The sequence below is a fragment of the Novosphingobium mangrovi genome (genome assembly GCF_022818885.1).
Classification (GTDB): Bacteria; Pseudomonadota; Alphaproteobacteria; order Sphingomonadales; family Sphingomonadaceae; genus Novosphingobium; species Novosphingobium mangrovi.
This window is the reverse complement of the sequence record NZ_JALHAT010000010.1, coordinates 1-56,406: the sequence shown is the minus strand read 5'-3', so window position 1 is coordinate 56,406 and position 56,406 is coordinate 1. Positions and strand designations below refer to the sequence as shown.

Genomic DNA, 56,406 nt, shown 5'->3' with positions numbered 1-56,406 from the left:
AGTGGTAGACCTGCTTGGCGCGCAGCTTGGCCGCCTTCTTGTCGAGACCGGCGGCCTCGAACAGTTCGGCGATGCGGGTCTTGGGCAGACCGATGAGATCGGTGCGGCCATCTTCACGCGGGGTCACGCCGTCAACCAGCGTCGGGCGCGGGACGGGCATCGGTTCGTTCGGGCCGGGGATCGTCATGATCCCCCCGGAGGGCTGGGAATTCGTGTCTGTCATGATTGGGCTCGCCTATACCCGATTTGGGCCTTGAGCGAAAGATGGCCGCGCGAACGCCGAAATCGGCCTGTTCGTTCCCGGAATCCATCGCGCGCCAGATGCGTCCTGTCGAGCTGGTGTTGCCAAAAAACATCAATAATTTCGTTGTCTTACGTTCATGAAACTCCGCGCCCATACGCCGCATTTGAGAGGTCCATGCGGGTCGCAAGCTCGCACATGACAACAAGACTGGAGTTTCAGAATGAAAAAGATCGTGATTGCTCTCGCCGCCGGAACCACCGCGCTCGCAACCCCCGCGATGGCGCAGAATGTCGGTCCGGTCGGTCCCTTCGAGGGTTTCCACGTCGAGGCGCTGGGCGGCTATGACCGTGTGGAAGCTGGCAGCAGCATCGATGACATGCCCCAGTACGACAACGACGAGGGCATGGATGGCTTCACCTACGGCGTGGGCGCGGGCTACGACCTCAAGATCGGCGAGCGCTTCGTGGTCGGCCCCGAGGCGGAAATCACCTGGTCGACCGGCGACACCGACTTCGAGGACGGCAACTTCGGTGGCTTCGGCATCGGCGATGTCAGCGCCAGCCGCGACATCTATGCGGGCCTGCGCGCCGGTTACATCGTCACCCCCTCGACCATGATCTATGCCAAGGGTGGTTACACCAACGCCAAGTTCGACGTGAACAACGCGTTCGAAGGCACCCGCTACGAGCGCGATGTTGACGCCGACGGTTGGCGCATCGGTGCCGGTGTCGAGCAGGCGGTGACCAACAACGTCTTCGCCAAGGTTGAGTACCGCTACTCCAACTATGGCCGCGCCGAGATCGACTATGGTGCCGACATTCCCGACAGCTCGCGCTTCGATGTCGACTTCGACCGCCACCAGGTCATGGCTGGCGTGGGCGTGCGCTTCTGATCTGAACTGGTTTCACGACCACCGAGCGGGAAGGGCGGAGGACCGAAAGGTCGTCCGCCCTTTTCCGTTGTGCGGGACTTGTCGGTTTCAACGCAGGCGCGCGCAGCCCAGCAGCGCGGAGTCGATGGCCGAGGCGGCGCCCTGAAGTTCCCAGGTGTTCGAGAAGCGTCCACCCTTGGCGCCGGTCGCGCTCAGCGTCATGCGCGGGGCGGCGCGCATGGCCGCGATGATCGCCGCGTTCTGGGCATCGTCGGCAGGCCAGGCATCGCCGCCGCCGCCGATCAGGCGAAAGCGCTCGGAACCTACGCGTAGAGAGATCGCGCTGCCCTTGGCCATCGCGCGCGAGACGCGGAAATGCAGCTGGTTGCGCCGTCCGCGCTTGGGCCATGTGCCGATGGCGGCAAACGGCTCATAGTCGCGCCAGAGCTGGCTGGGCGCGGCCTTGGCAATGGCATAGCAGCGCGGCACCACCGGATCGCGGAACACGCCCCAGTCGCCATAGAGCCCCAGGCTTTCGCGCGCGCTGACCGGTGTCGCGAGCGCTGCGCACAGGGCGCCAAGTCCGAAGAGCAAGACTCGTCTCATGGGAGGAGCGCGATCAGGGCATCAACGCCGGCACTCAGCCCTGCGGCGTAGTCGGATTTGCGAAAGCGCGGGACCATGACGTCGTCCATGATTTCGGCGCACAACGGATCGGTCAGTTGATCTTCAAGACCATAGCCGACTTCGATTCTTGCCGATTTCTCGTGGGGTGCGACGAGGATAAGCACACCGTCGTCATGATGTGCGCGTCCGATCCGCCAGGCGCGAGCGAGCGCCAGAGAATAGTGTGCGATGGCTTGCCCCTGAAGGTCGGGTGTCGTGGCGACGACCATCTGGTGACCTGTACGTGCCTCAAGCGCTGCGAGGCGGTCGGACAGGACATCCTCTTCCTGGGCCGAAAGGATGTTGGCCGCATCGACCACGCGCCCGGTCAACGCGAGTGCGGGCGCTGGCGCGGACACTGCCTGTCCGTGCTGCGTGTCTGCGGCAGGTGCGCTTCCACAGGCGGAGAGGCTAAGGGGCGCAAGCGCGATGAGTGCGCCTAGCCTCCACTTCAAGGGCAGAACGAGGGCCATGCCTCAGTCCTGCTCGGGGTAGGTGATGGTCATGACTTCCCATTCCTTCGCGCCCGATGGCAGGCGCACCGTACGCAGGTCGCCGATGGCCGCGCCGCGAAGCGCCTTGGTGAGCGGAGCGCTCCAGCCGATGCGGCCCTGGCTGGCGTCCTGCTCATCGTCCCCGACAAGGGTCACGACCATGCGTTCGTCGTCCTCGTCCGCCAGTTCGACAGTCGCGCCGAAGAAGACCTTGCCGCGCTCGACCTGGCGGGAAGGGTCGATCACGCGCACCTTCTTCATGCGCCGGGCCAGATAGCCCAGTTCGCGGTCGATCTCGCGCATGCGCTTGCGGCCGTAGAGGTAGTCCCCGTTTTCCGAGCGGTCGCCATTGCCCGCGGCCCACGAGACGATCTCGACGATCTCGGGGCGCTCCTTGCCCAGGAGGTGGTCGTAACGCGCGCGCAGGGCGGCAAATCCGGCAGGGGTGATGGGCGGGCCTTCGGGTTTCATGGGCTGTGTCATACGGCGCGGGAGAGGCGGGGCCAAGATGGCTTGCGATCTTCGTCCCCGGCTTGCGATCCGGTTATTAGTCGGACAAAAGGGGCGCGAGAGTTCACGGGAGAAAGGACCGGACATGACGAAGACGAGCATCGACCTTTCGCGCCGCAAGGCCCTCCAGGCCGCAGCGGGCCTTTCCGGCGTGGTCGCGGGCGCGGTGCCGCTTTCCGCCCTAGCGGCGACGGGGGCAAAGGTACAGGCGAGCGGCGGCACGGCTGCGCAGGCGGACGCGCTGCCTCCGGTCACCGATCTCGCGCCGAGGCCGCCGATGGGCTGGAACAGCTGGAACAGCTTTGCGGGCACGATCAACGAGGAGCAGTCGCTGGAAACGGCGGCCATCATGGCCGAGAAACTGCTGCCCTTCGGCTACGATGTCTTCACCGTGGACATCCAGTGGTATGAGCCCGATGCGACGAGCTACTCCTACAATCCCAACCCGGTGCCCGCGCTCGATGCCCATGCACGCCTCCAGCCCGCACCCAATCGCTTCCCGTCTGCCAAGGACGGGCAGGGCTTCGCGCCGCTGGCGGGTAGGGTCCATGCACTCGGCCTCAAGTTCGGCATCCACGTCATGCGCGGGATCGCGCGCCATGCCGTGAAGCTGGACCTGCCGATCGAGGGCACGCCCTACACCGCGCGCGACATCGCCGACACCTCCAGCGTGTGCCCGTGGAACCCGGACATGTATGGCGTCGACATGACCAAGCCCGGCGCGCAGGAATACTACGACGGGCTCTTTCGCATGTACGCGAGCTGGGGCGTCGACTTCATCAAGATGGACGACATGAGCCGCCCCTACGATGCCCACGCGCCCGAAATCGAGGCGGCGGCCAAGGCCATTGCACGTTGCGGCCGTCCGATGGTGCTCAGCCTTTCGCCGGGGGAAACGCCGGTGCCGCGCGGAGGCCACGTGCGCCAGCACGCGCAGATGTGGCGTATCTCGGACGACTTCTGGGACGATTGGGGCCTGCTTGCCGCGCAGTTTACCCGGCTGGAGAATTGGAACATGTGGATGGGCCCGGGCTCCTGGCCGGACGCGGACATGCTGCCGCTCGGGCGGCTCGCGCTGGGCGACCGGGACACCAAGTTCACGCCTGACGAACAGGTCACGCTGATGACGCTGTGGTCGATCGCCCGCTCGCCGCTCATCATGGGCGGGGACCTGCGCTATCTTGATGCGGCGACCCTGGCCCTGCTGACCAATCCCGAGGTGCTGGAAGTCAATCAGAACTCGACCGCGAACGCGCCGCACTTTCTGGAGGACGGCCTCAAGGTCTGGACCGCGCGAGGGCCGCGCGGTTTCGAGATCTATCTGGCGCTGTTCAACCTCGCGCCCGAGGCGCGCGAGGTTTCGGTCCAGCTCGACAGGGTGGGACTTGTCGGCAGTTTCCTGCTGCGTGACCTCTGGGAGCGCCGGGATAGGGGCGATGTTAAGGGCACTGTCACGGCGCAGGTGCCGGGGCATGGGGCGAAGCTCTACAAGCTGACGCCGCTGGTTTGAGGAAGAAATAAGGAGTGATTCCGAGGGCCACCGCCCTCGGGCTCCCCAAACTGTCGACCTCACCTCTCGCGCGCCGCGCTGGCTGTGAAAGGTGAGGTCGCCAATTTTGGGGTCAAGGGGCGATGGCCCCTTGGTTTGTCCTTCTTCTTCTAACCCGGGGTGCGCTTACCCATCAGCTTGGAGGTGAGGTTGGGGCCCTTATAGTCCCCCTTGTCGGGATACATCGCCTCGTAGACAGTTGCGTTCTCAAGTACGCGCATGACGTAGTTCTTGGTCTCGTAGAACGGGATCTGCTCGATCCAGTCGACCCATTCGATCTCGCCCTTGCGCGGGTCGCCGTTGGCGCGCACCCACTTGTTCACGTTGCCGGGACCTGCGTTGTAGGCGGCAATCGCCAGCGGACGGGCGCCTCCATAGTAATCCATCATCCGCGCGAAAAAGCCGGTGCCCAGCTGGATGTTGTAGACCGGATCGGCCGTCAGCTTGTCGACCGAATAGGAAAGGCCGAGCTTGCCTGCCGTTTCACGCGCGGTCGCGGGCATGAGCTGCATCAACCCGCGCGCACCTGCATGGCTGATCGCGTTCTGGGCGAACTGGCTTTCCTGCCGGGTGAGCGCGTGGGCCATGGTCCAGTCCGCACCGGAGGGCAGCGGCATGGTCGGGAAGGCGACGGCGCCGAAGGCATCGTGGCCTTCACCGTGCGCGCTCTGGCCCAGGATTACGGCAAGGTCGCGCCGCCCGATTTCGCGGGCAAGGTCGGCGACAAGCTTGTGCTCGATCTCGGTCTCGGCCTGGCCTGCGATTTCGCGGAAAAACTGGACGCCAGTGCGCCAGTCGGCACTGCGGGCCACGTCACGCACGGCCTTGGTGATGGGCCTTGCGTTGAACTCGGCACGCTGGGCCGGCGTGGGCTGCGCGTTGGAGCGGGTGTCGAGATCGGGTAGCGGACGGCCAAGGCGTTCGAGCGAAAGCTGGCCGTAGAAATAGTGCGGGTACTGCGCGGCCATCTCGAAGTAGCGGCGTGCGCCGCTTTCATCGCCTGCCTTGGAGAGCGCACGTCCTGCCCAGTAGAAGCCTTTGGAGCGCGTGCCGGGTGTCTGCGCAGCCGCGCCGTAGCGGTAGAACAGCGGCGCGGCGCGGCGCGCATCGCCCAGCGACCACAGCGCCTTGGTTCCGCCCAGCCACACGAGCGAGGTGTAATCGTCGCGCAGGCGGTAGGAGAGGCGGGAAATGTCGGTGCCGGGCGCGAAGGCGTCGTCGATCGACGCGGCGATGGCGACCGCGTTCGACGGACCGGTGCCGCGCGCGGCGGTCAGCAGTTCGCGCACCCACTTCTCGGGCTCGGGCACCGGCTCGCGCAGCTTGGGACGGTTGACCAGAAAGGCGATGGCGCCGGGAAGGTTGCCGTTGCGGCGTGCCTGCGAGACACGGTTGTACGCATAGCCGGGATCGGTCGCGACATCGCCGGGAAGATCGAGGCCGAGCGTGCCGGGTGCGGTCCCCTGAAGCAGGGCGAGGCGCTCCATGAAGACGGGGCGGCGCGCAGGGGAGACGAACGAGATCTGCCGTTCGGCCTGCGGCGTCTGGCCCTGCCACAGGAGCGCATCCATGCGCGCGTCGTGATCGGCCGGGGTGAACTGGTTGCGGTAGAGGGAGAGCAGGGTGGTTTCCGCGTTCTCGGTCAGGTCGCCGCCGCGCCAGGCTGCGCGGGCCTTGTCCAGCGCATCGTCGCGGCGCACGGCGGCAAGGGCCGTCGCATAGCGGCCAGCCGCTTCGTTGCCGAGCGGGGGGAAGCGGTCGAAGAAGGAGAGCACGGTGCGCGGCTCGGGCGATTCGCGCAGCATTGCCTTTTCGGCGTAGCCGCGAATCTTCTCTTCCTGCGGATAGCCCGGATAGGTGAGCAGGAAGCTGGCGTAGGTGCCGAAATCGAGTCGGTCGCTGGCCACCACGCGGCGCCAGTCGTCGATGGATTGGTGGACGCGAATGTCGATGTCCTGGGACTGACGGGCGCGCGCAAGGTCCCATTCCCGGGCCTCCTGGGCCGATTCCTGGGCCATGGAGGGCGAGGGGAGTGCGCCGAGCGCAACCGTCGCCAGGAGAGAAGAAACTCGCAACATACTGGACATCGTGGAGGGTGGCTCCTTATCAGGCCCTGAACGTAAGGCTTGGCGGCGGGACATGTTCCCGATGGCCAGCCCGAACAATTGCGCATCACTAGGGGTAAAGTCCATGTTCTCGGGGTCCATACCGGCACTTGTCACACCGTTTCGCGACGGTGCGTTCGATGAAGCGGCGTTTCGCCGCCTGGTCGACTGGCAGATCGAAAGCGGTTCCTCGGCGCTTGTGCCGTGCGGCACGACGGGTGAGAATTCCACGCTTTCCAACGCCGAGCACCACCGCGTCATCGAAGTCTGCATCGAGCAGGCCGCTGGCCGGGTCCCGGTCATTGCGGGCTGCGGCAGCAACGACACGATGAACGCACTTCTCCACATGAATTTCTCGAAGAAGTGCGGGGCCACCGCGGCCCTCGTCGTCGCGCCCTATTACAACAAGCCGAGCCAGGAAGGCCTCTTCGCGCACTTCGCCTATCTGGCCGAGCATGCCGAACTGCCGATCCTGCTCTACAACGTGCCGGGCCGCACGGTCTCGGACCTCAAGCCCGAGACCGTGTGCGAGCTGGCGCGCCGCTATCCCGGCAAGATCATCGGCATCAAGGATGCAAGCGGCGACCTCAGCCGCGTGACCGATCACCGCATGGGGATCGGCAAGGACTTCTGCATGCTCTCGGGCGACGACGAACTGGCGCTGCCCTTCAACGCGGCGGGCGGTGCGGGCTGCATCTCGGTGACGGCGAACGTGGCGCCGGCCCTGTGCGCCGAGTTCCAGGCGGCCTGTGCGGCCAATGACCTGGCCCGTGCGCGCGAGCTCAACGACAAGCTCTACCCGCTGCACTACGCCATGTTCGAGGACAGCTCGCCGGGGCCGTGCAAGTACGCGCTGGCGCAGGTCCACGACTGGATGGAGAACGAGCTGCGCCTGCCGCTCGTCCCCTGCAACGACACCGCGCGCAAGGCCGTGGACGAAGCGCTGGTTCACGCCGGTCTGCTCTGAGCCTTCCGGCCAGACAGCGATGAATAGAAGAAGGGGGCGGGCCGTAAGGCCGCCCCCCTTTTCGTGGTCAGTCCGCCGGGTTGTGCTTCGCGACGAAGCCGACCACGGCTTTCAGCATGGCCTTGCGGGTTTCGGCGCGTGAGAGCCAGTGATCCTCTTCGTCGAGCACCACGACCTCATAGGGTTTGCCCGCGTCCTTCAGCGCATCGGCCATCTTGCTGCTCTGCTCGAAGGGCACGACCGTATCGTCCTTGCCGTGCACGAGCAGGATCGGGGCGTCGGCATCCTCGGCATGGCGGCGCGGCGAGATTGCGTCGAAATCGTCCCTGTCGCCCAGGTTCTCCCGAAGCGAATTGCGCACCATGTGCGAGCCACCGCTCTCGTAGATGTCAGTGCGGTACATGAGCGCGACGTCCGAGACGCCCGCGACCGAGGCCGCGCAGCGGTAGAGGCCCTGCTGCAGCGTGACCCCCGCGAGCGCCGCATAGCCGCCGTAGCTTGCGCCCACGATGCAGGCCCTTGTGGGATCGACGATTCCCTTTTCGGCCAGCGCTTGCACGCCATCCGAGATGTCTGTCTGCATGGCCCGGCCCCACTCACCATGGCCGGCATTGCGCAGCTGGTTGCCGCGCCCCGTGGAACCTCGGAAGTTGGGCTGGAAGACCGCATAGCCGCGCGAGGCAAAGGCCTGGGCCCACCAGTCGAAGCCGACCTCGTCGCTCGCATGCGGGCCACCGTGAGGCAGGACGACGAGCGGCAAGTCACGTGCCTCGCGCCCCGGAGGCAGGCTGAGCACGCCATCGAGTTCGAGGCCGTCGCCAGCGGTGTATTCGAAGGCCGAAACCGGGCCGACCTGGGAGGTCTCGATAGCGGGGCGGTCGTCGCCGATGGCTTCGGCTCTGCGGCCGGGGACGTCGACCCAGTACCAGGTGCCGCTGTCCGCGTTCCCTTCGGTATGGACAATCACCTGATCGAAGTTCGCCGTCCAGTCCTGAAGGCGTGGATTGCGACCGGGAAAGGCCTTGAAGATCATCGCCAGCTTGGTGTCGAGCTGGGGATCGAACATGACCGTCTTCGGGCTCTCACCCGCTTCGCGGTACCCCATGATCTGTCCGTTGCGCGGATCGGTGTAGAGCCGTTCGAGGTCGATGCCGGGCAAGTATTCGACGGCTTCGCCGCCAGCAAGGGGCACTTCGAACCAGCGGTCGCGGCCTTGTTCGTCGCGTAGCTCATAGACGATGGTGCGCCCGTCCTTGCCAAAGGCAATGAGGTTTGCGCTGTGCGTGGGGTTGTTACCTCGGGCCAGTTCGTCTCCGTGGGCGTTGACGATGTCCCAGTCGCCGTTGCGGGTGTCGGTTTCGAGTGTCGCGGCGACCACGCCCTGACCGTCGACCAGCCAGTCGCGCCAGTGATCTTCGCCGGCGGCATGCGCGACCTGATTCGCCCGGTTGCTCGCCAGGTCCACGGCGTAAAGCGTCGGGCGGCCATGGACAAAATGCGAATCGCCCTTGCGGTTGACGTCCAGTTCAATGCCACCGTAGTAGCCGATGGTCTTGCCATCGACCCGGCGGATGCCATGTGCGCCGCGGGTGGTGTTGGCGATCTTGCGGGTCTTTTTGAAGATAAGGCCGCTGGCGTTCTCGGCATTGAGAGGGACGATGATTGTCCCGGTCATCTCGTACTTGGAGGCCGTGAAATTCATGCCCAGCGACACTGTCGCCGAATTGGTGATGAGGATCGTCTCGTCGTCGGCCCAGGTCAGGCCGCGGAACTTGTTCGTGCCCATTGGCAAGCGCGTGATTGGCTGGATCTGCGAATTGAGAATGAGTAGCCAGAACTGCCCCTCGAAGTAACGGATCGCGGCGGTTCGGGTGCCATCCGGCGATATCGCGAAATCGATAACCGAAGGAAGACTACCGTAGGCCTCGAGCGCAGGCGGTTCGGGCGCAGCGGCGAAGGCAGGAGCGGTGCTCAGGGCAGGTAGAGCCCCGCAAAGAAGGCTGGCGCCCAGCAGGCGTGCCAGATTGCGCCGTGTTCGGCGGCTACTTGCGAGCATACGAAAAAGATATCCCCCTTGGCCGGTCCCCCATGACCGGCAGGGTGAGAATAACCTGCGATTCTGTAAAATCCATAATTAGTTTCAAAGTGTTAATCGATTGCGCATGGGCAGAGAAGCCCTGAGCAGGGCTGCGCACGATGCCCGCCAGGCGAGAGCGCACACCTCCCACAGCCCGTAATTTTCGCAGGCACGTGAGGGGCATGTCCTCCCAAAGTCGGGCTAATCGTTTTCAGCCGTTTCTTTTTGCCGCGCGCATCACTACATGCGCCTTCACCATGGCACGTCCGCAACGCACTACATTCGACAAGACCAAGACCGTCGCCGAAAACCGCCGGGCCCGCTTCGATTACCATATCGAGGAAAAGTTCGAGGCCGGCATCGCGCTGACGGGCACCGAGGTGAAGTCCCTGCGCTTTGGCGAGGGCTCGATCGCCGAATCCTACGCCGAGATCAGCGGCGGGGAATGCTGGCTGATCAACGCCAACGTGCCCGAGTTCAGCCACGGCAACCGGTTCAACCACGAGCCCAAGCGTCCGCGCAAGCTCCTGCTGCACGAGCGCGAGATTGCGCGCCTGCAGGGCGCGGTGGAGCGCAAGGGCATGACCCTCGTGCCGCTCTCGGTCTACTTCAACAGCCGGGGGCGCGCGAAAGTCGAACTCGCGCTCGCCAAGGGCAAGAACGCCGCCGACAAGCGCAACACGGTCAAGGAACGGGACTGGAAGCGCGAACAGGGCCGCTTGCTGCGAGAACACGGATGATCACCGCCTTCGGGCGCCGGGCACGCCGGATTGACCGGGACGTGCCGGCCCAGGATCAGATCGCGGCCACGTGCCGCCCGGACCTGCGCCTCGGTCTTGCGAGTGGTTCGTTCTCGTGAGCCCTGGATCTCTCCTCCACCGGATCTCGGCCGCGCTGCAAAAGCGCATGCCGAGCCGTGAAGACGTGGCGGGGAACAAATGGCTTGCGCCGGTCGCCGGGCGCGCGCTCAGCCCCGAACTTTGGCGCTTTACCCGCCGTTCGGTGCCGCGCGGTGTGGCGCTCGGCCTGTTTGCAGCCTTCATCATCCCGATCGGGCAGATATTCCTGGCCTGCCTGCTGGCCTTTCCGGCCCGCGCGAACGTGGCGGTCGCCGCGCTCCTCACCTTCGTGACCAATCCGCTGACGCTGCCCTTCTGGTTCGTGGTCGCGAACCGGGTCGGGCACTTCTTCCTGAAGCCGGGAAGTGCTGACGAAGTGGTGCAGGCCGCCGCGCAGGGCAGCAGCGTGTGGAACGATGTCAACTGGTTTGCCCATTCCGCAGGCCAGGCCGCGCTCGGCTTCGTGATCCTGGCCATCGTCAGCTCGGCGCTGGGATATCTTGTCGCGGGTTGGGTATGGCGGTACTGGATCGGGCATAAGCAGCGCGAGCGCCGCCTGCGCAAGCCGGGCAAGCGTGGGCGCACGCCGCCGGACATGAGGACGGAACAGGACGAGTGATCTCAGCCGAGGATACGCCGCAGCCTGCAAGCCGCCGCTCCCTGATCGATGTCCTGGTCGTGGTCGGCGCCCTTGCCGCCAGCCTCGCCCTGGTCTGGGTCCTGACCCGCGATCCGGTGCTGAGCGCGGTCTTTGGCGGGGCCATGCTCGTTTTTGCAGGACTGGCCTTCGCGCTGTCCCGGCGCGGTGGCGAAGTCACCAGCCCCGATTTTGCCCAGCCCGACTGGTCGGTCACGGTCGCCGCGATCGAGCGTCCGGACGTGGCTGTCGCGATTACCGACAGGGCTGGGCGGCTGACCTGCGCCAACACCGTCTTCGAGACCCAGTTCGGGGTTGCGAGCGCGCCGCCGATGCTGGCGCTCGATGCGCCCTCGCAGGAGCGGCTCGCCCAGGCGACGCGCATGGCCCTGCGCGATGGACAGGCCACGTGCGATGTCGCGGCCGAGGCCACGGCTGGGCTCGGCGCTCCGCTTTGGACCGCGCAGCTGCGCCGGGCCGGGCGCGGTGACGATTTCCTGATCTGGACCTTTACGCCCCAGTCCGCACCCGATCTTGTCGGGGGCTTCGTGCAGCATCTCGAAGGCGGCCTTGGCCGGGGGCTGGCACGGGCGGGCATCGCCGCGGCGTTGGTCGAGCCAGATGGCACGATCCGCGCGGCCAGTGCGCTCTTTGCGGAACAGGCGGCGGGCGATCCCGAGGCAAGCCTTGTCGGAACCGACTTCATCGAACTTCTCGCCCGTGACGAGAACGATACGATCAGCTGGGCCCGCAGCGAAGGTCATGGCGAGCCTATGGTTCTTTACGCCGTGCCGGTCGCCGATCCCGATACGCCCGATCCGCTCGACGAGACGACGACGCCGTCGTTGATGCTGGCGGTTCCCGCCTCGCAGGGGATCGGCGCGCGCGCCGGGGGCAGCGGGGCTTCGCCGCATCTGGAAGCGCTTCTGGCGCAGCTTCCGCTGGGGCTTGCCATGGCGGATCGCGATGGCCGCCTGCTCTTTGCCAATTCCGCCTTCATGCGGGCTGCTGGCCGTGAGGGCGAGGACGCGCCGACCTATCCCACCGACCTTGTCGTGCGTGAGGACAAGCGGGCACTTTCCGAAGCGATCCGACGCTTTGCGCAAGGCCCCTCCAGCGCGGGCGACATCGCCGTGCGCCTGTCCGCACAGGCCGAGGATCCGGTCTCGCTCAGCCTGGCAGGCGTGCGCGGCCTGGGCGATGCGGCTGTTCTCCTGGGGCTCACCGATACCTCGGAGGAAACGCGCCTCAAGCGCCAGGTCGCACAGGCCACCAAGATGCAGGCCGTGGGCCAGCTGGCGGGCGGTGTCGCCCATGATTTCAATAACGTGCTGACCGCGATTCTGGGCACCTGCGATCTGATGCTGATGCGCCATACTCCGGGCGATTCCGACTACGACGACATCCAGCAGATCCGGGCCAATTCCAACCGCGCGGCCTCGCTGACGCGCCAGCTTCTTGCCTTCTCGCGCCAGCAGACGCTGCGCCCCGAAGTGCTCCAGCTGCCCGACGTGGTGGCCGATGTCGCGCAGATGCTGCGCCGCCTGATCGGTGAGAAGATCGAGCTGGTGGTCAAGCACGACCGCGATCTGGGCCCCGTGCGGGCCGACCCCACGCAGCTGGAGCAGGTGATCGTCAACCTGTGCGTCAATGCGCGCGATGCCATGCAGGGGCGCGGCGACGGCTCGGGCAAGCTCACGCTCTCCACTCGCAAGGTGCTGACAAGCGACGCGCGCACGTCGCGCAGCGAGATCATCCCGGCAGGTGACTACACCGCGCTCATTGTCGAGGACACGGGCGGGGGCATTCCGCCCGAGGTCATCGGCAAGATCTTCGAGCCGTTCTTTACCACCAAGGAGCAGGGCAAGGGCACCGGCCTTGGTCTTTCCACGGTCTATGGTATCGTCAAGCAGTCGGGCGGCTTCATTTTCGCCGAAAGCGAGCCGGGCAAGGGCACGCGCTTTGTGGTCTACCTGCCGGTCTACCATCCCGCGCCGGGCGCGCAGGTGGAAGCTGGCGCGCCCGATGCCCAGGCCCAGGCCGAGGTCGAGCCCAGCCAGTGGGCCGGGGGAGGGCGCATCCTGCTCGTCGAGGATGAGGTGACCGTGCGGATCATCGCCGAGCGCGCGCTGGTGCGCCAGGGCTACGAGGTGACCTGCGCCGAAGATGGCGAAGATGGTCTTGCCAAGGTCGAGGACGTGATCGCGGCAGGGGGCGGTTTCGACCTGGTCGTCTCCGACGTCGTCATGCCGAGCCTTGATGGACCGGGCATGGCGCGCGAGATCCGCGCCATCGTGCCGGGCATGCCGGTGCTGTTCATGTCGGGCTATGCCGAGGAGCAACTGCGCAAGGAAATCGGCCTCGCCAATGCCTGGTTCATGCCCAAGCCGTTTTCGGTGCAGCAACTCTCCGAAAAGGTCGGCGAGGTTCTTGCCCGTACCGCAAAGTAGCGCCGACTCCGCGCGCATCTGTTCGAAACTGTGGAAACGGGCGGTTCGTGCATTCGTGCCGCTGCGGCCATGATGTGCGGGTCTTCAGGACTGGTCTTGGCCTGAGGCACGTGGCGCAAGAAGGTAAAGGCGTGCGGGCGATGATCCGAGGGCGGTGGAGGTGTGTGCCGCCGAAAAGCCACCGTTTCGGAAGGCTTAGGAGCCGTCTTACGAGTGGCCAGAGCGTGCGCGCCGCCGGAATGGGAATGCTGCATGCACCCCGCCGTACGCCCACCGGCAGGCGGTTAAAATTTGTTCAAATGCAGATGTTCCCATCTTGTTCACGTAGAACAAATGGAATACATAGTCCCCGGTGACGTTGACCTTTCCGGTCAGCCCGGTAGCACAGGGGAAGTTTTATGGCTGCTCAGCTCAAGCTGATCCAGGAAGGCAAGGAAAAGGACGCGATGGACCGTCAGAAGGCGCTCGACGCGGCACTCGCACAGATCGACCGTGCGTTTGGCAAGGGCTCGGCTATGAAGCTGGGCTCGAAGGAAACGATGCAGGTCGAGGCGATCTCGACCGGCTCGCTGGGGCTCGACATTGCGCTCGGCATCGGCGGCCTGCCCAAGGGCCGCGTGATCGAGGTGTACGGCCCGGAAAGCTCGGGCAAGACCACGCTCGCGCTGCACGTCATTGCCGAGGCGCAGAAGAACGGCGGCACGGCCGCGTTCGTCGATGCCGAGCATGCGCTCGACCCGGTCTACGCCAAGAAGCTGGGCGTGGACATCGATGAACTGGTCGTCTCGCAGCCGGACACCGGTGAACAGGCGCTGGAGATTACCGACACACTGGTGCGCTCGAACGCGATCGACGTGCTGGTGGTCGACTCGGTCGCCGCGCTCGTTCCCCGTGCGGAAATTGAAGGCGAGATGGGCGATAGCCACGTCGGCCTCCAGGCCCGCCTGATGAGCCAGTCGCTGCGCAAGCTGACCGGCTCGATCAACCGCTCCAAGTGCATGGTGATCTTCATCAACCAGCTGCGCATGAAGATCGGTGTCATGTACGGCAACCCGGAGACGACAACGGGCGGCAACGCGCTCAAGTTCTACGCCTCGGTCCGCCTCGACATTCGTCGCACCGGCCAGATCAAGGATCGTGACGACATCATCGGCAACTCGACCCGCGTAAAGGTGGTGAAGAACAAGGTGGCCCCGCCCTTCAAGCAGGTCGAGTTCGACATCATGTACGGTGAGGGCATCTCCAAGATCGGCGAGATCCTCGATCTGGGCGTGAAGGCGGGTATCGTCGAGAAGTCGGGCTCGTGGTTCAGCTACGACTCGATCCGCATCGGCCAGGGTCGCGAGAACGCCAAGAACTTCCTTAAGGAAAATACGGAAGTCTGTGAGCGTCTCGAAAAGGCGATCCGCGGGCAGCGCGAGGGCCTCTCCGAAGAGATGATGGTCGGCCCTTCGGCAGAAGACGAGGAGTAAGTCTTTCCATGCCTTCGCCGCGAAGCGGTGGGAGGCACGATCGAAACACGAAAAGAGCCCCGACCGGAAGGTCGGGGCTCTTTTCGTTTCGCCGTGATAGGGCGAGACGAAATTCGGGAATGTAGGAGCACGAAAAACAAGAAGGTCTTGATTCAAGGGGCCATCGCCCCTTGACCCCGGAACGGGCGACCTCACCTTTCCCAGCCAGATTAGCGCGAGTGAGGTGAGGGTGGCCGTTCGGGGAACCTGAGGGCGATGGCCCTCGGAACTATTCCTTCAAACCTTGTGGACCTGTCTCAGGAACTTCGATCCAGCAGGTCGAGGAAATTGCGGGCCGCCTCGCGTTCGGCTTCGTCCTTGAAGGCGACGTCAAGGTCGGGGGCCTGTCCGAACATGTGCATGAGCGCCCAGAGCGCGAAGCGGCGCCCGGGGTCTTTTTCCATGCCCAGGTCCACCTTCATCTTTTCCAGTCCGCTCTCGAGCGCGCCGGGGCTGATGGTGGTGGGATCGTCGGTGCCGAAGTAGCGGCGCAATTGGTCGTTGAAATCCATGGCGTGGGCTCGCGTGTCAATCGGTGGAGGTCAAGACCTTTGCGTAGGCCTGCGCGTCGGTGTTGCCGCCCGAGAGGACCACGGCGGTTTGCGGGCCGACTTCGACCTTGCCCGCAAGGACGGCAGCCAGCGCGGCCGCGCCGCCCGGTTCGACGACCAGGCGCAGTTTCTCGAAGGCAAGGCGCTGGGCGCGGCGCACTTCGGCCGGGGTGACGGTCAGCCCGAAGGGGCAGTGCAGCGAAAGTACCGCGAAGTTGATGGGGTGCGTCGCGGGTGTCTGCAGCGCATCGCACGCCGTTGGCGGCGCGTCGGGCCCGACGGACAGGATCTTTCCTGCCGCCAAGCTGCGGCAGACATCGTCCCAGCCCTCGGGTTCAACCGGGACGATGGCCGCGTCCGTGCAGGCAAGCGCGAGGCCGGCGGCAAGGCCACCGCCGCCGCAAGGGGTGACGATCCGGTCGGGCCCGAGCCCGGTCATGTGCCCCATCTGCGCCGCGATCTCGATACCAACCGATCCCTGGCCCTCGATGACCCAGGAATCACCGAAGGGATGGACGAGTGTCGAGCCGCGCTCGGCGCAGAGCCTGCGCGCGACTTCGTCGCGGTCGACGCCGCCGGGGCGGTCGTAGAGCACTACTTCGGCGCCAAGAGCGCGCGTGTTGGCGAGCTTCACGGCGGGGGCATCGGTGGGCATGACGATGGTGGCCGCAATGCCCAGCCTGCGCGCGGCCCAGGCGATCCCCTGCGCGTGATTGCCGCTCGAGACCGCGAGGACCCCGTGTTCGCGCGCCTCGGCGTCAAGGTCGGTCAGCCGGTTCCAGGCGCCCCGGATCTTGAAAGCCCCGATAGGCTGCAGGCACTCGGCCTTGCACCAGATCGTGGTGCCTTCGATTTCGAGGGGGAGAAGGGGTGTCTCGGGCAGGATCTCGGCGACCTTGCGGGCGGCGAGTTCGACGCCTTCGTGCGTCGGATGGCGGAGATGGGGCTCGGTCATGCCCCATCTCATAACCTCAGCGCGTCAGCCGTACCAACTGGTAATAGCGCAAGGGGCCGTCCTGAATGTCACAGGCAAGTCCGTGAGCATGGGCAAGATCACGGGCGACATCGGGTAGTGCATGGCGCGGGCTGACGTGGAACTGCGTGAGCCAGGCACGAAGCGCGCGCCGGGCGGGTTGGGGAAGGCCCGCGGCATCGCCAAAGTCGACAATATGGAGTGAGCCGCCGGGCACGAGACAGGCGGCCGCATGGGCCACGCAGGACTGCCAGTCGGGAATCATCGAGACCGCGTAGGAAAGGACGATCCGGTCGAAGCCCTCCCGTCCAAACAGCGTGACGGGATCGAAAGCGGTCGCATCCCCGAGCGCCAGTTCGCCCTGGCCGCCCATGCGCTTGCGTGCGCTCTTGAGCATCTCGCGCGAGATGTCGAGCCCGAACGGGCGGACACCTGGCCAGGCTTGAGTGATCTGGGCAAGGTTGCGTCCGGTGCCGCAGCCCAGTTCAAGCACGGCCATGCCGGGCTGTGCGTCCAGTTCGCGGATCAGCCGGTCTCGCCCGAACAGGTAGTACTTGCGCGTCAGGTCATAGATCGGGCGCTGCCAGCGGTAGATCGTGTCCATCAGGCGCGCGTGATCGCGGGGCTGGCTGGCCATGGCCCTATCCCTTGCGCACGTAGAGGTGGACCCCACCGTAGATCGAGGAGCGGTCCGCCTCGGTCGCGCGGCGTGATTCGTCTTCGCGGTAGTCCCAGCAGTCGAGAATGGCGTCGGGCACCCGGCCCGGCAGCAGCGAGGGTTCGGCCGCGGTGCGGAAGAGGACGCGTGCGCCCGGCGCAGCGACACGGGTCATCTCGTGCCACAGGTCGGTGAGCTGTGTGTCGCTCATCCAGTCCTGCGCATCGAGGAGGATGAAGCGGTCGAAGGCGCCGTGATCGCTTGCGCGCACGGTCTCGGTGAAATTGGCATGTTCGACCTGCACACGCTCCAGACGGTCGCGCACCGCCTGGATGTTGCCGCGCTGGAGGTAGGGCGGGAGCGGCGCCTCGCAGGTGCGGCCATATCCACGCGAAAAGGCCTGCCAGGCAAAGTAGTTGTCGTTGACCGGAAAGCCGCAGGCGAGCTTTTCAAGGCGCGCGCGCAGGACATCGGCCATGCGCTGCTCACCGCCAAGGGCATCGTACTGGGCTGGCGGAATGCCAAGGCCGAAGAGCGAGGCGGGATGGTTGGTGAGCCAGCGCACGAGACGGCGCTCGAAGACGGGGGCGAAACGCTCGTCGAACAGGCGGCGCTGTTCCTCGACGCTTTCCGCGCCCAGGATCTCGGCCGGATCGAGGCGATAGAGGCGCGCGATCATGTGCGCGGCCCCGATGAACCCGCCGAGCAGGCCCTGCTTGTAGATCCCGCGCGTGAAGGCGCGGATACGGCGGCGCCCGACAAGGTCACGCCCTTCCCAGTAGCGGCGCGTCGTCTCATCGAGGTGCGGGGCGAGCCGCTCACGGTAGATCGCGACATTGCCCGGATGGTCCGCTTCGGCAATGAACCGGCGCAGTTCGGCGTAAGTGGTGAGCTCGCGGATCGCGACGTGCTTCAATTTGTTGAGCGCAACGTGCGCGGTGTTGAGGTCCACCACCGTTACCGAGGCAGGGTTCGCGGTGAGATAGGAGAGCGCGTTGCAGCCCCCGCTTGCAATGGTGAGGATACGGCTGTCGGCATCGAGCGCGAGCGCCTCCATGTCCGCGACCGGGTCCTCCCAGATCTGGGCGTAGACCAGTCCCTTGAAGGCGAGCGCGAAGGCCTTGTCGAGCAACTTGGCGCCCGCGCGGGCTTCGCGGCGGACGACGGCGCCTTCGATCAGGTTGGTTTTCGCGGCGGGAGCGGTGGCGGTCATGCGGGAGGTCACGGGCAGGATGTCCTTTGCCGATGCGAGGGTGGGTCGCGTCTCGTGACCGCTGTGCCGCCTTCGCGTGACCGCGCGATGACGTCTCGGGGACGCTTTATGACACCTGCAAAAGCGCACCTGCATGCACCTTGATGTGCAAATCGGGGAGGGCGCGCAGTTGAGTTGTCACGCAGGACCCTTATATGCGGGCCTTTCCCCGGCTCGCGGCGAAGGAGAATGACAGGTGAGCAAGGTTCTGGTGATCGGCGCAGGTGGCGTCGGCTCGGTCGCGGTCCACAAGATGGCCATGAATCCCGATATCTTCAGCGATATCCATCTTGCGAGCCGCACGGTCTCCAAGTGCGAGGCGATTGCCGAATCGGTCAAGGACCGTACCGGCGTCACGATCAACACGTACGCCATTGACGCCGACGATGTCGCGGCGACCTCGGACCTGATCCGCCAGATCGGCCCCGAACTCGTCGTCAACCTCGCGCTGCCCTACCAGGATCTTGCGATCATGGACGCGTGTCTGGCGACCGGTGTCAACTACATGGACACCGCGAACTACGAGCCCAAGGACGTGGCCAAGTTCGAATACCACTGGCAGTGGGCCTATCAGGACAAGTTCAAGGAAGCTGGCCTCACCGCCCTCCTGGGCTCCGGCTTCGATCCGGGCGTGACCAGCGTTTTTGCGATGTGGCTCAAGAAGCACAAGTTGAAGACCATTCGCACGCTCGACATCCTCGACTGCAACGGCGGCGACCACGGTCAGGCCTTCGCGACCAACTTCAACCCGGAAATCAACATCCGCGAAGTGACCGCGCCCGCGCGTCACTGGGAGAACGGCGAGTTCGTCGAGACCCCGGCGATGGCGAACAAGCAGGCCTTCGATTTCGAACAGGTCGGCCCCAAGAACATGTACATGATGTACCACGAGGAACTGGAAAGCCTCGCCAAGTTCCTGCCCGAGATGGAACGCGGCCGCTTCTGGATGACCTTTGGCGATGAGTACATCAAGCACCTCACCGTGCTGCAGAACGTGGGCATGACTCGCATCGATCCGGTCATCTACAACGGTGTCGAGATCGTGCCGCTGCAGTTCCTCAAGGCCGTGCTGCCCGAGCCCAGCTCGCTCGGCTCGACGACCAAGGGCAAGACCAACATCGGCGACATCGCGACCGGCGAAGCGCTCGACGGTTCGGGTGAGAAGACGTTCTACATCAAGAATATCTGCGATCACGAAGACGCCTTCGAGGAAACCGGCAACCAGGCCGTCTCCTACACCACCGGTGTTCCCGCCATGGTCGGCGCGGCCATGCTGCTGACGGGCAAGTGGAAGGGCGAGGGCGTGTTCAACATGGAGCAGTTCGATCCCGATCCGTTCCTGGAGATGCTGGGCGAGCAGGGCCTGCCCTGGCACGTCGAGGAACTCGCCGAACCTCTGCCGTTCTGATCGCACGCGGCGCGTCGATGGAGTTGGGCGGCACCCGTGTCGAGGTCTGGCAGGGGGACATCACTCAGCTGGCGGTGGATGCCATCGTCAACGCGGCGAATTCCTCCCTGCTGGGCGGTGGGGGCGTCGATGGCGCCATCCACCGCAGTGCGGGGCCCCAGCTCCTGGCCGAATGCCGCGAACTGGGGGGCTGCCCGACCGGCGAGGCGCGGCTGACGGGAGGCTACAAGCTTCCTGCGCGCCACGTCATCCACACCGTCGGGCCGGTATGGCATGGCGGGGAGCAGGGCGAGCCGGAGCTTCTTGCCCGGTGCTACCGCTCCAGCCTTGATCTGGCTCGCAGCGCAAGCTTGCGCACGCTGGCCTTCCCGGCGATCTCGACCGGGGTTTATGGCTATCCCGCTGGGATGGCGGCCGAGGTCGCCGTTGGCGCGATTGCCAATGCAGTCCGGGAACATCCCGGAGCTTTCGACACTATCTTGCTGGTCGGTTTCGACCGGGACGCCACGGCCGTGCTCCGCGCGGCGCTGGCCGCGCTGGAGAACTAGGGAAACATGGAAACCAAAGCCGGTGATCCGGGCGCCTTTGCCCATTTCGATCTGTCGCGCGTCGACAGCCCTGCCTTCGTTGTCGATGCGGCCAAGCTGCGTGCAAACCTGCAGATCCTGCAGGACGTGGGTGAGCGTTCGGGGGCCAAGGTGCTGTCGGCGCTGAAGGCGTTCTCGATGTGGTCGACCGCACCGATCATCGGGGAATACCTCGATGGCGTATGCACCTCGGGGCTGTGGGAAGCGCGTCTGGCGAGCGAGTTCTACGACGGCGAGATCGCGACCTACTGCGCGGCTTACAAGCCCGATGAACTGGACGAGATCCTGCGCCTCTCGGACCACGTCATCTTCAATTCGCCCCAGCAGATCGTGCGCTGCTCGGCGATTATCGAGAACGCCCGGGCGCGCGGCGAGACCTTCGACATCGGCCTTCGCATCAACCCGATGCAGCCCGAGGGCGAGGTCGCCAAGTACGATCCCAGCGCGCCGCATTCGCGGCTGGGCTTCCCCATCGACCAGCTCAGCGAAGAGCATGTTGAGCTTGTCGACGGCATCCACTTCCACAACTTGTGCGAGCAGGGCTTCGGCCCACTCGACCGCACCTGGGACAAGGTGTTCGACTACCTCGAACCCTTCTTCGGCCAGCTCAAGTGGATCAACGTGGGCGGTGGCCACCACATCACCCGCGCCGATTACGAGCGCGAGGAACTGATCACCTTCCTCTCCGACATGGCCGAGGACACCGGCGCGGAAATCTACATCGAACCGGGCGAGGCCGTGGCGCTCGATGCGGGCATTCTGGTCGGAACCGTGCTCGACACGGGCTGGAACGGCATGCCGGTCGCCATTGTCGACATCTCGGCGACCTGCCACATGCCCGACGTGATCGAGGCGCCTTACCGCCCCGCCATGTTGGGCGAGATCCCGGCGGCCGATCACGGCATGGTCGATGAAGGCGAGGGCGGGGCGATCCGCCTCGGCGGTCCTTCGTGCCTCGCGGGCGATGTCATCGGCGACTACCGCTTCGCCAAGGACCCGCAGCCCGGCACGCGCTTCGCGTTCCTCGACCAGGCGCACTATTCGATGGTCAAGACCACGACCTTCAACGGGGTCACGCTGCCCTCGATCTGGCTGTGGGATTCGGAGACCGATGCGCTTGAGTGCATCCGCCGCTTTGACTACGAGGATTTCCGTAACCGGCTGAGCTGAGCTTTGGTTGAAACGCACGCCAAGGCCTGTTAGGCGCGCGCCCCTCAGCTGGTCCCGGACAGGGGCCGGGTGGGCACGTGCCACGCGAATCGTGCGGAGCGACTCGTTAAGTTCTGCGTTTGAAACGGCTGATAGAGTCGGTTCGAGGCGCATGTGAGAGCGGCGCCGCGCGGATCGATGGTCTGCAACATCGTGTTGTTACGGAAAGGAAAAATTTGGCTGATTGGCAAGCTCTCGTACGTGTGAACCGACATTTGTGACGGTTTCGTGAAATCTTTGGTTTTTCACTTGCGATTCAGCGCATCAGTCTTATATCCCGCCCCTCGCTGCCCCATGGGGACTTCCAAACCGCAAGGCAGCTTTGTCGCTAACAATTTCGCTGGGGGTCCCTTGAATTGCTCCAACATCTCGACGCACCGGCCGTAGCGCGCGAAATCGCGCCTGACGAACCCGTTATCCTGAACCGCCCGCACGCTGCAGCGCGCGCGGCCCGATTCTTCTCTACGAAGTTTCCGGGCAAGTCGCTCTATGCGGTAAAGGCCAATCCCTCGCCCGATCTGATCCAGATCCTGTGGGACAACGGGATTACGCATTACGATGTGGCCTCCATCACCGAAGTGCGCATGGTCCGCGCGACGCTTCCCGAAGCGACGCTGTGCTTCATGCACCCGGTGAAGACGGCGAGCGCGATCCGCGAGGCCTATTTCAAGCACGGCGTGCGCACCTTCAGCCTGGACACCCAGGAAGAGGTCGACAAGATCGTGGCCGCGACCACCGACGAGAACGGTGTGCGCGCCAAGGATCTGCGCCTGTGCGTGCGTCTGCGTGTCTCCTCGGAATATTCCGAGCTTAGCCTCGCCTCCAAGTTCGGTGTCGACCTTGTCGATGCGGGCCAGCTGCTCCAGTCGACCCGTCAGGTCGCGGACTGGCTGGGCGTGTGCTTCCACGTTGGCAGCCAGGCCATGACGCCGTTTGCCTACGTTCAGGCGCTGGAGCGTGCGCGCGCGGCGATTGCCGATGCCGGTGTCGTGATCGACATGATCGACGTGGGCGGGGGCTTCCCCTCCAGCTACCCGGGCATGGAACCGCCGCCGCTCGAAGACTACTTCGCGATCATCCATCGCCACTTCGAGGCGATGCCGATTGCCTACAACGCGGAGCTGTGGTGCGAACCCGGCCGCGCGCTGTCGGCCGAGTACAACTCGCTGATCGTGAAGGTCGAGAAGCGCCGCGGGGAAGAGCTGTACATCAATGACGGGGCCTACGGCGCGCTCTATGATGCGGCGCATGTGGCCTGGCGTTTCCCGGTCCGCCACATCCCGCGCGATGTCGACAACGACAACGCGGCGATGGACGCGGCCGAGCTGGAAGCCTTCTCGTTCTACGGCCCGACCTGCGACGATGCGGATTTCATGGAAGGTCCCTTCATGCTGCCGCCGGGCATCAAGGCGGGCGACTGGATCGAGGTCGGCATGCTCGGCGCTTATGGAGCGGCGATGAAGACCGCGTTCAACGGCTTTGGCGGCGCGGAAGTCGTCATTGTCGAGGATGAGCCGATGGCCAGCCTCTACACCGGCGAGCGTGCGGATCCGCGCGTGTCGGACAACGTGGTCTCGCTGCGCTGAGGCGTCGCTCTCGAACGGAATGAAAAAGGCCCCCGGAACCACGTGTTCCGGGGGCCTTTTTCGTGTGGCTCAGGATCTTACGTGGCGAACAGGTCCTTGAGGCGATGGGGCTGGCAGCGCAGGTACTGCGGCGCGGCCTTGACCTGCGCGCCAAGCGCGGCGGCGGCGTGCCAGGGCCAGCGCGGGTCGTAGAGAACCGTGCGCGCCAGCGCGATCATGTCGGCATCGCCGGTCGCGACGATGGCTTCGGCCTGTTCGGGCTCGGTGATGAGGCCGACCGCGATGACAGGGACGTTCACCGCCTCTTTGACGGCGCGGGCGAGCGGTACCTGGTAGCTGGGGCCGACAGGGATCTTCTGGTCCACGTGTAGTCCGCCCGAGGAAATGTGCATGGCCGCAACCCCGCGCGCTTCCAGTGCCTTCGAGAACGCCACGGACTGTTCGATGTCCCAGCCACCCTCGACCCAGTCGGTGCCCGAGATGCGCATGGTGACAGGCTTTTGCGCCGGAAAGGCCGCGCGCACGGCGTCGAAGACTTCAAGCGGGAAGCGCATGCGATTTTCCAGGCTGCCGCCGTATTCGTCGGTCCGGTGGTTGGAGAGGGGCGAGAGGAACTGGTGGAGCAGGTAGCCGTGCGCGCCGTGAAGCTGGATCGCATCGATGCCAAGGCGCGCGGCGCGCACGGCGGCGTTGGCAAAGGCATCACGAAGGCGCGCGAGGCCCTCGGAGTCGAGGGCGACAGGGGCGTTGTCCTCGGCATCGAAGGGAATGTCCGAGGCCGAGACGGTCTGCCAGCCGTTCGCCGCGTCAGGGGCGATCTGGCCGCCGCCGTCCCAGGGCTTTTCGCAGCTGGCCTTGCGGCCTGCGTGGCCGAGCTGAATGACGATGGGCATGTCCGACCAGCGCCGTACCGATTGCAGCACCTTGTCCATCGCGGCTTCGGTCGCATCGTCCCACAGGCCCACGTCGGCGTAGGTGATACGCCCTTCCGGGCTGACCGCGGTGGCCTCGATGGTGAAGGCGCCCGCCCCCGATTGCGCGAGCTGGCCGATGTGCATTGCATGCCAGTCGGTCATGCTGCCATCCTGTGCCGAGTACTGGCACATGGGGGCGATGACGATGCGGTTGGAAAGGGTGAGATCGCCCAGCGTGATCGGCGCGAAGAGTTTTGCCATTGGGTCCTCGGATCAACCGGCCGCGAGACGTGCGGCCCTTGCGTGACCCTCTAGATGGGACCTTGCAGGCATAAGGGAAGGGGGAGGCGGGCCGGAAGCTATCCGGCCGCGCCAAAAAGGAATTTTCTGCCGTGAAGGCCCGGGCGCGTGCGCGCTCAGGCGGCCTTGCGCATCTCCAGGCGTTCCCAGATCTCGACGAGGGCGCGGGTGAGATCGTCCATCATCGCCTCGGTGTGTGCGGGGCCCGGCGTGAAGCGCAGGCGCTCCTTGCCGCGCGGCACGGTCGGGAAATTGATCGGCTGCACGTAGGCGCCGTATTCGGCGAGCAGGATGTCGCTGATCTTCTTCGCCTTGACCGGATCGCCGACCATCAGCGGCACGATGTGGGTGGTCGAGTTCATCACTGGAAGACCTGCTTCGCGGAACTTGGCCTTCATCATCGCGGCCGACTTCTGCTGCGCCTCGCGCTCGACGCTCGAGCTCTTGAGGTGCTTCACCGAGGCGAGCACGCCCGCGACCAGCACCGGCGAGAGCGAGGTCGTGAAGATGAAGCCGGGCGCATAGGAGCGGATGCAGTCGATGATCTTCTGGTCGGCAGCGATGTAGCCGCCCATGACGCCGAACGCCTTGCCCAGCGTGCCTTCGATGATGTCGATGCGGTGCGCGGCCTTGTCGCGGTCGGTGATGCCGCCGCCGCGCGGGCCGTACATGCCCACGGCGTGAACCTCATCGATGTAGGTCAGCGCGTTGTACTTTTCGGCAAGGTCGCAGATCTCGTGGATCGGGGCGACGTCGGCGTCCATCGAATAGACCGATTCGAACGCGATCAGCTTGGGCAGGGCCGGGTCGGTTTCGGCCAGCAGTTCCTCGAGGTGCTCAAGGTCGTTGTGGCGGAAGATCTTCTTGGGGCAGCCTGCGTTGCGGATGCCGGCGATCATGCTCGCGTGGTTCAGCTCGTCCGAGAAGATCACGCAGCCTGGCAGCAGCTTGGCCAGCGTCGACAGCGTCGCATCGTTCGAGACATAGCCCGAGGTGAAGAGCAGCGCGCCTTCCTTGCCATGCAGGTCGGCCAGCTCGGATTCCAGCTCGATATGGTAGTGGGTGTTGCCGCCGATGTTGCGCGTGCCGCCCGAGCCCGCACCCACGTCGTGCAGCGCCTCTTCCATGGCCTCGATCACCTTGGGGTGCTGGCCCATGGCCAGGTAGTCGTTCGAGCACCACACCGTGATCGGCTTGGGCCCATTGTGCCCAGCAAAGCAGCGGGCGTTGGGGTAGGCCCCCTTGTTGCGCAGGATATCGATGAAGACGCGATAGCGACCTTCGGAGTGAAGGCGATCGATCGCCTGGTCGAAAATCTGATCGTAGTTCACGAAAGCCTTGTCCTGCTCTACGCCGTCATGCCTTTTGCTCTGCGCCGGCTTAACCTTTGCCTCTATCCGTCCCCCGGTCCAGTCCTTTCGGGACTTTCCCATGGAAAGACGAACTCTACCCCGTATTGCGGGCCAATACATTATCCCTTGGTCCATGACCAGAACGTTGTCCCATATAGACGTATCGACTTTGTGCGGAAGTGGACGCCTTGTCCTAGCCGTGATGCCGGTTTTCTCCCGATTTGCGAAAGCTTCTGTGGCTCTCTGCGTGACTGTGCCTATTGCCGCGCGGCCACGTGCAAACATTGATCGCCATCAAGGTTTGCAAGGAGTTTCAATCTGAAGGGCCCTTGGGCCGGTGTCAGAAGTGTTCGATGGTCGCCAGCCCGAAGCGGGCAAGGGCCGTGCTGTAGGCGCGTGCGGCCACAGGATCTCCGGTGAAGAGCGCGCGGTCGGGCGCGCGGCGGGCAAAGGCCTGCCCTTGTGTCAGCCGGGCGACCTGTCGCGCGATCCCCTGCGCGCCGTGGACGAAGCGCACGCCGGGCCCGAATGCGGCGGAAAGTTCGGGCTCCAGCAGCGGGAAATGGGTGCAGGCCAGCACCACCGTGTCGATCCGCTCGCCGCCGGGCATGTCGCGCAGGGCCTCCACCGCGCGCGAAATGGCGGCGGGATCGACGCTTTCTCCGCGCAGCTTGGCTTCGGCGGCGTCGACCAGTTCAGGCGCGCCGTGGCGCAGGAGTTGCTGGTCGGCGGCAAACTCGCGCTCGAGCCGGTCGACATAGCCCTGCCGGATCGTCGCCTGGGTGCCGAGAAGGCCGATGACCCCGCTTTGCGTCATCGCGGCAGCGGGTTTGATCGCGGGGACGGTTCCGACGATGGGCGTTTCGAGGACTTCGCGCACCATGCCGAGCGCAATCGTGGAGGCGGTGTTGCAGGCAATGCAGATGAGCCGGGGGCGAAAGCGCTCGGCCATGCGGCCAAGGAGACCCGCCACGCGGGCGGCAATCTGCGCTTCGGTCTTGGTGCCATAGGGCAGGCCGGCGGTGTCGGCGGCGTAGAGAATCGGAGCCTCGGGCAGGAGCCGGCGCACCTCGTCGAGAACGGTGAGACCGCCCACGCCCGAATCGAACAGCAGCACGGGCGCGGCTGCGTCGAGCCCTCCGATATCCGCCGTGACCGTGTCCGCTTCGAGAATTTCGCCTGCCATCACCTTGCCTTGAGCCCACTAGGCTACCTTGAGCCAAGCTCCAGTTAGCCGCGATAGCGCGCATCTCGCAACGCGGGAAGCGGCAACTGGTCGCACCTGCGCGGCAGTTGCGCGCGCAAGATGTCTTCGCCTTGCCTTCCAATCGGGCTATGGGGCGCGCCATGGATTGGATTCTTGCTCTTCTTGTCGGCTACGGCTTCGGCTCGGTGCCCTTCGGTCTCATGCTTACCCAGCTTGCCGGGATGGACGACCTGCGTTCCATCGGCTCGGGCAATATCGGGGCGACGAATGTCTTGCGCACGGGCAACAAGAAGCTCGCGGCCGCGACCCTTCTGCTCGATCTGGCCAAGGGCCTCGCGGCGGTGGCGATGACCTCGCTGCTCTGGCCCGAGTGGACCTGGCTCGCCGCGCTCGGCGCCTTCTTCGGCCATTGCTTCCCGGTCTGGCTCAAGTTCAAGGGCGGCAAGGGCGTGGCGACCACGGCGGGCATCGCCTTTGCCTATGCCTGGCCCATTGGCCTTGCCTATGCGGTGGCCTGGATCGGCCTCCTGGCCGTGGTGCGCATTTCCTCGGTCGCGGGGATGAGCGCGGCGGTCATCGCGCCGCTCGTGGCCTACCTTGTCGGTCAGAACGAGGCCGCGATGGTGCTCGGGGTTATTGCCCTTGTCGTCCTCTTCCAGCATCGTGCTAATATCGGCCGCCTGATCGCGGGGACCGAACCCAAGGTGGGCAGCAAGAAGTAGAACGTATCTGCGGGGACGAATGGACGAGGCGAAGGAGCCTGCGGGCACGGTCGGGAAGGAACGGCTGCAACTGAGCCAGGAGGAAGCCTTCGCGCGCATCCGCCTGCTGCGCTCGCCCAATGTCGGGCCCGTCAGCTACCACCAGCTGCTGGGCCGTTTCGGCAGCGCTGTCGCCGCGCTGGAAGCGCTGCCCGATCTCGCGGGGAAGGGCGGCAAGCGCTACACCGCCGCCCCGGTCAAGCGGATCGATGGCGAGACGAGCGCGATGCGCAAGCTTGGCGCGCGCTACCTTTTCCACGATTCGCCGGACTATCCCCCCTTGCTCGCGCAGGTGAGCGGGGCCCCGCCGATCCTGACCTGTCTGGGCGATCTGTCGCTCATGCATCGCCCCAGCGTTGCCATGGTGGGCGCGCGCAACGCCTCGGCCGCCGCCGTGCGGCTGGCGCGCGATTTCGCCTATGGCTTGGCGCAGGCAGGTTTCACCGTCGTCTCGGGGCTTGCGCGGGGCATCGACGGAGCCGCGCACCAAGGCGCGCTCGCAGCGGGCGGCGCGACCGTCGGCGTGATCGCGAGCGGCATCGACATCGCCTATCCGCCCGAGCACGAGGCACTCCAGGCCGAGGTCGCCGAAAAAGGCCTGCTGCTTGCCGAACAGCCCTGCGGCACCGAGCCGCTGGCGCGCCATTTTCCGGCCCGCAACCGCATCATCGCCGGGCTGTGTGCGGGCACGCTGGTGGTCGAGGCCGCGCCCAAGTCGGGCTCGCTCATCACCGCCCGGCTGGCGGGCGAGATGGGACGCGAGGTGATGGCGATCCCCGGTTCCCCGCTCGATCCGCGCGCCCACGGCTGCAACGGCCTCATCCGCGACGGGGCGGTGCTGGTCCAGTCGGTCGAGGACGTGCGCGAACTGATCACCGCCTTCGACGGCACCAGCCCGCGCTCCACCTTCCGCGAGGACGTGGCGGAATGGGACTTCACCGAGGATGTCGTGCCGGCGGATGACAGTCCGGCGCAAATCGCCGATCTTCTCACCACCGCGCCGGTTTGCGTCGATGAACTCATCCGCCAGACCGGGGCAAGCCCCTCGGCGGTGCAACTGGCGCTGCTCGAGCTGGAACTGGCCGGGCGCCTGACCCGCCATGCCGCAGGCCGGGTCAGTCTTGCGGGGTAAGTCGGTGGCTCTGCTGCGCACCGGAACCTTGTTCGCAGGCCCTACCGTCCCCACCTTTGCCATCGCGCCGTCACGCATTGGTGCTTGACGAACGGTTCATCCGATTCCCACCCTATGCGTACACACATACACGTGTATGTGCATGCGCACGCACGTGAGGGGCATACTAGAAAGTCTGAAATGCAGCTTGTTATCGTCGAGTCACCCGCCAAGGCCAAAACCATCGAGAAGTATCTCGGCAAGGACTACAAGGTGCTCGCCAGCTACGGCCACGTCCGCGACCTGCCGCCCAAGGACGGCTCGGTCCGCCCGGACGAAGGCTTCGAGATGGATTGGGAGCTTTATGGCGACAAGCAGAAGCAGGTCCGCGCCATCACCGATGCGGCCAAGGAAGCCGACCGCCTGATTCTCGCGACTGACCCTGATCGCGAAGGCGAGGCCATTTCCTGGCACGTGCTGGAACTCCTCAAGAAGCGCCGCGCGCTGCCCAAGGAGGTGGAGCGCGTCACGTTCAACGCGATCACCAAGGCCACCGTCACCAAGGCGATGCAGGAGCCGCGCGAGCTCGACCAGGACCTGATCGACGCCTACCTCGCGCGCCGTGCGCTGGACTACCTGTTCGGCTTCACGCTCTCGCCGGTGCTCTGGCGCAAGCTGCCCGGCGCCAAGTCGGCAGGCCGCGTGCAGTCGGTGGCGCTGCGCCTGATCGTGGATCGTGAACGTGAGATCGAGGCGTTCAAGCCGCAGGAATACTGGTCGGTCGCCGCGTTGATGGCGCACGATGGCACGGACTTTACCGCCAAGCTCGTCCAGTTCGAGGGCGAAAAGCTCGACCGCCTGTCGCTCGGCGACGAAGGTGTTGCGATGCGCGCGAAGGCCGCGGTCGAGAGCGGGGCCTTCAAGGTCGAGAACGTCGAGACCAAGCCGCACCGCCGCAACCCGCAGCCGCCGTTTACCACCTCGACCCTGCAGCAGGAAGCGGCGCGCAAGCTCGGCTTCTCGGCCAGCCAGACCATGCGCGTCGCGCAGGGGCTCTATGAGCAGGGCGCGATCACCTACATGCGTACCGACGGCGTGCAGATGGACCCGAGCGCGATCCAGGACTGCCGCAAGGCCGTTGCGGACCGTTATGATGGCCACTTCCTGCCCGACAAGCCGCGCCACTACGAGACCAAGGCGAAGAACGCGCAGGAAGCCCACGAGGCGATCCGCCCGACCGACTTCACCAAGGACAAGCTGGGTTCGGGCGATGCCGGGCGCCTCTACGACCTCATCTTCAAGCGCGCGATGGCGAGCCAGATGGCCTCGGCGCAGATGGAACGTACGACCGTCACTCTGCGTGATGGAACGGGACGCACCGAACTGCGCGCCTCGGGGCAGGTCGTGAAGTTTCCGGGCTTTCTGGCCGTCTACGAGGAAGGCCAGGACAACAAGTCGGACGATGATGACAGCGGTCTCCTGCCCTTCATGAAGGCGGGAGACATGCCCGCCAAGAAGGACGTCACCGCCGAGCAGCATTTCACCCAGCCGCCGCCGCGCTTTTCCGAGGCGAGCCTCGTCAAGCGGCTGGAGGAGCTGGGCATCGGGCGCCCCTCGACCTACGCGGCAACGATCCAGGTCCTGAAGGACCGCAACTACGTGCGGACCGAGAAGAACCGTTTCTTTGCCGAGGAATCGGGCCGACTTCTCACCTCGTTCCTGCAGCGTTTCTTCGAGCGCTATGTTGCCTATGACTTCACGGCGGGCATGGAAGACGAGCTCGACGACGTCTCGGACGGCCGCCAGGCCTGGAAGGACCTGCTCGAAGCGTTCTGGCGCGACTTCAAGCCCAAGTCCGACGAGATCATGGAACTGAAGCCCTCGGACGTGACCAAGGAACTGGACGAGTTCCTGTCCGACTTCCTGTTCCCGCCCAAGGATGATGGCTCGGACCCGCGCCAGTGCCCCAAGTGCGCGGATGGCAAGCTGGCGCTGCGCGGGGGCCGTTATGGCGCCTTCATCGCCTGCTCGAACTACCCCGAGTGCAAGTTCACCCGCAAGTTCGCCCAGCCTGGCGCCAATGGTGAGCAGCAGGACGATCAGGAACTGGGCACCCACCCGGAAACGGGTGAAGAGATCCTGCGCAAGGTCGGGCGCTTTGGTCCCTACATCCAGATGGGTGAGGGCAAGGAAGCCAAGCGCGCATCGATCCCCAAGGACATCGACGAGCTTGATCTGGACTGGGCGGTCAAGCTGCTGAGCCTGCCGCGCACGGTCGGTACGCACCCCGAAACGGGTGAGGAAATCGTTGCGAACATCGGACGTTACGGGCCGTACCTCCTGCACAATGGCAAGTACGGCAAGCTCAAGACCACCGCGGACGTGTTCGAGACGGGCATGAACGCGGCCGTCTCGATCCTCGCTGAAGCGGCTGCGGGCCGAGGCGGTGGGCGGACCAAGGCCGAGCCGATCAAGGTCCTGGGCAAGCACCCCACCAGCGAGGGGGAGATGAAGGTCATGTCGGGTCGTTATGGCCCCTACGTGACCGATGGCACCTACAACGCCACACTCCCGCGCGACAGCAAGCCCGAGGACCTGACCGAGGCCGAGGCGATCGCCCTGATCGACGCCAAGGCCGCGAAGGGCCCGCCCAAGGGCAAGAAGAAGGCGCCCGCGAAGAAGAAGGCTCCCGCCAAGAAGGCCGCGCCCAAGAAGACGGCGGCGAAGAAGGCCGACGAGGGCGAGAGCGAGACGGCCGCCAAGAAGGCGCCTGCCAAGAAGGCGGCGCCGAAGAAGGCCGCCGCGAAGAAGGCCACTGCCTCGGGCGAGGACCAGGGCGACGACGTGCCCTGGGACGCGTAAGTTCCCATGATCGCGCTGCGGATGCGCTTGTGTGCGCTCCGCGGCGTGGATCAGCCAAGGGCTGAGTTCAGCCCCAATCAGATGAGGCCCATGTCAGGGCCGGAAAGCAGGCCGTGAGCAACAAGATCGCCAAGCACAAGCAGCCCTGGAAGCCCGAAGAACTGCAGAAGATGCAGACGCTTGCGGGCAAGGGTAAGGGCCTCAAGGAAATCGCCAAGGCCCTCAACCGCACCGAGGAATCGACCAAGGACGCCGCGCGCCAGCACGGGTTCTCCATCGCGAAGGCACGGTAAGGTAGAAACAAGAGGTTTCCGAGGGCCATTGCCCTCGGGCTCCCCGAACTGTCTGGCTCCACCTCCCGCGCGCCACGTGGCGTGAGAAAGGCGAGGTCGCCCATTTCCGGGGTCCAAGGGGCGATGGCCCCTTGATATGCTCTTTTTAATTTCTTGAAATCAGCTGATTGTAGCTGCGCCGTCCTCGCTCTGAACTTCAGGCGCATCTCCATAGGCAGGCGGATTGATTTCCTTGATGCCGCTGTTGATCAGCCACCAGGAGATGTCCTGTGCGGTTGCGCGCATGCCGGCAAGGTTGAGGTGCCACTGGAGGCCCAGACTCCCGTCGTAGCCCGCCGGGGAGCCGATCATCCAGGCGTTCTCGCCGTCGCAGGGCGTGTGCCCCTTCGAGGCAATGTTCATTTCCACCACGAGGACACCACGCTCGCGGGCAACCTTGTCGGTAATCTCGCCAAGGCGCTTGCCGATGGTGCGCACGATGGCGGCGTGTTCGGGGCTGACAGGCGTCGCCTCGCACAGCTGGCCTGCGGGCGGCAGCGGGGTCAGATACTGGACGAGTACGATCCGCGCGCGCGGCGCCTGGCTGCGCACGCGGCGGACGATCTCGTTCAGTTGCATCTCGACGCGCGCGTAATCCACGTTCTGGGGCGTGCGCACCGCGTTGCAGGTGCGCGGTTTGCTGCCGGGCGCGCGGTTTGCGTTGCGGAAATGGCAGGTCGCCGAGAACAGGTTGCCGATGTAGTTGAGATCGTTGCCGCCGATGGTGATCGTCACCAGCCGGGTCTGGGGTGTGACCGTCTCGATCTGAGGGGGGATTTCCTTCCAGGGGCCCAGGATGTTCGTTGTCATCGCGCCCGAGCAGGTGCGGTCCGTCAAATTCAATCCAAATCGCTCGGCCAGGAGCGAGGGATAGTTGTTCTGGCTCTGGCCGCAGCGGGGGTAGGGGCCGGGCTTGGCCGGGCGCAGGCCCGGGCCCGCCGAGAATGAGGAGCCCATCGCGACATAGCGCTCGCCCTCCAGGCTTACCGGTTCGGGCGGCGGGGGCGCCTCGATGGTCACGACCGGTTCGGGCGTGGTCGGTACGACGCGAATGGGGGAGGGCGTCTGGGCCTGCGCCGCATTCATCGAAAGCGCGCAGGCACCGGTAAGCAGCGCGGCCAGCCCAAGGCGGCCCGCGCGGAAAAAGAACGTCATCGTGCCTCCTGGAAGGGAACGCGGGTAAATGTCTGGTTGGAAACGCTTAACGGACCCAGTCGAGCCCGATTTCCTCGTAGATATCTTTCGTTTCGGCCCAGTTTTCCTCGACCTTCACGTGGAGGAAGAGGTGGACCTTCTGGCCCAGGATCTCGGCGAGTTCCTTGCGCGCGGCCTCGCCGATGGCCTTGATCTTGGCGCCGCGCTTGCCCAGCACGATGGCGCGCTGGTTGTCGCGAGTGACCACGATCTGCTGGCGGATCTCGACCGAGCCGTCCTTGCGCTGGGTGTAGCTTTCGGCCCGAACCGCGCTGTCGTAGGGCAGTTCCTCGTGGAGCTGGCGGTAGAGCTGTTCGCGCGTGACCTCGCAGGCAAGAAGGCGTTCGCTGGCATCCGACACCTGTTCCTCAGGGTAGTGCCAGGGGCCCTCGGGCATGAGCCCGGCCAGATGCGCCTTCAGTTCCGGCACGCCGTCCCCGGTCAGAGCCGAGACGAAGTAGATCTCGTCGAAGCTGACCGCAGCGCCCAGTTCCTGGGCGAGCTTGAGCAGCGGTTCCTTGGCGCAGGCATCGACCTTGTTGAGGACGAGGATCTTGCGCTCCGAACGGTCCTTCAGCGTCTCGAGCAGGGGCTCCAGTTCGTGGCGGCGCTGCTTGATCGGGTCGATCACGAGCAGGATCGCGTCGGCTTCTTCCGCGCCTTCCCAGGCTGCGGCCACCATCGCACGGTCGAGCCGCCGCTTGGGCGCGAAGATGCCGGGCGTGTCGGCAAGGATGATCTGGACCTTGCCTTCGAGGGCAATGCCCATGAGGCGCGCGCGGGTGGTCTGCGCCTTGGCCGAGGTGATCGCCACCTTCTGGCCGACAAGGGCGTTGACCAGCGTGGACTTGCCCGCGTTGGGCGCGCCGATGACGGCGACAAGGCCGCACTTCTCCGCGCTGTTTTCGGGCGACGTCATGCAAACTTCCTCATGAATTCCTCGGCCGCGCGGGTTTCGGCATCCTGCTTGGAATTGGCCGTGGCCTGCGCGCGGCCCACATTGTGAATAGCAACCTCGACGGTGAATTGCGAGGCGTGATCGGGGCCGGAGCGGTCGAGCAGCTTGTACTCGGGCATCCGGCGGCGGTTACCCGCGGCCCACTCCTGCAGCGCCGACTTGGGATGCTTGCGCTGGCCGGTCTTGCCCTCCAGCGTCTTGGCCCAGAGGCGCCGCACCATGGCCTGCGCAGCCTCGAAACCGTGGACGAGGAAGCAGGCGCCGATCAGCGCCTCCATGACGTCGCCCAGGATGTTCTCGCTGTCCTCGCCCCCATCGTCGCGCGCCTGTTTGCCAAGGCGCATGTGCGGGCCAAGGCCCAGGCCGCGCGCAATGACGGCGCAGGTCGCGCGGCTGACGAGCGCGTTCAGGCGCTGCGACAGGCGGCCTTCGGCCTCGGCGCTGTGTTCGTAGAGCCACTCGGCAATGGAGAGCCCAAGGACGCGGTCGCCCAGGAACTCCAGGCGTTCGTAATTGCGCTTCTCGCCGGTGCTGCCGTGGGTGAGGGCGGCGATCCAGATCGCCTCGTCCGCGATGGGCTGGCCGACCGTCTCTTCCAGAAAGCGGCGGGTATCGTCAGTGAGCACGGATCAGAAGGTCCCACCGATGCGGTTCCAGCGCGCGGCCGTGAACCAGGTCCAGGGCAGCAGCCAGTTGGCCGAACCGTCGGTCGAGAACATCATCAGCGCCGCCTTGCCGACCAGATTTTCCTGCGGGACAATGCCGATGCCGCCGCCTTCGATCGGCGGGAAACGGCTGTCGAGCGAGTTGTCGCGGTTGTCACCCATCAGGAACATGTGGCCTTCGGGCACGATGTAGGTGCCGGTGTTGTCCTTTTCGCGCGTGCCCATGTCGAGCACGTTGTAGCTGACCCCGTTGGGCAGCGTTTCACGGTACTGCGGGTAGCGGCAGGCCGACGAGCCATCGGCGCGCACAATCTCGAAACGCGGCTCGACGCAGGGGAGGCGCATTTCCGTCTTGGCGGAATCGCGCATGTTCTGCGTGACGGGCAGGATGAAGTCGTCGACCCGCTCCTTGGGTACGGGCGTGCCATTTAGGATCACCTGGCCGCCCTGCATGCGGATCTCGTCGCCCGGCAGGCCGATGACGCGCTTGATGTAGTCGAGGTCGTTGCCCGGGGGCGCCTTGAAGATGACGACGTCGCCGCGCTCGGGCTGGCTGGCGAAGACACGGCCCGGGATCAGCGGCGCGCTGAAGGGCAGCGAGTACTTCGAGTAGCCGTAGGACCACTTCGAGGCGAACAGATAGTCCCCGATGAGTAGGCGCGGCAGCATCGATTCGCTGGGAATGTTGAACGGCGAGACGATGAAGCTGCGCAGCACGACCACGCCCAGCACCAGCCAGAACAGGAACGCGAAGAAGTTCTCGTCCTTCTTGGGCTTTTCGTCAGGCTTGGCCGCTGGGGGCTGGGGCGCCTTGGCGGCGGGCGCCGTGTCGGGAACGCTGTCGGTTTCGCTCATGCCCGACCCATGTTGCCCGAGGCCCCAAAGGTCAAGTGAATTGCCGAGGAGCGGCGAACTTGGCTCGACCGGGTACAGGCGCATCGCCGCTCTTGTGAAACGGCTTGGTTTTCGCATCTGCAGTAACCATAAGGCGATCCAAATGCGCCATGAACGAGGAGACTGGCATGACTGACGCGATCTGGGACGCTCTCAAGGGGCTTGCAAAACCGAGCCTGACCGAGCTCTTCGATGGCGATTCGCAGCGCCTCGACAAGCTTTCGACCCGCTTCGAGCTGGGCGAGGAAGAGACGCTGGGCGAAATTCGATTCGACTGGTCGAAGACCCACCTCGACGACGCGCACATCGCCGCCTTCGAGGAACTGGCAAGCGCCATGGACTTTGCCGGGCGCCGCGCGGCGCTGTTCGCGGGCGAGATCGTCAACCCGACCGAAGGTCGCGCGGCCGAGCACACGGCCCAGCGCGGCGTGGGCAAGGAAGAGAGCGTCCAGCTCGCGCTCGACTACCACCACAAGACCGCGGCGATTGTCGAGGCGATCCTGCGCGGGGCGATGGGCGAGGTGAAGCACCTCATCCACGTCGGCATTGGCGGTTCGGCGCTGGGCCCGGCGCTGGCGGTCGATGCGCTTTCGGAAGAAGGCGCGCTGGTCGATGTCCATGTCGTCTCTAACATCGACGGGGTCGCGCTGGAGCGCGCGCTGCGGGCCTGTGATCCGCAAACCACGATGCTCGCCATCGCGTCCAAGACCTTCACCACCATCGAGACCATGACCAACGCGGAAAGCGTGATGAACTGGTTCCGGGAGAACGAGGTCGCCGATCCCTATGGCCGTGTCGTTGCGCTGACGGCCTCGCCGGAGAAGGCGGTCGAATGGGGCGTCGATGAAACGCGCATCCTGCCGTTCTCGGAAAGCGTGGGCGGGCGTTATTCGCTGTGGTCCTCGATCGGCTTCCCGGTCGCGATGGCGCTGGGGTGGCCGGACTTTGCCGAGTTTCTTGCGGGCGCTGCCGCCATGGACGAGCACTTCCGTGACACCGACGGGGCGGACAACCTGCCGCTGCGCGCGGCCTTTGCCGACCAGTACTACGCGCGTCTGCGCGGCTGCCAGACCCGCGCGGTCTTTGCCTATGACCAGCGCCTGGCGCTGTTGCCCGACTATCTCCAGCAGCTCGAGATGGAATCGAACGGCAAGAGCGTGAAGGCGGACGGCACCCCCGTCGACGGGCCGACCGCGCCGATCACCTGGGGCGGCGTGGGGACCGATGCGCAGCACGCGGTGTTCCAGCTTCTCCACCAGGGCACGAACCTCGTGCCCGTGGACTTCATCGCCTGCATCGCACCGGGCGATGACCTGGCCGAGGACCACCACCGCATCCTGCTCTCCAACTGCTTTGCGCAGGGCGCCGCGCTCATGGCGGGCAAGGCGAGCGACGACGCGGCGCGCGCCTATCCGGGCGACCGTCCTTCGGCGACGATCCTTCTCGACGACCTGACGCCCGCCACCTTCGGCGCGCTGGTGGCCTTCCACGAACACCGCACGTTCGCGAACGCGGTCCTCATGGGTATCAACCCGTTCGACCAGTTCGGCGTCGAACTGGGCAAGGCGATTGCCAAGCAGATCGAGAAGGGGGGCACGACCTTCGATCCCTCGACCGAAGCGCTGCTCCAGGCCGCCGGGATCGCCTGAAGTATAAACAGAGGATTCAAGGGGCCATCGCCCCTTGACCCCAAAATCGGCGACCTCACTATTCTGCGCCCGCTTGGCGCGGGAAAGGTGAGGTTGCCCGTTTTGGGGAGCCCGAGGGCGATGGCCCCCGGAATCCTTCCTTCTTGCATAGTCTCGATTGTTTGCTAGGCAAACAATAAGGGCGCGCGGTTGTCAAAGGGACCTGTCCCGGCCCATATGCCGCGCAGCGATCCATAGTCTCGAATGCAAGGCCCACGCGCCGGGAGCGACCAGCAGATGTCCGAATACGATTACGACCTTTTCACCATCGGTGCCGGTTCGGGGGGCGTGCGCGCCAGCCGTGTGTCCGCGGCCCATGGCGCGCGCGTGGCGGTGGCCGAGGAGTTTCGCGTGGGCGGCACCTGCGTGATCCGTGGCTGCGTGCCCAAGAAGATGCTCGTCTACGGCGCCCACTTCGCCGAGGATCTTGAGGACGCCAAGCACTTCGGCTGGGAAATCGGTGAGGCCAAATTCGATTGGGTGAAGCTTCGCGACAATGTCCTCAACGACATCGACCGTCTTAACGGCCTCTACATGCAGACGCTGGAGAACAACGGCGTCGAGGTGTTCCACGAACGCGCGACGATCACCGGCCCGCACGAGATCACGCTCTCGAGCGGCGAGGTGAAGACGGCGAAGGTCATCCTCATCGCCACGGGCGCGCGTCCTTTCGTGCCCGGCTTTGAAGGGCACGAACACGGCATCACCTCGAACGAGGCCTTCCATCTCGACGCCATTCCCCAGCGGGTCCTGATCGCGGGCGGCGGCTACATCGCCAACGAGTTCGCCGGGATCTTCAACGAGTTCGGCGCGAAGGTCACCATCATGAACCGCTCGGACCAGATCCTGCGCGGCTACGACGAGGCCATGCGCGACCGCCTGCTGCAGATATCGATGGCCAAGGGCATCGACTTCCGCTTCCAGGCCGAGTTCGAAAAGATCGAGAAGAACGCGGACGGCTCGCTCAAGGTCTTCATGACCAACCATGAGCCGATGGATGTCGACTGCGTACTCTACGCCACGGGCCGTGTGCCCAACGTCGAAGGGCTAGGCCTTGGCGAGGTGGGGGTTGCGACCAACGATCGCGGCGCCATCGCGGTGGACGAGTACAACCGCACCAGCGTCGAGAGCATCTACGCAGTGGGTGATGTGACCGACCGCATCCAGCTCACTCCGGTCGCGATCCGCGAGGGCCAGGCCTTTGCCGACACTGTCTTTGCCGGCAAGCCGACCACGGTCGATTATGGCTGCGTCCCTTCGGCGGTGTTCAGCCATCCCCCGATTGCCTCTGTCGGCATGACCGAGAGCGAGGCGACCAAGGCGTTTGGATCGTGCAAGGTCTACACCAGCGATTTCAGGCCGATGAAGAACGCGCTCGCGCATCGCAACGAGCGCGCGCTCTACAAGATGATCTGCGAGCCCGAGACCGGCAAGGTGCTGGGACTGCACATGATCGGCCCGGATTCGCCCGAAATCATCCAGGTTGCTGCCGTGGCCGTGAAGGCGGGGCTGACCAAGGCGGACTTCGATGCAACCGTCGCGGTGCATCCCACCATGTCCGAAGAACTGGTCCTCCTGAAGTAGGGCGCATTCGACACGGTCCGCCTCGCCGCAGATGCGAAGCGATGGACGATATGGGGCAGGGGGCAACTCCTGCCCTTTTTCGTGCGCGCAGATGCATGAAACGATACAGTGTTTCGCGCAAAGCGGCGCAAGCGTACCGTTTGCGCCTGCCAGGCGGGAAGATCGCTTGCCGGATATTGTCCGGCCAGAATACGATTTCTGTTTAACCGGGCGATTAAAACTGTTGACCTGAGCGCCGTGACCTGCCTTAGCACGCGCAGAAAAAGTTTTGCTCGTACCACCATGGACCGTTCCGCAGCGGGGCCATTTCCGCCGTGGTCTGGGACAGCACTGCCAAGGGAAGTCGGATGTCAGCCAATATTGCCGAACTGGAGAAGCGTCGTGCCGGTGCCAAGATGGGCGGAGGCCAGCGCCGCATCGATGCACAGCATGCCAAGGGCAAGCTGACCGCACGCGAACGCCTGGAAGTTCTCCTCGATGAGGACAGCTTCGAGGAGATGGACCTCTATGTCGAGCACGATTGCATCGATTTCGGCATGGAAGAGCAGAAGATCCCGGGCGACGGTGTGGTGACCGGCTCGGGCACGATCAACGGCCGCCTTGTCTACGTCTTCAGCCAGGACTTCACGGTGTTCGGCGGCTCGCTTTCGGCGCGCCACGCGCAGAAGATCTGCAAGGTGATGGACGCGGCGCTGAAGGTCGGCGCGCCGGTGATCGGCCTCAACGATTCGGGCGGCGCGCGCATCCAGGAAGGCGTCGCCTCGCTGGGCGGCTATGCCGATGTATTCCAGAAGAACGTGCTGGCCTCGGGCGTGGTGCCGCAGCTCTCGCTGATCATGGGCCCGTGCGCGGGCGGCGCGGTCTATTCGCCCGCGATGACCGACTTCATCTTCATGGTGAAGGACAGCTCCTACATGTTCGTGACCGGCCCGGACGTGGTCAAGACGGTCACCAACGAGGTCGTCACACAGGAAGAACTGGGCGGCGCGATCACCCACTCCTCCAAGACCTCGGTCTCGGACCTGGCGCTGGAAAACGATATCGAGGCGCTGCTGGCCGCACGCGAATTCATCGACTTCCTGCCCGCTTCCAACCGCGACGAAGTGCCCGAGCGTCCCAATGCGGACCCCTGGGACCGCCTTGAGCCGAGCCTCGACACGATCATCCCGCCGTCTGCCAACCAGCCCTATGACATGCACGAAGTCATCCGCAAGACGCTGGACGAGGGCGAGTTCTTCGAGATCCAGCCGCTTCACGCGGGCAACATCCTGTGTGGCTTTGGCCGCGTTGAGGGCAAGACCGTGGGCATCGTCGCCAACCAGCCGATGGTGCTGGCAGGTGTGCTCGACATCAACGCGTCCAAGAAGGCCGCACGCTTCGTGCGTTTCTGCGATGCCTTCAACATCCCGATCATCACCTTCGTCGACGTGCCGGGCTTCCTTCCGGGCACCGACCAGGAGCACAACGGGATCATCAAGCACGGCGCCAAGCTGCTCTTCGCCTATGGCGAGGCCACCGTGCCCAAGATCACCGTGATCACCCGCAAGGCCTATGGCGGCGCCTATGACGTCATGGCCTCCAAGCACCTGCGCGGCGATCTCAACTACGCCTGGCCGACCGCCGAAATCGCGGTGATGGGTGCCAAGGGCGCGGTGGAGATCATCTTCCGCGGTCTCGACGCCGATGGCATCGCGGCCAAGACCAAGGAATACGAGGACCGCTTCGCCAACCCCTTCGTGGCGGCGAGCCGGGGCTACATCGACGAGGTCATCTATCCGCAGTCGACCCGCAAGCGCATTGCGCTCGGCCTTCGCAAGCTGCGCAACAAGAACCTCGAGAACCCCTGGAAGAAGCACGACAACATTCCGCTGTAAGGCGGGCCATCGTTCGGGGGCAGGCGCGATGCCACGAAGGCCGCGCCGCCTCCGGGACGACCCATCATTTGAAGAGGATAGAGGGCACTCATGGAAGAGATCTACATCGTCAGCGGTACGCGCACGGCGGTCGGCACCTTTGGTGGCAGTCTGGCCTCGTTCCGTCCGGCGGAGCTTGGCGCCATCGCCATCAAGGAAGCCATCGCCCGTGCCGGGATCGAGGCCGACCTGATCGAGAACGTGGTCGTGGGCACGGTCGTCCCGACCCAGCCCAAGGATGCCTATGTCTCGCGCATGGCTTCGGTGAACGCGGGCGTGCCGATCTCCTCGCAGGCGATGAACGTCAACCGCCTGTGCGGCTCTGGCCTGCAGGCCATCGTTTCGGCCGCGCAGGCGATTGCTCTGGGTGAACACCAGTTCGCCGTGGGCGCGGGCTGCGAGGTCATGTCGAACTCCACCCACATGACCAGCGCTGTGCGCAAGGGCGTGAAGATGGGCGGCGTCACTTTCGAGGACGGCATGCTCGGCGCGCTGACCGACCCCTTCGACGACATCCACATGGGCGTCACCGCCGAGAATGTCGCGGCGCAGTGCGAGATCACCCGCGAGGACCAGGACGCGCTTGCGGTCGAGAGCCACAAGCGCGCCGCGAACGCGATCTCGAAGGGCTACTTCAAGGACCAGATCGTTCCGGTCGAGATCAAGACCCGCAAGGGCGTGCACGTGTTCGATACCGATGAACACGTGCGCGCCGACGCCACGCTGGAATCGATGGCCAAGCTCAAGACCGTCTTCAAGAAGGACGGCACGGTGACTGCGGGCAACGCCTCGGGCATCAACGATGGTGCGGCCGCGGTCGTCCTGGCGAGCGGCAAGGCAGTTGCCGAAAAGGGCCTGAAGCCGATGGCCAAGATCCTGGGTTGGGGCCACGCGGGCGTCGAGCCCACGGTCATGGGACTTGGTCCCGTCAAGGCGGTTCCGGTGGCGCTGGAGCGTGCGGGCCTCACGCTCGACCAGATCGACGTGATCGAAAGCAACGAGGCCTTTGCCGCGCAGGCCTGCGGCGTCGCCAAGGAGCTGGGCTTCGATCCGGCCAAGACCAACCCCAACGGCTCGGGCGTTTCGCTGGGCCACCCGATTGGCGCGACCGGCACGATCCTCACCGTCAAGGCGATGTACGAGCTGAAGCGCACGGGCGGCAAGTACGCGCTCATCACCATGTGCATCGGTGGCGGGCAGGGCATTGCCATGGTTATCGAGGCCTGCGCCTGATGCAGCTGGGCCGGCTCAATCACGTAGGCATCGCGGTCCCCGACATGGAGGCCGCGCTCGCCCATTGGACGGGCGTGATGGGCGCAACCCATGTCCACGAGCCTATCGTGATCGAGCGGGCCGGCATCCTCATCCGTTTCGTCGATACGCCGGCGGGCGGGGCGATGAACGGCACGCAGGTCGAGCTGATCCAGCCCCTGCGCGCAGACAGCACGGTAAGCCCGTTCCTGGCCGAGAACCCGGGCGGCGGGCAGCATCACCTGTGCTTCGAGGTGCCCGATATCCACGAGGCCAAGGCCTGGTTCGAGGCCCAGGGCAAGCGCGTCCTGGGTGAACCGCGCCCGGGCGCCCATGGCCATCCGATCTTCTTCGTCCATGGCGATGACATGGGCGGCATCCTCACCGAAATTCTCGAAACTCCCAAGGAGCCTCAGCCATGAAGCTTGGCCGTCTCAACCACGTCGGCGTCGCGACGCCTGACCTCGATGCCGCCATCGCCTTCTACAAGGACGTGATGGGCGCGGCCGTCGTGACCGAGCCCTTCGTGCTCGAAAGCCAGAAGGTGCGCGTCTGCTTCGTCGAGACGCCGCAGGAGAGCGGAGCGCTGGGCACGACGGGCGGCACGCAGATCGAACTGCTCGAACCTACCGATCCCGATTCCGCGGTTGGCAAGTGGCTGGCAAAGAACCCGCTCGGGGGCCAGCACCACATTTGCTACGAGGTCGAGGATATTGCCGAGGCGAAGGCCTGGTTCGAGGGGCAGGGCAAGCGCGTCCTGGGCGAGCCGCGCATCGGCGCGCACGGCACCATGATCTTCTTCGTCCACCCCAAGGACATGGGCGGCCAGCTTACCGAGATCATGGAACGTCCCAAGGGGGCGCACTGATGGCCGAGGTTCTCAAGGTCGAGCGGGAGGGCGATGTCGCCATTCTCACGCTCTCGCGCGAGGAGCGCCTGAACGCGCTGACCCCGCGCCTCATCACCGAATTGCGCCTCGCGCTGGAGACGAGCGTCGCCGAAGGCGCACGCGCGCTGGTGCTGACGGGCGCGGGCCGGGCGTTCTCCTCCGGTGCGGACCTGCAGGCCGATGGCGAGGACGCGCTGCCTGAGGACCTGGGCGAGATCCTGGGCACCACCTACAACCCGCTGGCGCGCACGCTGGCCGAACTGCCCGTGCCGCTGGTCGTGGCGGTGAACGGACCGGCGGTGGGTGCAGGGATGGGCTTTGCGCTGGCGGGCGACATCGTCGTTGCCGAGCGCTCGGCCTACTTCCTGCTCGCCTTTGCCAACATTGGTCTTGTCCCCGATGCGGGCGCGACCTGGATGGTGGCCAAGTGCGTGGGCCGCGCGCGCGCAATGGAACTGGCGCTGCTGGGCGAGAAGCTTTCGGCTGAAGATGCGCAAGCCATGGGCCTCATCGCGCGCGTGGTCGAGGACGGGACCTCGCTCGCCGAGGCGAAGGCGCTGGCCGCCAAGCTCGCCAAGGGACCGACCCGGGCGCTGGGGATGATCCGCAAGCAGGTCATCCACGCGCTCGACCACGATTTTGACCAGAGCCTGCGGATGGAAGCGGCGAACCAGAGCGATGCCGGCTTCTCCGAGGACTTCAAGGAAGCGGTCACCGCCTTCCGCGAAAAGCGCAAACCCGAGTTCAAGGGATTCTGAGATGAGCGACACACCCAAGCTGGACGACTGGAAGGCCCTTGCCGACAAGGAAGTGAAGGGCCGGGACCTCACCTGGAACACGCCCGAAGGTATCGCGGTAAAGCCGCTCTACACCGCCGAGGACGTGACCACCGATCCGGGTCTCCCCGGCTTTGCGCCTTTCACGCGCGGCGTGAAGGCCTCGATGTACGCAGGGCGCCCGTGGACGATCCGCCAGTACGCGGGCTTCTCGACCGCTGAGGAATCGAACGCCTTCTACCGCCGTAACCTTGCGGCAGGCCAGAAGGGTCTCTCGGTCGCCTTCGACCTTGCCACGCACCGTGGCTACGATTCCGATCACCCGCGCGTGACCGGCGACGTGGGCATGGCGGGCGTTGCCATCGACAGCGTCGAGGACATGAAGATCCTCTTTGACGGCATTCCGCTGGACGAGATGTCGGTCTCGATGACGATGAACGGCGCGGTGATCCCGTGCCTGGCCTTCTACATCATCGCCGCCGAGGAACAGGGCGTTTCGCCCGACAAGCTGACCGGTACCATTCAGAACGACATTCTGAAGGAGTTCATGGTCCGCAACACCTACATCTATCCGCCCGAGCCTTCGATGCGGATCATCTCGGACATCTTCGCCTATACGGCGGACAACATGCCCAAGTTCAACTCGATCTCGATTTCCGGCTACCACATGCAGGAAGCGGGCGCGACGCAGGTCCAGGAACTGGCCTTCACCATCGCCGACGGCATGGAATACGTGAAGTACGGCGTGGCCTCGGGCCTCGACATCGACAAGTTTGCAGGCCGCCTCTCGTTCTTCTTTGCGATCGGCATGAATTTCTTCATGGAAATCGCCAAGCTGCGCGCCGCGCGCACCTTGTGGCACCGCGCGATGACCGAGCTGGGCGCCAAGTCCGAGCGCTCCAAGATGCTGCGCACGCACTGCCAGACTTCGGGCGTCAGCCTGCAAGAGCAGGACCCCTACAACAACGTCATGCGCACCACCATCGAGGCCATGGCCGCGATGCTGGGGGGCACCCAGTCGCTCCACACCAACGCGCTGGATGAGGCGATCGCCCTGCCGACCGACTTTTCGGCCCGCATCGCGCGCAACACCCAGATCGTGATCCAGGAAGAGACCGGGATGACCAATGTCGTCGATCCCCTGGGCGGCTCCTACTACATCGAGGCGCTCACCAGTGAACTGGTTGAGAAGGCCTGGGAGATCATCGAGCGCGTCGAGAGTGAAGGCGGCATGGCCAAGGCGGTTGCCGCCGGCTGGCCCAAGGGCATGATCGAGGAAGCCGCAGCCGGGCGTCAGGCGCGCGTTGACCGGGGCGATGACGTGATCGTGGGCGTCAACAAGTACCGCCGCGATCAGGAAGACCCCATCGAGACCCTCGCGGTCGACAACGCCAAGGTCCGCGCCAGCCAGATCGCGCGCATCAACAAGGTCAAGGCGGGCCGCGATGAGGCCAAGTGCCGCGCCGCGCTCAAGGCCCTGACCGAAGGTGCGAAGGGCAAGGGCAACCTTCTGGCGCTCGCCGTCGATGCCGCGCGCGAACGCGCAACGCTGGGCGAGATCTCGGCGGCGATGGAAGAGGTCTTCGGCCGCCACGGCACGATGCCGACCCCGGTAAAGGGCATCTACGGCACGGCGTACGAGGGCGACAGCCGCTACCAGCAGGTGCTCGACGGGGTGGAGGCGGTCTCGCGTCGCCTCGGCCGCGCGCCGCGCCTGTTCGTCGCCAAGATGGGCCAGGATGGCCATGACCGCGGCGCCAACGTGATCGCCTCGGCCTTTAGCGACATGGGCTTCGACGTGGTGTCGGGCCCGCTGTTCCAGACCCCGGAAGAGGCCTGCAAGATGGCGCTCGAGAACGAGGTCGAGGTGGTCGGCGCTTCCAGCCTGGCGGCTGGTCACAAGACCCTCATCCCCGAGATGATCGAGCACCTGCGTGAAGCCGGGCGCGGCGATATCAAGGTGGTGGCAGGCGGCGTCATTCCCGCGACCGACTACGATTACCTCAAGGAGCGCGGCGTCCAGGGCATCTATGGTCCGGGCTCGAACGTGGTGGAATGTGCCGCCGACGTGCTGCGTCTTCTGGGCCACAACATGCCGCCTGCGGGCGAAGCGCTGGACGCGGCCGAGTAAGCGGCGGGCCAGGCGCGGGATAGAGACGATGACACTCGGTTTCTCCGTGGAGGCACTCCTCCCCCAGGCGCGGGTCGAAGGGCCCTTGCGCATGGGGCTGGTGCGCCTGCGCGAGGCCGACTGGCTCGATCCTGCACCCGACCTCGCCGCGCGCGCCGCCGCCTTCGATGCACACCCAGGCAGCGTGATCGTGCGCCCCGAGGCGGCCGAGGCGATTGCCGAACTGGGCGAGTTGCTTGGTGTCGAGGGGGACCTTGAGGTGTGCGCACGGGCCTGCTGGGAGGACCTATGCATCATGGTTCAGTATGGTCCCAGCAAGCCGTTCCATCTGGCCGCCGCCGCCGTAGCTTTCCCGACCGACTGGCGTCTTGAGGAGAAGATGGGCCTCTCCACAGCGGCGATCCATGCGCCCATCGACGGGTATGAAGAGGCGCTTGCCAGCGGCGTCGACAAGTTCATGGAGGGCTTGCAGTCCTTCAACATCTTCGGACGTACCAACGCCTTCGTGGTGGCGAGCGATGCGCTGCGGTATTTCCCCGACACGGCGCCCGAGGCCCGCTTCGCGCATGTTACGCCCGAGAACGCAGGCAGCACTCTCTTCGTGCGCTGCGAGCGTGAGGCGCTGCGTCGTCTCAAGCGCTCGCGCGCGATTGTCTTCACCATCGGTATCTACCGCGCGCGGCTGGACAGCCTGAGCGATGCGGCTCTGGCGCGCATTGCGCGTTCGGTCGAAGGCTTGGGGGCGGACGAGGGCGCACGGCGCGCCGCGCCGCACTACGCCGATGCCCTGCGCGGCTACGCGCAGCGTCGTCTTGGCGAAACGGTTCAGTGACGAGAGGACAGGAGAGGGACATGACGCACAAGCTCGAGACCATGACCATCCACGCCGGCACCCAGCCCGATCCGGCGACGAATGCGCGCATCACGCCGATCTATCAGACGGCCAGCTACGTTTTCGACAGCCCCGAGCACGCGGCCGACCTCTTTGCGCTCAACGAGTTCGGCAATATCTATACCCGCATCATGAACCCCACCAACGGCGCGCTCGAAGGCAAGATTGCTGCGCTTGAAGGCGGGGTGGCGGCGCTCTCGACCGCCTCGGGCCATGCCGCGCAGTTCCTTGCCTTCCACACGCTGATGGAGCCGGGCTGCAACATCGTGGCGGCCAAGAAGCTCTACGGTGGTTCGCTCAACCAGATCGGGCACAGCTTCCGAAAGATGGCCTGGGATTCGAGGTTCGTGAATGCGGACGATCCCGAGGAAGTCGCGGCGGCCATTGATGACAAGACCCGCGCCGTCTTCATCGAGAGCCTCGCCAATCCGGGCGGCGTGGTTCAGGACATCGCTGCGATTGCCAGGGTCGCCCATGCGGCAGGCGTGCCGCTGATCGTCGACAACACCATGGCGACGCCAGCGCTCTGCCGACCCATCGAACACGGCGCCGACGTCGTGGTTCACTCGGCCACCAAGTTCCTGGGCGGGCACGGCAATTCGATTGCGGGCCTGATCGTGGATGCGGGCACTTTCGACTGGAACGCAGGGGGCAAGTACCCCTATCTCTCCCAGCCCAACCCCAGCTACCACGGCAAGGTCTTCACCGAGGCCTTCGGCAACCTGGCCTTTATCCTGGCGTGCCGGGCGCTGGGCCTGCGCGATCTGGGGCCCACGCTCGCGCCGCAGAATGCCTTTAACGTGTTGACGGGCATGGAAACCCTGGCGCTGCGCATGGAGCGCCACTGCGACAACGCGCTGCATCTGGCCAAGTGGCTCCAGGCCCATCCCAAGGTCGCCTGGGTCAGCTATGCGGGCCTGCCCGAGAGCGACTATCACCAGCTTGCGAAGACCTATCTGGGCGGCAAGGGCGGCGCCGTCTTCACCTTCGGGGTCAAAGGCGGCTATGAGGCGGGCGTGAAGCTCGTGTCCTCGGTCCAATTGTTCAGCCATCTGGCCAATATCGGGGACACGCGCTCGCTGATCATCCACCCGGCTTCGACGACGCACAGCCAGCTGCGCGACGACGAACTGGTCGAGGCAGGCGCAGGGCCCGATGTCGTGCGCGTGTCCGTGGGGATCGAGCACATCGACGATATCGTGGCCGACCTCGCGCAGGCCCTGGAGCAGATTTGACTATGACCGACGCCCCCCACACCGCCATCCGCAACGACTGGACGCGCGAGGAGATCGCCGCGCTGTTCGACCTGCCGTTTACCGAACTCGTCTTCCGCGCCGCCGAGGTCCACCGCGCCAACCACAAGGCGAACGAGGTCCAGCTTTCGACGCTGCTTTCGATCAAGACCGGCGGCTGCCAGGAAGACTGCGGCTACTGTTCGCAGTCGGTCCACGCCAAGAGCGGCGTGAAGGCGACCAAGCTGATGGGCGTGTCGGAAGTTCTCCAGCGCGCTGCCCAGGCAGCCGACCAGGGCTCGACCCGCTTCTGCATGGGCGCGGCCTGGCGCAACCCCAAGGACCGCGACATGCCCGCCATCATCGAGATGGTGAAGGGCGTGCGCGCGATGGGCATGGAAACCTGCATGACCCTGGGCATGCTGACCGCCGAACAGGCCGACATGCTCAAGGAAGCCGGGCTCGACTACTACAACCACAACATCGACACCTCGCCTGAGCGTTATGACGATGTCATCACCACGCGCACCATGGAGGACCGTCTCGACACGCTCTCCAACGTGCGCATGGCGGGCATGAATGTGTGCTCGGGCGGCATTGTGGGCATGGGGGAAACCCGGGCTGACCGTGTCGGCTTCGTCCACACGCTGGCGACGCTCCCCGATCATCCGCAGTCGGTGCCGGTGAACGCGCTCGTGCCGGTCAAGGGCACCGTGCTGGGCGACATGCTCGCCGACACGCCGATGGCCAAGATCGACGATGTGGAGTTCGTCCGCACCGTCGCGGTCGCGCGCATCACCATGCCCCACTCGATGGTGCGCCTCTCGGCGGGGCGCGAATCCATGTCCGAGATGACGCAGGCCATGTGCTTCATGGCGGGCGCCAACTCGATTTTTACCGGCGACAAGCTGCTCACCGCTCCCAACGCGGGCGATGACAGCGACCTTGCCATGTTCGAACGCCTGGGCCTCAAGCCCATGGCGATCACCGAGACATCCGCCGATGTCGAAGCCAGCCGCATGCCCAAGGGCTGCGCGAAGCTCGAAGCGGCGGAATAGATGCAAACAGTACGCCAGGGACCGCTCGGCGAGAGCGCCTGTCCGGCAAATTGGAGGAAGAGGGTTTGTTCAAGAAGATCCTGATCGCAAACCGCGGCGAGATTGCCTGCCGCGTGATCAAGACCGCGCGGCGCATGGGTATCGAGACCGTGGCCGTGTACTCCGATGCCGACGCGCAGGCGCCCTTCGTCAAGATGGCGGATGAGGCGATCCACATCGGGCCCTCGCCCGCGGCGGAAAGCTACCTGATCGCGGACAAGATCATTGCCGCGTGCAAGCAGACAGGCGCCGAGGCCGTGCACCCGGGCTATGGCTTCCTGTCCGAGCGCACTTCGTTCGCCGAGGCGCTCGCCAAGGAAAACATCGCCTTCATCGGCCCGCCCCCGGGCGCGATCGCGGCGATGGGCGACAAGATCGAATCCAAGAAGCTGGCGCGCGAGGCCGGTGTGAACGTGGTCCCGGGCTTTGTCGGCGTGATCGAGGACACCGAGCACGCGGTGAAGATCTCCAACGAGATCGGCTACCCGGTGATGATGAAGGCGTCGGCTGGCGGCGGCGGCAAGGGCATGCGCCTGGCCTGGTCGGAAACCGACGTGCGCGAAGGCTTCGAGGCGACCCGCCGCGAGGGTCTCAACTCCTTTGGCGATGACCGTGTCTTCATTGAAAAATTCATCGAGAACCCGCGCCACATCGAGATCCAGATCCTGGGCGACAAGCACGGCAACATCCTCTACCTGAACGAGCGCGAATGCTCGATCCAGCGCCGCCACCAGAAAGTGGTCGAGGAAGCGCCGTCGCCCTTCGTCACCGACAAGATGCGCAAGGCCATGGGCGAGCAGTGCGTCGCCCTGGCGCGCGCGGTGGACTACCACTCGGCGGGCACGGTCGAACTCATCGTCTCGGGTGCGGACCCGACGGGCGAATCGTTCTACTTCCTCGAAATGAACACCCGTCTCCAGGTCGAGCACCCCGTGACCGAGGCGATCACCGGGGTCGACCTTGTCGAGCAGATGATCCGCGTTGCCTATGGCGAGAAGCTGGCAATGACGCAGGACGACGTGAAGATCGAGGGCTGGGCCATCGAGAACCGCGTCTACGCCGAGGACCCCTACCGCGGCTTCCTGCCCTCGACCGGGCGCCTCGTGCGCTACAATCCGCCGGTTGACGGCTGGAGCGATGACGGCACGGCCAATGGCCGCCGGGGCATTGACGGCATCCGCGTCGACGATGGTGTCTACGAAGGCGGCCAGGTCTCCATGTTCTACGACCCCATGATCGCCAAGCTGATCACCTGGGGCGAGACCCGCGACGAGGCGGCCGACAAGCAGATCGCCGCGCTCGACGCCTTCGAGATCGAGGGGCTGGGCCACAACATCGATTTCGTGAATGCGATCATGCAGCACGAGCGGTTCCGTTCGGGCGAACTGACCACCGGCTTCATCGCCGAGGAATACCCCGAAGGCTTCCACGGGGCGCCTGCCTCGGACGAACTCAAGATCAAGCTGGCGGCCGTCGCCGGTTTCATCGCCGCCGCGCGTGCCGACCGTGCGCGCCGCGTCGATGGCCAGCTGGCTACCCCGCTCGATCCGCCGGGTGAGTGGACGGTGACGCTTCAGAAGGTGCCCTACACCGTGGTCGTCGAGGAGGACACGATCCTCGTCAACGACGTCGAGGTGGACCTTGCGCTCGAATATACGCCGGGCGACCGCTTCATCGATGCCGACATCGATGGCGAGCCGATCACGATCAAGCTCGAGACCACGCGCATGGGCTTCAAGATGACCACGCGCGGCGCGATCCACACGCTCGATTGCCTGCCGACCCGCGTGTCGCAGCATTCCAAGCACATGATCGAGAAGATCCCGCCCGATCTTTCCAAGTACCTCATCTGCCCGATGCCGGGCCTGCTCGTCTCGCTCAACGTGGGTGAGGGCGACAAGGTCGAGACCGGCCAGCCGCTGGCCGTGATCGAAGCAATGAAGATGGAGAACATCCTTCGCGCCGAGAAGTCGGGCACGGTCAAGGCGGTCAACGCCAAGGCGGGCGACAGCCTGGCCGTCGACGCGATCATCCTGGAACTGGAGTAACCCTTGCACCTCGACCACGACGCAGATGCGGCGCCTGCCGAGACCATTGCCTTTGACGATTTCCTGAAAGTCGACATTCGCGTGGGGACCGTGGTCGAGGCCACGGTCTACGAGGGGGCGCGCAAGCCCAGCTACAAACTCCTGATCGACTTCGGGCCCGGCATCGGGACGCGCAAGTCGATCGGGCAGGTGGCTGCGCTCTATGAATGCGAGGATCTGGTGGGCAAGCAGATCGCCGCGGTGGTGAACTTTCCGCCGCGCCAGATCGGCAAGGCCATGTCCGAGTGCCTGACGCTGGGGTTCGGGGACGAAGAGGGGCGCATCACGCTCTTCTCGCCCGACATGCCGGTTCCCAACGGCGCGCGGCTGGCCTGAGGCGATGCCTGCGCTTGTCGAAATGCTCTCCGGCGCCGAGGCGCTGGAGGACGGCTTTGCCCTTGCGATCACCCCCGACTGGCAGCAAGGGCGCACCGCTTATGGCGGGTTGACCTCGGCGCTGGCGGTGGAAGCCGCGCGCCGGGTCCTGCCCGAGCCCTTGCCGCTGCGTTCGGCGCAGTTCTCGATGATTGCCCCGCTGGTGGGCCGCATCGAGGCGCGCGCGAAGATCGTGCGGGCGGGCCGCAACGCGGTCTGGGTGACCGCCGAGCTGGTGGGAGAGAAGGGAACCGGGTTCCTTGCCAACTGCGTCTTCATGCACCCGCGCGAAAGCGTGCTGGCGCTGGGCGGCTATGCGCTGCCCGATGGACTGGTGCCCTTGGAGGATGCCCCGGTCTTCGAGACCAAGGTGCTTCCGGCCTTCATGCAGATGCACTTCGACGTGCGCGTGGCGGTCCCGGCGGATCGCCTCCAGGAGGCGGACTTGTGCTGGTGGGTCCGCGTGCGCGAGCGCGACGGGCTCGATGCCGATGTCGAGGCGGTGCTGCTGGGAGATGCCCTGCCGCCTGCCGTCCTCCCGCACCTGCCTCCGCGCACACCGGTGAGCTCGATGCAGTGGCACGTCAACATGCTCAACACCGCGGCGCGGCCGCGCGATGGCTGGTGGCTGATCCGCTCGACCAGCCGTCAGTCGGGCCATGGTCTGGCGAGCGAGGACATCCTGCAGTGGGGCGAGGGCGGCACGCCGGCCGTAACCGGCATGCAGTCCGTCGCGGTCTTCGCCTGATTGCGATCAGGCCGGGGCCTGATCGGCGAGTGTCTTGCCCAGGAACACCTTGAGCAGCGCGAAAGCGACGAGCCCGAAGGCCGCGCTCGCCACGTGCAGCAGCCAGAACTGCGTGGTGTCCATCGAGGAATACCACCCGCCCACGATGCCGATGGTCTTGTTCGCGGCGAAGAAGGCCAGATAGTAGATTCCCACGACCGTGGCGTTGAGGGCGCGCGGCGCGATCTTGGTGAAGAGCGCCAGGCTGACCGGCATCAGGTGGGCAAAGCCGATCGAGTTGAAGAGGTGGAACAGGACCGGCCAGAACAGGCCGATCTTCACGTCTGCCGCCGTGGTGGCCGAGGCGACGACAAGGCACAGGCCGCCCACGATCACGAAGACCGAGCCGATCACCATCTTGCCCAGTTCATCGGGCTCGGTGCCGGTGCGTCCTGCGCGCCACTTCCAGAACCAGGCGACCGCAACCAGCATCGAGAAGGCGAGCGCGGCATCGATCGTGATCATCCACGAGGTCGGCACCTTGTGGCCGAAGAAGGTGAGGGCAAAGCGTTCGTCGGCCCAGACGAGGTAGGCGTTGAAGATCTCCTGGTTCGTCAGCATTGCGATGGCGAGCACGGGGACCAGCACCGCCAGCGTCGCGAGACGCGGCATGTCGGCGCGGGTGAGCTTCGCGCCGTCCTTGGCGGCATCGGCTCCCTTGGCGCTTTCGTCCGGCAGCCAGGGGCGGGCTTTCAGGTAGATGAGAAGGCCGATCACCATGACCACGCCCGCGGTGCCGAAGCCGTAGTGCCAGCCCAGTTCCTCACCGGCAGTGCCCGCGACGAGCGGGGCGGCGATGACCGAGACGTTGATCGCGATGTAGAAGATCTGGAAGGCCATCGCGCGGCGCAGGTCCCCGGGGCCGTAGAGTTCCCCAACCTGGCTGGCGATATTGCCCTTGAAGAGGCCCACGCCAATGACCAGCGCGATGAGTGCAAAGAGGAACAGGCCCTCGAACGCCATGAGGAAGTGGCCCACCGACATGATGACGGCGCCCGCGACGAGCGCGGCGCGGCGGCCAAGCCAGCGGTCGGCGAGAATGCCGCCCAGCACCGGGGTCAGGTAGACAAGCGAGGTGTAGTCGCCAAAGATCGCCGAGGCGAGGGGCTGTCCCTCAAGCCCGGTGTAATGCACCGAACGCAGCCAGGAGAGGCCCACCACGTTGCCCACGTTTTCGGGCAGCAGCAGGTACTTGACCATGTAGAGCACGAGAAGCGTCTGCATGGAATAGTAGGAGAAGCGCTCACACCCCTCGACGAAGGACAGATAGCCAAGGCCCTTGGGGTGGCCGAGAAAGGCGCGGTCGTCGCGTGAGGGTACGTCGTCGTGTTCGAAATCGGGTGTCGCTTCGGGGGCTGTCATGCAGGGGATGCTCGCGTAACTTTCTTATGATTGCGGGCACCATTACCATATGTTTGCGCAATGTCATGGGGGAGCTTCCCGGCGCTTTTGCGCGGGCTCAGCCGTCCTTGCGTTCGGGCTTTCCGCTGTGCTTGGTCGAGGCCATGTCCTCGAGTTCGGCCTCGCTCATGGTCTCGACCATTTCGCGCGAGGCGCCTTGCAGTTCGGACTTGGGTGTCTCGCCGCGCTTGGCCGAAAGGGCCGCGCCTGCGGCTTTCTGCTGGGCTTTGGATTGGGCTTTCATGGGGTATCTCCTTTCGCAAAGGAGAATGCGCCGGGGCATGTGGCCGTTCCCGGGGGCAGGTCTCGAACCCGGCGCGGACGGCGGCAGGCCGTGGGGACCTGCCGCCTGTGCATGCCGCTGTCAGGGGGATTCGCGAAGTGGCATGCGCGCCGCTCCCCGATCGGGCCTCGGGGTCGACCTACAGGTATACATACTCCCATTTCCTGACGGCTTTGCGAACAGCACGCGCGCACGGTCGCACGCCGCACACATGTCGTCGCCTTTTGCAAGGTGCGGGTGTTTGGAGGAACTTGGCGCCCCCTAAAAACTACTTAATCGGGCGGGCCAGTTCACTGTCGAGGAAGGGGGCTACATCGGAAAGGTCGACCTGCTTGTCGAGGTAGGTCTTGCCGATTCCCTGCATCAGGAGGAAGGGCAGGGTGCCCGCGTCCATCTTCTTGTCGTGGAGCATGTGGCGCACCAGCGCGGCACCGTCGCAGGTAAGGCCGAGCTCGGCGATCTCGGCGCGCAGGCCGACCTCGGCGATGTGGCGGGCAACGCGCTCGGCACTGGCCGTGCTCATGTGGCCCAGACGCGCCGAGTAGCGCGCGGCGAGCACCATGCCGAGCGCCACGCCCTCACCGTGAAGAAGGTCGCTCGAAAAGCCGGTTTCGGCTTCCAGGGCGTGGCCGAAGGTATGGCCAAGGTTGAGCAGTGCGCGCTTGCCGGTGGTCTCGAACTCGTCCTCGGCCACGATCCGTGCCTTGGCGGCGACCGAGTGGGCGACCGCATATTCGCGAAGCGCGCCGTCGCCCGCCAGCATGGCCGCGCCGTTCGCTTCGCACCAGGCGAAGAAATCGGCATCGTCGATCAGGCCGTACTTCACGACTTCGGCGTAGCCTGCGAGGCGCTCGCGTTCGGGCAGGGTGTCGAGCGCGGCGAGATCGGCCAGCACCAGCGAGGGTTGGTGGAAGGCGCCGACGAGGTTCTTGCCGGCAGGCGTGTTGATGGCGGTCTTGCCCCCCACGCTCGAATCGACCTGGGCGAGGAGCGTGGTGGGCACCTGGATGAACTTGCAGCCGCGCTTGAGGACCGCCGCGCAAAAGCCGGTCAGATCGCCGATGACGCCGCCGCCCAAGGCAAGGATGTGGTCGCCGCGCTCGACCTCGAGCGCGAGCAGCCAGTTCACCGTGGCGGCCAGTTCGTCCCAGGACTTGGTCTGTTCGCCTGCGGGCAGGATGCGCCAGTGAACCTCGTGGCCGTGCGCGCGCAGCGAGGCTTCGACGATGTCCCCCCAGGCCGCATGCACGTTCGTATCGGTGATGACAGGTACGGCGCGCTTGCGCAGCAAGCCCCGGCACTCGGCGCCGATCTCGGCAAGGAGGCCCTGGCCCACGCGGACCTCGTAGGGGCGCTGGGCGATGTCGACACGGATCACAGCCATTGGGTAAGTTCCTGCAAGACCTTGTTGATTGTCTGGACGTGGGGCCCTTGTCCGCTGACGATGTGGATCGGGGCCTGCGCATAGAAGGGCTGGCGGGTCTCGCGCAGCCGCGTCAGGATCTCGCGCGGATCGCCGTTCTGGAGAAGGGGGCGGTTGTCCTTGCGCGCGGTGCGCTCGACCAGGGTGTCGACGTCGCTGTCGAGCCAGATCGTGACCGCCTTCTCGAGGATGAGTGCGCGGGTTTGTGCGTTGACGAAGGCGCCGCCGCCCGTTGCGATCACGATGCAGCCTTCGTTCTCGGCCATGAGGCGGGCGATCACGCGTCGTTCGCCATCGCGGAAATAGTCCTCGCCATAGGTCTCGAAGATTTCGGGAATGCGCATCTGCGCCGAGCGTTCGATCTCGTCATCAGCGTCGACGAAAGGGCAGTCCAGGATCGAGGCGAGGCGCTTGCCCACGCTCGACTTGCCGACGCCCATCATGCCGACGAGCACGATGGGGCGATCGATCTGGCGGGCAAGCGCGGATATCTCCTGCGCCGAGTAGCGGGTCTGTTGAACGTCCATTGCCCCACCGCCTATAGTTGCGCTAGGTCGCAGCGCAAGCATCGGTGAAGGAAGGCGAGTGACGATTAGAATGCGTGGGCGTTTGGCTCTGGCTATGGGGCTTGTCGTTCTGGCCGCAGGTGCGGTTCTGGCCGTTGCCTGGATCGATGCCGGCGAGATGCCGATCGAGGACCAGGTCGTGCCGGTTGCCGTGCCGGAGCTGCAGCCGTGAGGGCGGTCTATCTCCTTGCGGGCGCCGCGCTCAGCCTGACGTCGGCCTGGGCGGTCGCGCAGGATTCGCCCGAGTCGCTTCTTCCCAAGATGTTCCAGGATCCCAAGCCGGCCGCAACGCCGAGCCCGACGCCGACGCCTGCGCCGCGCACGAGCGCGCGTCCGG

At 65.4% G+C, this 56,406-nt stretch carries 52 protein-coding genes (1 of these 52 only partly in view); 31 read left to right on the top strand and 21 right to left on the bottom strand.

Features of this window, described 5'->3' with window-relative positions:
* Nucleotides 1-223: the start of a dual-specificity RNA methyltransferase RlmN gene (rlmN, locus tag MTR65_RS08080; RefSeq protein ID WP_243798951.1), read on the bottom strand. 1,103 nt of this gene lie to the left of the window's left edge; the window shows 223 of its 1,326 coding nt (coding positions 1-223); its start codon is at nt 221-223; its stop codon lies beyond the left edge, outside the window.
* 241 nt (nt 224-464) lie between these two features.
* Between rlmN and MTR65_RS08075 the strand changes: the two genes are divergently transcribed.
* Nucleotides 465-1,136 carry an outer membrane protein gene (locus MTR65_RS08075; RefSeq protein ID WP_243798949.1) on the top strand — a complete coding sequence of 224 codons (672 nt, stop codon included), beginning with the start codon at nt 465-467 and terminating at the stop codon, nt 1,134-1,136.
* A gap of 87 nt (nt 1,137-1,223) precedes the next feature.
* Here the strand turns inward: MTR65_RS08075 and MTR65_RS08070 are convergent, their stop codons facing one another.
* From MTR65_RS08070 to greB, 3 genes are all read right to left on the bottom strand, one after another.
* The gene (locus tag MTR65_RS08070; RefSeq protein ID WP_243798947.1) at nt 1,224-1,721 is read right to left on the bottom strand and encodes a hypothetical protein; all 498 of its coding nucleotides are present in this window, start codon (nt 1,719-1,721) and stop codon (nt 1,224-1,226) included.
* On the bottom strand, nt 1,718-2,140 hold the full coding sequence (locus MTR65_RS08065; protein ID WP_243798944.1) for a TPM domain-containing protein: 423 nt from the start codon (nt 2,138-2,140) through the stop codon (nt 1,718-1,720). The genes MTR65_RS08070 and MTR65_RS08065 overlap by 4 nt, the downstream gene beginning before the upstream one ends.
* A gap of 117 nt (nt 2,141-2,257) precedes the next feature.
* Nucleotides 2,258-2,746: a transcription elongation factor GreB gene (greB, locus tag MTR65_RS08060; protein WP_243798942.1), complete on the bottom strand. Its 489-nt coding sequence runs from the start codon at nt 2,744-2,746 to the stop codon at nt 2,258-2,260.
* A 124-nt stretch (nt 2,747-2,870) separates the two neighbouring features.
* On the opposite strand from greB, the gene MTR65_RS08055 reads away from it, so the two are divergent.
* Nucleotides 2,871-4,295, top strand: coding sequence for a glycoside hydrolase family 27 protein (locus MTR65_RS08055; RefSeq protein ID WP_243798940.1), 1,425 nt, complete (start codon nt 2,871-2,873; stop codon nt 4,293-4,295).
* A 149-nt stretch (nt 4,296-4,444) separates the two neighbouring features.
* Here the strand turns inward: MTR65_RS08055 and MTR65_RS08050 are convergent, their stop codons facing one another.
* A complete protein-coding gene (locus MTR65_RS08050) occupies nt 4,445-6,421 on the bottom strand; it encodes a lytic transglycosylase domain-containing protein (protein WP_243798938.1) in 1,977 nt (658 codons plus the stop codon).
* Between the two features lie 103 nt (nt 6,422-6,524).
* Between MTR65_RS08050 and dapA the strand changes: the two genes are divergently transcribed.
* On the top strand, nt 6,525-7,406 hold the full coding sequence (gene dapA / locus MTR65_RS08045) for a 4-hydroxy-tetrahydrodipicolinate synthase (protein ID WP_148628043.1): 882 nt from the start codon (nt 6,525-6,527) through the stop codon (nt 7,404-7,406).
* Between the two features lie 67 nt (nt 7,407-7,473).
* Here dapA and MTR65_RS08040 read toward each other — a convergent pair whose 3' ends face one another.
* Nucleotides 7,474-9,462 carry a S9 family peptidase gene (locus MTR65_RS08040; RefSeq protein ID WP_243798937.1) on the bottom strand — a complete coding sequence of 663 codons (1,989 nt, stop codon included), beginning with the start codon at nt 9,460-9,462 and terminating at the stop codon, nt 7,474-7,476.
* A gap of 278 nt (nt 9,463-9,740) precedes the next feature.
* Here MTR65_RS08040 and smpB point away from each other — a divergent pair, with 278 nt between their 5' ends.
* From smpB to recA, 5 genes are all read left to right on the top strand, one after another.
* A complete protein-coding gene (smpB, locus tag MTR65_RS08035; protein ID WP_226637143.1) occupies nt 9,741-10,223 on the top strand; it encodes an SsrA-binding protein SmpB in 483 nt (160 codons plus the stop codon).
* Nucleotides 10,220-10,342, top strand: a complete 123-nt coding sequence (locus tag MTR65_RS20170; protein ID WP_268739312.1) for a hypothetical protein — start codon at nt 10,220-10,222, stop codon at nt 10,340-10,342. The genes smpB and MTR65_RS20170 overlap by 4 nt, the downstream gene beginning before the upstream one ends.
* On the top strand, nt 10,339-10,941 hold the full coding sequence (locus tag MTR65_RS08030; RefSeq protein WP_327194325.1) for a DUF2062 domain-containing protein: 603 nt from the start codon (nt 10,339-10,341) through the stop codon (nt 10,939-10,941). The genes MTR65_RS20170 and MTR65_RS08030 overlap by 4 nt, the downstream gene beginning before the upstream one ends.
* Nucleotides 10,938-13,409, top strand: coding sequence for a hybrid sensor histidine kinase/response regulator (locus MTR65_RS08025; RefSeq protein ID WP_243798934.1), 2,472 nt, complete (start codon nt 10,938-10,940; stop codon nt 13,407-13,409). The genes MTR65_RS08030 and MTR65_RS08025 overlap by 4 nt, the downstream gene beginning before the upstream one ends.
* Nucleotides 13,410-13,807: 398 nt before the next feature.
* On the top strand, nt 13,808-14,881 hold the full coding sequence (gene recA / locus MTR65_RS08020) for a recombinase RecA (protein WP_148628041.1): 1,074 nt from the start codon (nt 13,808-13,810) through the stop codon (nt 14,879-14,881).
* A 296-nt stretch (nt 14,882-15,177) separates the two neighbouring features.
* Here the strand turns inward: recA and MTR65_RS08015 are convergent, their stop codons facing one another.
* The 4 genes from MTR65_RS08015 to MTR65_RS08000 are packed head-to-tail and all read right to left on the bottom strand — an operon-like array spanning nt 15,178 to nt 18,315.
* Nucleotides 15,178-15,432, bottom strand: a complete 255-nt coding sequence (locus MTR65_RS08015; protein WP_213502332.1) for a hypothetical protein — start codon at nt 15,430-15,432, stop codon at nt 15,178-15,180.
* Between the two features lie 16 nt (nt 15,433-15,448).
* Nucleotides 15,449-16,426: a threonine ammonia-lyase gene (locus tag MTR65_RS08010; protein WP_243798932.1), complete on the bottom strand. Its 978-nt coding sequence runs from the start codon at nt 16,424-16,426 to the stop codon at nt 15,449-15,451.
* A 16-nt stretch (nt 16,427-16,442) separates the two neighbouring features.
* On the bottom strand, nt 16,443-17,081 hold the full coding sequence (locus tag MTR65_RS08005; protein WP_243798930.1) for a class I SAM-dependent methyltransferase: 639 nt from the start codon (nt 17,079-17,081) through the stop codon (nt 16,443-16,445).
* Between the two features lie 4 nt (nt 17,082-17,085).
* Complete coding sequence (locus MTR65_RS08000; RefSeq protein WP_243799151.1) at nt 17,086-18,315, bottom strand: BtaA family protein; 1,230 nt, start codon at nt 18,313-18,315, stop codon at nt 17,086-17,088.
* A 235-nt stretch (nt 18,316-18,550) separates the two neighbouring features.
* Between MTR65_RS08000 and MTR65_RS07995 the strand changes: the two genes are divergently transcribed.
* The 4 genes from MTR65_RS07995 (at nt 18,551) to MTR65_RS07980 (ending at nt 23,144) form a co-directional block, all read left to right on the top strand.
* The gene (locus MTR65_RS07995) at nt 18,551-19,762 is read left to right on the top strand and encodes a saccharopine dehydrogenase family protein (RefSeq protein ID WP_243798927.1); all 1,212 of its coding nucleotides are present in this window, start codon (nt 18,551-18,553) and stop codon (nt 19,760-19,762) included.
* Nucleotides 19,763-19,779: 17 nt separating this feature from the next.
* Nucleotides 19,780-20,310: an O-acetyl-ADP-ribose deacetylase gene (locus MTR65_RS07990; protein WP_243798925.1), complete on the top strand. Its 531-nt coding sequence runs from the start codon at nt 19,780-19,782 to the stop codon at nt 20,308-20,310.
* Between the two features lie 6 nt (nt 20,311-20,316).
* The gene (locus tag MTR65_RS07985) at nt 20,317-21,519 is read left to right on the top strand and encodes a carboxynorspermidine decarboxylase (protein WP_243798922.1); all 1,203 of its coding nucleotides are present in this window, start codon (nt 20,317-20,319) and stop codon (nt 21,517-21,519) included.
* Nucleotides 21,520-21,914: 395 nt separating this feature from the next.
* Nucleotides 21,915-23,144 (top strand): type III PLP-dependent enzyme, encoded by a 1,230-nt coding sequence (locus MTR65_RS07980; protein WP_243798919.1) that lies wholly within the window; start codon nt 21,915-21,917, stop codon nt 23,142-23,144.
* A gap of 77 nt (nt 23,145-23,221) precedes the next feature.
* On the opposite strand, the gene MTR65_RS07975 is transcribed toward MTR65_RS07980, so the two are convergent.
* The 3 genes from MTR65_RS07975 to murI form a co-directional block, all read right to left on the bottom strand.
* The gene (locus MTR65_RS07975) at nt 23,222-24,319 is read right to left on the bottom strand and encodes an NADH:flavin oxidoreductase/NADH oxidase (protein WP_243798917.1); all 1,098 of its coding nucleotides are present in this window, start codon (nt 24,317-24,319) and stop codon (nt 23,222-23,224) included.
* 155 nt (nt 24,320-24,474) lie between these two features.
* Nucleotides 24,475-25,689, bottom strand: coding sequence for a 5-aminolevulinate synthase (gene hemA, locus MTR65_RS07970; protein WP_226637126.1), 1,215 nt, complete (start codon nt 25,687-25,689; stop codon nt 24,475-24,477).
* 361 nt (nt 25,690-26,050) lie between these two features.
* Nucleotides 26,051-26,896, bottom strand: a complete 846-nt coding sequence (gene murI / locus MTR65_RS07965; RefSeq protein ID WP_243798915.1) for a glutamate racemase — start codon at nt 26,894-26,896, stop codon at nt 26,051-26,053.
* A 161-nt stretch (nt 26,897-27,057) separates the two neighbouring features.
* Here murI and plsY point away from each other — a divergent pair, with 161 nt between their 5' ends.
* The 4 genes from plsY (at nt 27,058) to MTR65_RS07945 (ending at nt 31,944) form a co-directional block, all read left to right on the top strand.
* Nucleotides 27,058-27,639 carry a glycerol-3-phosphate 1-O-acyltransferase PlsY gene (plsY, locus tag MTR65_RS07960; protein WP_243798912.1) on the top strand — a complete coding sequence of 194 codons (582 nt, stop codon included), beginning with the start codon at nt 27,058-27,060 and terminating at the stop codon, nt 27,637-27,639.
* 19 nt (nt 27,640-27,658) lie between these two features.
* Nucleotides 27,659-28,810 (top strand): DNA-processing protein DprA, encoded by a 1,152-nt coding sequence (dprA, locus tag MTR65_RS07955; RefSeq protein WP_243798910.1) that lies wholly within the window; start codon nt 27,659-27,661, stop codon nt 28,808-28,810.
* 180 nt (nt 28,811-28,990) lie between these two features.
* On the top strand, nt 28,991-31,651 hold the full coding sequence (topA, locus tag MTR65_RS07950; protein WP_243798908.1) for a type I DNA topoisomerase: 2,661 nt from the start codon (nt 28,991-28,993) through the stop codon (nt 31,649-31,651).
* A gap of 113 nt (nt 31,652-31,764) precedes the next feature.
* A complete protein-coding gene (locus MTR65_RS07945) occupies nt 31,765-31,944 on the top strand; it encodes a hypothetical protein (RefSeq protein WP_243798906.1) in 180 nt (59 codons plus the stop codon).
* Between the two features lie 159 nt (nt 31,945-32,103).
* Here MTR65_RS07945 and MTR65_RS07940 read toward each other — a convergent pair whose 3' ends face one another.
* Genes MTR65_RS07940 through lepB form a run of 4 tightly spaced genes read right to left on the bottom strand, consistent with a single transcriptional unit; the run spans nt 32,104 to nt 35,655 of the window.
* The gene (locus tag MTR65_RS07940; protein WP_243798903.1) at nt 32,104-33,138 is read right to left on the bottom strand and encodes an SGNH/GDSL hydrolase family protein; all 1,035 of its coding nucleotides are present in this window, start codon (nt 33,136-33,138) and stop codon (nt 32,104-32,106) included.
* A gap of 46 nt (nt 33,139-33,184) precedes the next feature.
* Nucleotides 33,185-34,096 (bottom strand): GTPase Era, encoded by a 912-nt coding sequence (era, locus tag MTR65_RS07935; RefSeq protein WP_243798901.1) that lies wholly within the window; start codon nt 34,094-34,096, stop codon nt 33,185-33,187.
* A complete protein-coding gene (rnc, locus tag MTR65_RS07930) occupies nt 34,093-34,761 on the bottom strand; it encodes a ribonuclease III (protein ID WP_039392767.1) in 669 nt (222 codons plus the stop codon). The genes era and rnc overlap by 4 nt, the downstream gene beginning before the upstream one ends.
* Before the next feature lie 3 nt (nt 34,762-34,764).
* On the bottom strand, nt 34,765-35,655 hold the full coding sequence (lepB, locus tag MTR65_RS07925) for a signal peptidase I (protein WP_243798899.1): 891 nt from the start codon (nt 35,653-35,655) through the stop codon (nt 34,765-34,767).
* A gap of 167 nt (nt 35,656-35,822) precedes the next feature.
* On the opposite strand from lepB, the gene pgi reads away from it, so the two are divergent.
* The 14 genes from pgi to MTR65_RS07855 all read left to right on the top strand — a co-directional run bounded on the left by pgi (nt 35,823) and on the right by MTR65_RS07855 (nt 52,357).
* The gene (pgi, locus tag MTR65_RS07920; protein WP_243798897.1) at nt 35,823-37,343 is read left to right on the top strand and encodes a glucose-6-phosphate isomerase; all 1,521 of its coding nucleotides are present in this window, start codon (nt 35,823-35,825) and stop codon (nt 37,341-37,343) included.
* A gap of 276 nt (nt 37,344-37,619) precedes the next feature.
* Nucleotides 37,620-38,966, top strand: coding sequence for a glutathione-disulfide reductase (gene gor, locus MTR65_RS07915; protein ID WP_243798895.1), 1,347 nt, complete (start codon nt 37,620-37,622; stop codon nt 38,964-38,966).
* Nucleotides 38,967-39,313: 347 nt separating this feature from the next.
* Nucleotides 39,314-40,840, top strand: a complete 1,527-nt coding sequence (locus MTR65_RS07910; protein ID WP_213502316.1) for an acyl-CoA carboxylase subunit beta — start codon at nt 39,314-39,316, stop codon at nt 40,838-40,840.
* Between the two features lie 90 nt (nt 40,841-40,930).
* On the top strand, nt 40,931-42,112 hold the full coding sequence (locus MTR65_RS07905; RefSeq protein WP_243798892.1) for an acetyl-CoA C-acyltransferase family protein: 1,182 nt from the start codon (nt 40,931-40,933) through the stop codon (nt 42,110-42,112).
* A complete protein-coding gene (locus tag MTR65_RS07900; RefSeq protein ID WP_243798890.1) occupies nt 42,112-42,552 on the top strand; it encodes a VOC family protein in 441 nt (146 codons plus the stop codon). Before MTR65_RS07905 ends, MTR65_RS07900 begins: the two co-directional genes overlap by 1 nt.
* A complete protein-coding gene (mce, locus tag MTR65_RS07895) occupies nt 42,549-42,998 on the top strand; it encodes a methylmalonyl-CoA epimerase (RefSeq protein WP_243798888.1) in 450 nt (149 codons plus the stop codon). The genes MTR65_RS07900 and mce overlap by 4 nt, the downstream gene beginning before the upstream one ends.
* Entirely contained in the window at nt 42,998-43,777 is a 780-nt protein-coding gene (locus MTR65_RS07890) for an enoyl-CoA hydratase-related protein (RefSeq protein WP_243798885.1), read from the top strand. The genes mce and MTR65_RS07890 overlap by 1 nt, the downstream gene beginning before the upstream one ends.
* 1 nt (nt 43,778) lies before the next feature.
* Nucleotides 43,779-45,926 carry a methylmalonyl-CoA mutase gene (gene scpA / locus MTR65_RS07885; protein ID WP_243798883.1) on the top strand — a complete coding sequence of 716 codons (2,148 nt, stop codon included), beginning with the start codon at nt 43,779-43,781 and terminating at the stop codon, nt 45,924-45,926.
* Between the two features lie 28 nt (nt 45,927-45,954).
* Nucleotides 45,955-46,758, top strand: coding sequence for a heme-dependent oxidative N-demethylase subunit alpha family protein (locus MTR65_RS07880; protein WP_243798881.1), 804 nt, complete (start codon nt 45,955-45,957; stop codon nt 46,756-46,758).
* A 20-nt stretch (nt 46,759-46,778) separates the two neighbouring features.
* Nucleotides 46,779-48,053 carry an O-acetylhomoserine aminocarboxypropyltransferase gene (locus MTR65_RS07875; protein WP_243798879.1) on the top strand — a complete coding sequence of 425 codons (1,275 nt, stop codon included), beginning with the start codon at nt 46,779-46,781 and terminating at the stop codon, nt 48,051-48,053.
* A gap of 2 nt (nt 48,054-48,055) precedes the next feature.
* Entirely contained in the window at nt 48,056-49,108 is a 1,053-nt protein-coding gene (bioB, locus tag MTR65_RS07870) for a biotin synthase BioB (RefSeq protein ID WP_243798876.1), read from the top strand.
* Between the two features lie 65 nt (nt 49,109-49,173).
* A complete protein-coding gene (locus MTR65_RS07865; RefSeq protein WP_243798874.1) occupies nt 49,174-51,195 on the top strand; it encodes an acetyl-CoA carboxylase biotin carboxylase subunit in 2,022 nt (673 codons plus the stop codon).
* Between the two features lie 3 nt (nt 51,196-51,198).
* Nucleotides 51,199-51,570, top strand: coding sequence for a tRNA-binding protein (locus tag MTR65_RS07860; protein ID WP_243798871.1), 372 nt, complete (start codon nt 51,199-51,201; stop codon nt 51,568-51,570).
* A gap of 4 nt (nt 51,571-51,574) precedes the next feature.
* Nucleotides 51,575-52,357 carry a thioesterase family protein gene (locus tag MTR65_RS07855; protein WP_243798868.1) on the top strand — a complete coding sequence of 261 codons (783 nt, stop codon included), beginning with the start codon at nt 51,575-51,577 and terminating at the stop codon, nt 52,355-52,357.
* A gap of 6 nt (nt 52,358-52,363) precedes the next feature.
* On the opposite strand, the gene MTR65_RS07850 is transcribed toward MTR65_RS07855, so the two are convergent.
* The 4 genes from MTR65_RS07850 to MTR65_RS07835 form a co-directional block, all read right to left on the bottom strand.
* Nucleotides 52,364-53,758 (bottom strand): peptide MFS transporter, encoded by a 1,395-nt coding sequence (locus MTR65_RS07850; RefSeq protein ID WP_243798866.1) that lies wholly within the window; start codon nt 53,756-53,758, stop codon nt 52,364-52,366.
* A gap of 97 nt (nt 53,759-53,855) precedes the next feature.
* A complete protein-coding gene (locus tag MTR65_RS07845) occupies nt 53,856-54,041 on the bottom strand; it encodes a DUF3008 family protein (protein WP_243798864.1) in 186 nt (61 codons plus the stop codon).
* Nucleotides 54,042-54,348: 307 nt separating this feature from the next.
* Complete coding sequence (gene aroB, locus MTR65_RS07840) at nt 54,349-55,464, bottom strand: 3-dehydroquinate synthase (RefSeq protein ID WP_243798862.1); 1,116 nt, start codon at nt 55,462-55,464, stop codon at nt 54,349-54,351.
* Complete coding sequence (locus tag MTR65_RS07835; RefSeq protein ID WP_243798860.1) at nt 55,455-56,030, bottom strand: shikimate kinase; 576 nt, start codon at nt 56,028-56,030, stop codon at nt 55,455-55,457. Before MTR65_RS07835 ends, aroB begins: the two co-directional genes overlap by 10 nt.
* 58 nt (nt 56,031-56,088) lie before the next feature.
* Between MTR65_RS07835 and MTR65_RS07830 the strand changes: the two genes are divergently transcribed.
* Nucleotides 56,089-56,241, top strand: a complete 153-nt coding sequence (locus tag MTR65_RS07830; protein WP_159108079.1) for a hypothetical protein — start codon at nt 56,089-56,091, stop codon at nt 56,239-56,241.
* Nucleotides 56,242-56,406 lie beyond the last annotated feature (165 nt).

What these genes read in the sequence shown, in the direction of transcription:
- MTR65_RS08075 (WP_243798949.1), top strand. Translation starts at nt 465, where the DNA reads ATGAAAAAGATCGTGATTGCTCTCGCCGCCGGAACCACCGCGCTCGCA.
- MTR65_RS08070 (WP_243798947.1), bottom strand. Translation starts at nt 1,721, where the DNA reads ATGAGACGAGTCTTGCTCTTCGGACTTGGCGCCCTGTGCGCAGCGCTC.
- greB (WP_243798942.1), bottom strand. Translation starts at nt 2,746, where the DNA reads ATGAAACCCGAAGGCCCGCCCATCACCCCTGCCGGATTTGCCGCCCTG.
- MTR65_RS08055 (WP_243798940.1), top strand. Translation starts at nt 2,871, where the DNA reads ATGACGAAGACGAGCATCGACCTTTCGCGCCGCAAGGCCCTCCAGGCC.
- MTR65_RS08050 (WP_243798938.1), bottom strand. Translation starts at nt 6,421, where the DNA reads ATGTCCAGTATGTTGCGAGTTTCTTCTCTCCTGGCGACGGTTGCGCTC.
- dapA (WP_148628043.1), top strand. Translation starts at nt 6,525, where the DNA reads ATGTTCTCGGGGTCCATACCGGCACTTGTCACACCGTTTCGCGACGGT.
- MTR65_RS08040 (WP_243798937.1), bottom strand. Translation starts at nt 9,462, where the DNA reads ATGCTCGCAAGTAGCCGCCGAACACGGCGCAATCTGGCACGCCTGCTG.
- smpB (WP_226637143.1), top strand. Translation starts at nt 9,741, where the DNA reads ATGGCACGTCCGCAACGCACTACATTCGACAAGACCAAGACCGTCGCC.
- MTR65_RS20170 (WP_268739312.1), top strand. Translation starts at nt 10,220, where the DNA reads ATGATCACCGCCTTCGGGCGCCGGGCACGCCGGATTGACCGGGACGTG.
- recA (WP_148628041.1), top strand. Translation starts at nt 13,808, where the DNA reads ATGGCTGCTCAGCTCAAGCTGATCCAGGAAGGCAAGGAAAAGGACGCG.
- MTR65_RS08015 (WP_213502332.1), bottom strand. Translation starts at nt 15,432, where the DNA reads ATGGATTTCAACGACCAATTGCGCCGCTACTTCGGCACCGACGATCCC.
- MTR65_RS08010 (WP_243798932.1), bottom strand. Translation starts at nt 16,426, where the DNA reads ATGACCGAGCCCCATCTCCGCCATCCGACGCACGAAGGCGTCGAACTC.
- MTR65_RS08005 (WP_243798930.1), bottom strand. Translation starts at nt 17,081, where the DNA reads ATGGCCAGCCAGCCCCGCGATCACGCGCGCCTGATGGACACGATCTAC.
- MTR65_RS08000 (WP_243799151.1), bottom strand. Translation starts at nt 18,315, where the DNA reads ATGACCGCCACCGCTCCCGCCGCGAAAACCAACCTGATCGAAGGCGCC.
- MTR65_RS07990 (WP_243798925.1), top strand. Translation starts at nt 19,780, where the DNA reads ATGGAGTTGGGCGGCACCCGTGTCGAGGTCTGGCAGGGGGACATCACT.
- MTR65_RS07985 (WP_243798922.1), top strand. Translation starts at nt 20,317, where the DNA reads ATGGAAACCAAAGCCGGTGATCCGGGCGCCTTTGCCCATTTCGATCTG.
- MTR65_RS07975 (WP_243798917.1), bottom strand. Translation starts at nt 24,319, where the DNA reads ATGGCAAAACTCTTCGCGCCGATCACGCTGGGCGATCTCACCCTTTCC.
- murI (WP_243798915.1), bottom strand. Translation starts at nt 26,896, where the DNA reads ATGGCAGGCGAAATTCTCGAAGCGGACACGGTCACGGCGGATATCGGA.
- plsY (WP_243798912.1), top strand. Translation starts at nt 27,058, where the DNA reads ATGGATTGGATTCTTGCTCTTCTTGTCGGCTACGGCTTCGGCTCGGTG.
- dprA (WP_243798910.1), top strand. Translation starts at nt 27,659, where the DNA reads ATGGACGAGGCGAAGGAGCCTGCGGGCACGGTCGGGAAGGAACGGCTG.
- topA (WP_243798908.1), top strand. Translation starts at nt 28,991, where the DNA reads ATGCAGCTTGTTATCGTCGAGTCACCCGCCAAGGCCAAAACCATCGAG.
- MTR65_RS07940 (WP_243798903.1), bottom strand. Translation starts at nt 33,138, where the DNA reads ATGACGTTCTTTTTCCGCGCGGGCCGCCTTGGGCTGGCCGCGCTGCTT.
- era (WP_243798901.1), bottom strand. Translation starts at nt 34,096, where the DNA reads ATGACGTCGCCCGAAAACAGCGCGGAGAAGTGCGGCCTTGTCGCCGTC.
- lepB (WP_243798899.1), bottom strand. Translation starts at nt 35,655, where the DNA reads ATGAGCGAAACCGACAGCGTTCCCGACACGGCGCCCGCCGCCAAGGCG.
- pgi (WP_243798897.1), top strand. Translation starts at nt 35,823, where the DNA reads ATGACTGACGCGATCTGGGACGCTCTCAAGGGGCTTGCAAAACCGAGC.
- gor (WP_243798895.1), top strand. Translation starts at nt 37,620, where the DNA reads ATGTCCGAATACGATTACGACCTTTTCACCATCGGTGCCGGTTCGGGG.
- MTR65_RS07910 (WP_213502316.1), top strand. Translation starts at nt 39,314, where the DNA reads ATGTCAGCCAATATTGCCGAACTGGAGAAGCGTCGTGCCGGTGCCAAG.
- MTR65_RS07905 (WP_243798892.1), top strand. Translation starts at nt 40,931, where the DNA reads ATGGAAGAGATCTACATCGTCAGCGGTACGCGCACGGCGGTCGGCACC.
- MTR65_RS07900 (WP_243798890.1), top strand. Translation starts at nt 42,112, where the DNA reads ATGCAGCTGGGCCGGCTCAATCACGTAGGCATCGCGGTCCCCGACATG.
- mce (WP_243798888.1), top strand. Translation starts at nt 42,549, where the DNA reads ATGAAGCTTGGCCGTCTCAACCACGTCGGCGTCGCGACGCCTGACCTC.
- MTR65_RS07890 (WP_243798885.1), top strand. Translation starts at nt 42,998, where the DNA reads ATGGCCGAGGTTCTCAAGGTCGAGCGGGAGGGCGATGTCGCCATTCTC.
- scpA (WP_243798883.1), top strand. Translation starts at nt 43,779, where the DNA reads ATGAGCGACACACCCAAGCTGGACGACTGGAAGGCCCTTGCCGACAAG.
- MTR65_RS07880 (WP_243798881.1), top strand. Translation starts at nt 45,955, where the DNA reads ATGACACTCGGTTTCTCCGTGGAGGCACTCCTCCCCCAGGCGCGGGTC.
- MTR65_RS07875 (WP_243798879.1), top strand. Translation starts at nt 46,779, where the DNA reads ATGACGCACAAGCTCGAGACCATGACCATCCACGCCGGCACCCAGCCC.
- bioB (WP_243798876.1), top strand. Translation starts at nt 48,056, where the DNA reads ATGACCGACGCCCCCCACACCGCCATCCGCAACGACTGGACGCGCGAG.
- MTR65_RS07855 (WP_243798868.1), top strand. Translation starts at nt 51,575, where the DNA reads ATGCCTGCGCTTGTCGAAATGCTCTCCGGCGCCGAGGCGCTGGAGGAC.
- MTR65_RS07850 (WP_243798866.1), bottom strand. Translation starts at nt 53,758, where the DNA reads ATGACAGCCCCCGAAGCGACACCCGATTTCGAACACGACGACGTACCC.
- MTR65_RS07845 (WP_243798864.1), bottom strand. Translation starts at nt 54,041, where the DNA reads ATGAAAGCCCAATCCAAAGCCCAGCAGAAAGCCGCAGGCGCGGCCCTT.
- aroB (WP_243798862.1), bottom strand. Translation starts at nt 55,464, where the DNA reads ATGGCTGTGATCCGTGTCGACATCGCCCAGCGCCCCTACGAGGTCCGC.
- MTR65_RS07835 (WP_243798860.1), bottom strand. Translation starts at nt 56,030, where the DNA reads ATGGACGTTCAACAGACCCGCTACTCGGCGCAGGAGATATCCGCGCTT.